This is a genomic window from Pontibaca salina (assembly GCF_016307205.1).
GTDB lineage: Bacteria > Pseudomonadota > Alphaproteobacteria > Rhodobacterales > Rhodobacteraceae > Pontibaca > Pontibaca salina.
Window position 1 is genome coordinate 166361 of record NZ_JAEIJD010000003.1, and the last position, 55952, is coordinate 222312.

Consider the following 55952-nt stretch of genomic DNA (forward strand, 5'->3'; position numbering starts at 1 on the left):
TGCCCGGCTCGACCGATGCGGCCGCGTTGGAATCCTGTTCTTGCCCCTGCCGATCCCTACCTGTCTTCATGGCATAAGCGGCATAGCCCAAAACGGCCCCGCCCATAATGAAAGGCACAAAGGGCAAACCCGGAACCAGCGCGAAAAGCGCCATCAGCACAGCGACCGTCGCAATCGCAGCGGGATATTTGCCAAGCTGATCAAACAGCGCAAGATCGGTCGCCCCCTTGGTTCCACCGCGGGCCAACAGTAATGCGGACGCGATCGAGATGATCACTGCCGGGATCTGCGTAACCAACCCGTCGCCCACTGTCAGGATGGCATAGGTCTCGAAGGCTGCGCCAACCGGCATGCTGTGCACGACAATGCCCATCACCAGACCCATCACCAGATTCAGCAGGGTGATCAGCAGACCGGCAACCGCGTCGCCTTTGACGAATTTCGACGCTCCGTCGAGCGATCCGAAAAAGGTGGTTTCCTGTTGTTCGGTTTCACGGCGCTCCTTGGCTTGCGCATGGTCGATGGCCCCGGCGGACATGTCGCTGTCAATTGCCAGCTGCTTACCGGGCATCCCGTCCAGCGCGAAACGCGCACCGACCTCGGCCATACGTGCGGCACCTTTGGTAATGACCATGAAGTTCACGATCAAAAGCACGCCAAACACCACCAGCCCCAGAAAAACGCTGCCGCCCATGATGAACTGGGAAAACCCCAGAATAACGTCGCCCGCTGCCCCCGGCCCAGTATGCCCTTGGCCGATAATCAATTTCGTCGACGACACGTTAAGCGACAGGCGCAGCATCAGCGAAGCGAGCAGGATCGTCGGAAAGGCTGAAAAATCCAACGGACGTTCGATAAAAAGCGTAACGGTAAAAATCAGGATCGCGAGGCCGAAGGAGACCACCAGGCCCGCATCGAGAACCCAGGCAGGCATCGGCAGGATCATCATGACGATGACCGCCATCAAGGCCAACGCCAGCAGAACCGTGGGATTAAAGAGGTTTTGGATCGAGATTAAGCGCATCCGGTTCGCTCGCTAATTCAGTGCCACAAAGGCGGGGCGGACCGGTGCCTCGGTGAGAGGGTTCGGGCCGATAGGAACCAGCGATCCCATCGCGCCACTGCCGCGTCCGATGAACGGCGGGTTCACAATATCCGAAACCAGCATGTTTGACGGCGGATCGTGCTGATCGTGCCGCAGCGCGAGCGCATCGCGAACCGTGCTGAAGCGTGCCGTATAGGAGCGAGCATAGCGCGGGGTGCGTGAATGGTAGGCCCCTGCCGCAGCCGGCCAGTCGTCGAACTCTTGATAGAGTTCTTTGAGGAACTTTGCCGCATATCTGGCATTCAGGAGCGGATCAAACATCGCGTCGATCGACCGGAATGCATCGCCATGCCAGAGATAGTTGATCTGGAAGCAGCCCACGTCAAAACTACGTGCGCCGGCCTTGAAGTGCTTGAACACATAGGCACGGGCGGCATCCGCATTTTCGAACCATCGCCCCTCGCCCTCCATGTTGACAGCCCATGGCCATGGTTGCAGCACGCCCTGCTGTAATCTTCCGGTTTCCACGCGGGAGATCGCCTGTAGTACGTTGAGAGGAATGCCGTGCTCACGCGCTGCCGTGCTTGCGGCGCGATCGCAAAGCGCCGCTGTCATAGTTGCGCGGGGAGCGCCGACAACCGGATTCGCAGGCGCCAGCAACAGGAGCACTGCGGCCACACCGCCGATTTTCGCCCGGACTCTCCCCAGAATATTTTGTTGAGCACTAGGCGTATTGGGCATTCTGCCTGTCCAAATGGTGATTCTCTCGTACTCACGATGGACAACCGCCGTTTAAAATTGATTATCACCGTCGGATAATCGCAACTTCTGTCGAACAATGCGTGGCAGATGGCTTCAGCCACACATTTCCGGGGGCAAGTTCCATGGGCTTTACAAGATAGTTTTTATTAAATTTGCTATGCATGGCAAGCCATTAGCTCGAAAGCGCTTACGGCGCCTCTCCAAAATCAACCCAAAGAATTTCTTGCCAAAGACGTGTTGACCCAAGGGAATATAAGTTAAACAATGGGAATAATAGGGAGTTGCGCCAAATGGCATTCACACGAGAGAGTGCGTCTGGAAACGTGGCCGAGACAGGTAATATCGCCTGGCTGGTGGCTGCACATTTGCCTCTTTTCTCATTCCTCCCCCCGTTAAAATTCACCACAACATGTGGCGAAATGCCGCCAGATCGGATACTGGCGGGTCGATAATCATTCACGACACAGTAAATCAGACCAGGAGCAACAGCAGATGGCCTTCAAGACCGACATTCAAATTGCACGCGAAGCGAGCAAGCGCCCGATTCAAGAAATCGGCGAAAAGCTCGGCATCTCGAGCGATGACCTTCTGCCCTATGGCCACGATAAGGCGAAGGTGAGCCAGCGGTTCATCGACGAGATTCAGAAGAACGAAAACGGCAAGCTGATCCTTGTGACCGCGATCAACCCGACACCCGCAGGCGAAGGCAAGACCACCACCACGGTGGGGCTGGGCGACGGGCTGAACCGTATTGGCAAGAACGCAGCTGTTTGCATCCGCGAGGCATCGCTCGGGCCGAACTTCGGCATGAAAGGCGGCGCTGCCGGGGGTGGCTATGCACAAGTCGTGCCAATGGAAGAAATGAACCTGCATTTCACCGGCGACTTCCATGCGATCACCAGCGCGCACAACCTGCTGAGCGCGATGATCGACAACCACATTTACTGGGGCAACGAACTGGCCATTGACATGCGCCGGGTGTCCTGGCGCCGGGTTCTGGACATGAACGACCGCGCCCTGCGCCAGATCACCACCAGCCTTGGCGGTGTGTCCAACGGGTTCCCGCGCGAATCCGGGTTCGACATCACCGTGGCCTCCGAAGTCATGGCGATCCTGTGCTTGGCGACCGACCTCGAAGACCTGCAGAAACGTCTGGGCGACATGATCGTGGCTTATCGCCGCGACCGCACGCCGGTTTATGCTCGTGACATCAAGGCCGATGGCGCCATGACCGTGCTGCTTAAAGATGCGATGCAGCCCAACCTGGTGCAAACGCTGGAAAACAACCCGGCCTTTGTGCATGGCGGACCGTTCGCCAACATCGCCCATGGCTGTAACTCGGTCATTTCGACCACGACAGCGCTGAAACTGGCCGATTACGTGGTCACCGAAGCTGGCTTTGGTGCGGACCTTGGCGCTGAGAAGTTCTTGAACATCAAGTGCCGCAAGGCCGGTCTGCATCCGTCGGTCGTCGTTGTCGTCGCCACGGTTCGCGCGATGAAGATGAACGGTGGCGTTGCCAAGGCCGATCTTGGTACCGAAAATGTCGAAGCGGTCAAAAAGGGCTGCGCCAACCTCGGGCGTCATATCGAGAACGTTAAATCCTTTGGCGTTCCCGTGGTTGTGGCGATCAACCATTTCGTCACTGACACCGATGCCGAAGTGCAGGCGATCAAGGATTACGCCGCCGAGCAGGGCTCGGAAGCGATCCTGTCGCGCCATTGGGAGCTGGGCTCGGAAGGGTCGGCTGAACTGGCAACGCGTGTGGCCGAGATCGCGGATAACGATCACGCCAATTTCGCACCGCTCTATCCCGACGAGATGCCGCTGTTCGAAAAGATCGAAAGCATCGCCAAGCGCATCTACCGCGCAGATGGTGTTCTGGCCGATCAGAAGATCCGCAACCAGCTCAAGGACTGGGAAGCGCAAGGCTATGGCAACCTGCCGATCTGCATGGCGAAAACCCAGTACAGCTTTACCACCGATCCCGAGCGCCGCGGCGCGCCAACCGGGTTCAGCGTTCCCGTTCGTGAGGTACGCCTGAGCGCCGGTGCCGGGTTCGTGGTGGTGATCTGCGGTGAGATCATGACCATGCCGGGTCTGCCGCGTGTTCCTTCGGCCGAGAACATCAAGCTCAACGCCGACGGTGACGTTGAGGGCCTGTTCTAAGTTAGACCAATTAAAGGGCGCGGGGGAAAACCTCCGCGTCCTTTTTTCGCCTCGGGGCGAACGATATATTCAGCAATTCAAAGCAGGAGCGGCACGAAATGGCGGCGACAGTAATTGACGGCAAAGCGTTTGCGGCAAAGGTGCGCGAACAGGTTGCGGAACATGTGAAGCGGTTGAAAGATGACCACAATATCACGCCGGGTCTGGCGGTCGTGCTGGTGGGCGAAGACCCAGCCTCCGAGGTCTATGTCCGCTCCAAGGGTAAGATGACCGTTGAGGTCGGCATGAAATCGGTCGAGCACAAGCTGGCCGCCGACACATCCGAAGCCGAGTTGCTGGCCCTGATCGACCAGCTGAACAACGATCCCGAAATTCACGGCATTCTCGTGCAGCTGCCCCTGCCCGACCATCTGGACGAGGATCTGGTGATCAATTCTCTGGATCCGGCCAAGGATGTGGACGGGTTTCATATCTCGAACGTGGGCCTGCTGGGCACCGGTCAGAAAAGCATGGTGCCTTGCACGCCGCTGGGCTGTCTGATGATGCTGCGTGATCATCACGGTTCAATCTCGGGGATGAATGCCGTCGTGGTTGGTCGCTCGAACATTGTCGGCAAACCAATGGCACAACTGCTGCTGGGCGACAGCTGCACCGTGACCATTGCGCATAGCCGTACCAAGGATCTGCCCGAAGTCGTGCGCGGCGCCGATATCGTCGTAGCGGCGGTGGGCCGCCCGGAGATGGTGCAAGGCGACTGGATCAAACCCGGTGCAACGGTCATCGACGTCGGCATCAACCGGATCGAACGTGACGGCAAGAAAAAACTGGTCGGCGATGCCGATTACGAAAGCTGCGCCGAGGTGGCTGGTGCCATCACACCGGTGCCGGGCGGCGTCGGACCGATGACCATCGCCTGTCTGTTGGCCAATACGCTTACCGCTTGCTGCCGCGCCAATGGGCTGGACGAGCCCGAAGGCTTGACTGCGTGAGGGATGAAATGACGCACGATCATCGTTTGCTCAAAGGCTCCGCCGTTCGCGATCGCATCCTGAGCGAGGCCAGGGCCTATGTCGACGCCGCCGGAGGCTCGGAGCAGATCGGACGGCTGGTGTCGATCAGCATTGGCGAAAACCCCGAGGTCGGCGTCTATGTCCGAAACCAGGCTCGCGGCGCACTTGCCGCGGGCCTTCGCTTTGACCAGCAGCTTTGGGGCGATGAGGTCAGCCAGGACGAATGTAAACAACTGATCCTGGAGATGAATGATGATCCCAACGTGCTTGGGATTATTCTGCAACGGCCGGTGCCCGACCATATCAATGTCCGCTCGCTGCAATCTGCGATCCATCCGCTGAAGGATGTCGAAGGCATGAACCCGTCTTCGATCGGTAATATCGTCTATTCTGATGTCGCCCTCGCCCCTTGTACGGCGGCGGCGTCGGTCGAGATGATTAAGGAAACCGGTCTGGATCTTGAGGGTCTTGAGGTGGTGATGATCGGCCACTCCGAGATCGTCGGTAAGCCAGCCGCTTTTCTTCTCATGGCCGAAGGCGCGACGGTGACGGTCTGTCACCACATGACCCGGTCGCTGGCGATGCATTCGCGCCGTGCCGATGTGGTCGTTGTGGCCGTGGGCAAACCGAATCTGATCGGCCCCGACATGATCAAGCCCGGTGCGGCTGTGATCGACATCGGAATCAACCAGATCACCTCGGACAGCGGCAAGACCAAGATTGTCGGGGATGTCGATACCGATGCGGTTCTGGAGGTCGCCGGATGGGTGACACCGGTTCCCGGCGGCGTCGGTCCGGTCACGGTTGCGATCCTCATGCGCAATGCAACGGTCGCCCATCAACGCCAAAAAGCTGCTGGCTGGCTGGACTAAAGTGCTTGCCGGATCGTCTTCGATCCGGCACTCAAATCACAAACTGCGCAAGCGTCTCGTCGTTGGTGATGTCGGTATAGGTGAAACCCGCCGCATCCAGATCGGCGAACAGGCGCACGAAGTTTTCAGGCTTGACGGTCTCGATACCGATCAACACCGACCCGAAATTTCGCGCCGATTTCTTGAGATATTCGAAACGCGCGATATCGTCATTCGGGCCAAGGATCTTTAGAAATTCCTTCAATGCGCCAGGCCGTTGCGGCATGCGCAGGATGAAGTATTTCTTGACGCCCTCATAGCGCAGCGCGCGTTCCTTTACCTCGGGCAAGCGCTCGAAGTCAAAGTTGCCGCCTGACGTAACGCAGACCACACGTTTGCCCCGGATCCGCTCGCGCAGATCACCCAAGGCCTCGATCGATAATGCGCCCGCAGGCTCCAGTACGATACCTTCGATATTCAGCATCTCGATGATGGTGGTACAAATCCGGTCTTCGGACAGAACCAGCGCATCTTCCAGCGGCACATCCCGCAACAACTCGAATGGCCGCGCACCGATCTTTCCCACAGCGGCCCCGTCCACGAACGTGTTGACATGATCCAGCATCACCGGATGCCCCGCCTCAAGCGCCGCGTGCAGACAGGCACCGCCGCACGGTTCAACGAATATCGGGTGCGCCCGTCCTGCAAACCATGTTGCGACACCCGAAGACATGCCGCCGCCACCCACGGGTAAGACCACCATATCGGGCGCGCTCCCCAATTCGGCTTCGATCTCTAACGCAAGGGTCGCCTGCCCCTCGATCACATCATTGTCGTCAAAGGGCGCAAGAAAATAGCCGTCGTTCTCGGCACACCATGTTTGGGCGGCTTGGAGGGTGTGATCAAAATAGTCACCGACAAGGTGGATCTCGATATGTTCGCCACCAAATGTTCGAGTCTTGTGGATCTTCTGCTGCGGCGTGGTGACCGGCATGAATATCACGCCCCTCACCCCAAAATGCCGACACATGAATGCCACGCCTTGGGCGTGATTCCCCGCACTCGCACAGACAAACAGTTTCTGCTTGGGCTGTTTGCGCATTGCATTCAGGGCGCCGCGCAACTTGTAAGAACGCACCGGCCCAAGGTCTTCGCGCTTCAACCAGATATCCGCATCGAACCGCGCCGACAGATGTGCGTTGCGTTGCAGGGGTGTCGCGGGGAAAACCGCGCGCATTGCTGTTTCCGCCGCGCGGACGTTATCGTGAAAATCGCTCATTTTCCCTCTCTGCCGCAGCTTGACGCCCGGCGCAAGCGCAGCTTGCTTGCCCCGGTCCGCAAAACCCGCTAGTTCGCACCCGACCCACGCACAAGGAGCGTTTGCGATGTCCGCACCCAAAAAAGTCGTCCTTGCCTATTCCGGCGGGCTGGATACCTCGATCATCCTTAAATGGTTGCAGACCGAATACGGGTGCGAGGTGGTGACTTTCACCGCCGATCTGGGCCAGGGCGAAGAACTGGAACCAGCGCGCCAAAAGGCGGAACTTCTTGGCATCAAGCCCGAGAATATCTTCATCAAAGATCTGCGCGAGGAATTCGTCCGCGATTTCGTGTTCCCGATGTTCCGCGCCAACGCGGTTTACGAAGGCCTGTACCTGCTCGGATCGTCAATCGCCCGGCCCTTGATTTCCAAACACCTGATCGAGATTGCCGAGAAAACCGGCGCCGATGCAGTCTCTCACGGGGCCACCGGCAAGGGCAATGATCAGGTCCGCTTTGAACTGGCGGCCTATGCACTGAACCCAGATATTCAGGTGATTGCACCGTGGCGCGAATGGGATCTGACCAGCCGCACGCGACTGCTGGAATTTGCCGAAAAGAATCAGATTCCGATCGCGAAAGACAAGCGCGGCGAGGCCCCGTTCTCGGTGGATGCCAACCTGTTGCACACGTCGTCCGAAGGCAAGGTTCTGGAAGATCCCGCCATCGACGCGCCGGATTATGTCTATCAGCGCACGACCAACCCCGAAGACGCGCCAGAGCAGCCTGAATTCATCGAAATCGGCTTTGAGCGGGGCGATGCCGTCAGCATCAATGGCGAGGCGATGAGCCCGGCAACCATCCTGACAAAGCTGAACGAATACGGCGGCAAGCACGGCATTGGCCGGCTGGATCTGGTCGAGGGGCGCTTTGTCGGCATGAAATCGCGCGGAATTTATGAAACCCCGGGTGGGGCTATCCTGCTTGAGGCGCATCGCGGGATCGAACAGATCACGCTGGACAGCGGTGCGGCGCACCTCAAGGATCAGCTGATGCCGCAATATGCCGAACTGATTTATAACGGATTCTGGTACAGCCCCGAACGCGAAATGCTGCAGGCGTTGATCGACAAAAGCCAGGAACATGTAACCGGAACGGTGCGGGTGAAGCTTTACAAGGGCCTTGCGCGGACTGTTGGGCGGTGGTCGGATTATTCGCTGTATTCCGAAGAACACGTAACGTTCGAAGACGACGAAGGTGCCTATGACCAGAAGGACGCCGCCGGATTCATCAAGCTGAACGCACTGCGGTTGCGGCTGCTTGCGATGCGCAACCGCCGACTGCGCTGATGGATGAAGAAACCGACCCTGACCTCTTCATCGAGGCGCAAGATACGGTCTGGCCGAATGTCCTAAAAGAACTGCGGGCCGGGGAAAAGACAACCCATTGGATGTGGTTTGTGTTTCCTCAGCTTGCAGAACTGGGGCAGTCGGACATATCGCAGCTTTATGGTCTCCACGACCTGAGTGAAGCCCGTGCCTATCTGGCCAATCCTACATTGCAGGCCCGCCTTGTCGAAGCCGCTGCGCTGACCCTTGGCCACCCCGACAAATCCGCCCGGCAGATTTTCGGACGGGTCGATGCCGCAAAGCTCTGTTCGTGCATGACCCTGTTCGCTGCGGTGCCGGGGGCACCGGATGTTTTTCAATCGGTGCTGGATCGGTTTTTTGATGGCACCCCCTGCCCCAAGACGATCAAGCTCATCAAGGTCTGACGGCCGGTCACTTCCGCTCACCTGCACGTGACATCAAATGACATTGGCTTGCGCCACGTGAAATTGCAGCGCACCTTTCCTTTGGAAGGGAAGCGCTGATGTCTTTCACCGATAGATTCAAACCCGCGCTACTGGCCATGGGCATCGCGGTTACCCAGATGCTTCCGGGCACAGCGGCCTTGGCCGAAACCGGGATATTGACAGTTGCCGGCGGCTGTTTCTGGTGTGTCGAGGCCGATTTCGAAAAGGTCAAAGGCGTATCCGAGGTTGTTTCGGGCTATACTGGTGGCACCGCCGCCAATCCAACCTATAAACAGGTGACTGCCGGTGGCACCGGCCATTACGAGGCTGTGCAGATCGTCTTTGATCCGTCCGTCATATCGCGCGAGACCTTGCTCTGGCTGTTCTTGCGGTCCGTTGATGGCACCGATGCAGGTGGACAATTTTGCGACCGGGGCGAAAGCTATCGAACGGCAATTTTCGTTGCGACCCCGCAGGAAAAGTCGTTGGCTCAAGCGGCGAAAGAACAGGCCGAAAGCGATTTGGGGCAAAAGATCGTCACACCGATCATCGTAGGAAAACCGTTCTACCGTGCCGAAGATTATCATCAGGATTATTACAAGGGCAATCGCCTGATCCTGACCCGTTTCGGGCCAAAGCGCCAATCCGAAGCCTATAAAGCCTATCGTAATGCCTGCAGACGCGATCAGCGGCTGCGGGAGTTATGGGGTGACGCGGCCCCCTTCGCCGGCGGTTGACCACACTTTTCAGGACAATTCGCTGCCCCGCGCAGACCCCTGCCACGGGTGGCTGTTTATCAATCAGCTCACGCTTCCACAGCGGCAGACTCGCCACAGTTTCGCCTTTCGCCCAAGGGTGCGTATTTGTAAGGTCGCGCTTGATTAGGACCGGGGGTATTTGTGACGAACGTGACGCCGATGATGGCGCAATATCTTGAAATCAAGGCAGATCACGCCGACGCCCTGTTATTTTACCGCATGGGCGATTTCTACGAGATGTTTTTTGACGACGCGGTTGCCGCGGCGCAGGCTCTGGATATTGCCCTGACAAAACGCGGAAAATATAACGGGGCCGATATCCCTATGTGCGGAGTCCCCCACCATTCCGCCGAGGGCTATTTCCTGACCCTGATCCGCAAGGGATTCCGCGTCGCCGTGTGCGAGCAGATGGAAAGCCCCGCCGAGGCCCGCAAACGCGGCTCGAAAGCGGTGGTCAGACGCGAGGTCGTACGTCTCGTGACTCCCGGAACCCTGACCGAAGACGCGCTGCTTGAGGCACGGCGGCATAATTTCCTGGCAGCGTTCTGTACGGTTCGCGACGAACATGCCTTGGCATGGGCCGATATTTCGACCGGCGCTTTTCATGTGATGCCGCTGACCCGCCTGCGGCTGGGGCCCGAACTGGCGCGGCTGGCCCCCTCCGAACTGATCGTCATCGACCGGGACGAAGCGGAAGTCTCTGAAACGGCATCTGATCTGGGTATTCCGGTCACCCCCTTGGCGCGTTCCAGTTTTGACAGTACCGCAGCGGAAAAGCGGCTTTGCGCGCTGTTTTCGGTGACTACTCTGGATGCTTTCGGCAATTTCGGTCGGGCCGAAGTTTCGGCCATGGGCGCGCTGATCGATTATCTGGAAATCACCCAGCGCGGGAAGCTCCCGCTTTTACGCACACCCCAGCGCGAGGCCGTGAACCGCGTCGTGCAAATCGACGTTGCCACGCGGCGCAATCTGGAATTGACGCGCTCGCTGACCGGCGCGCGGGCCGGATCACTTCTGGCGGTGATTGATCGCACCCTGACACCCGGCGGCGCGCGTTTATTAGAGCAACGCCTATCCAGCCCGTCGCGCGCTTTGGATGTCATTCACGCGCGGCTGGCCAGCGTCGATTTCGCCGTGGAGCACAGCCGCTTTGCCACTGACCTGCGCGAGATTCTGCGCAAGACCCCAGACCTGGACCGTGCGCTGTCGCGGCTGTCACTTGACCGGGGCGGCCCGCGCGATCTAGCCGCGATCCGTAACGGTCTGGAACAGGGCACCAATATCGTCGAAATCAGCGCAGCAGAAAAACTGCCCGATCTTCTGGCCGAAGCAATGCGCGGGCTGACTGGGTTTGACGATCTCTCAACGCTGCTTGACTCTGCCTTGGTGGCCGAGCCACCGCTGCTGGCGCGCGATGGCGGCTTCATTGCGCAAGGCTATGACGCAGAGCTTGATGACTCCCGCACCCTACGCGACGAAGGGCGTTCGGTTATTGCCGGGTTGCAACAGCAGTATATCGAACAGACTGGTATTGCGTCGCTGAAAATCAGGCATAACAACGTGCTGGGCTATTTCATCGAGACCACGGCGACCCATGCCCAGAAAATGCAGTCGCCCCCCCTCAGCGAAACCTTCATCCACCGTCAGACCACCGCCAATCAGGTGCGGTTCACAACTGTCGAACTCAGCGAGCTGGAAACCCGAATTCTGAACGCGGGCAATCGCGCGCTTGAGATCGAAAAGCGGCTTTATGAGCGGCTGAAAGCCGCCGTACTAGACTGTGCTGCGCAGATCAGTCAGGCCGCCCGCGCGCTGGCTGAAATTGACCTGACCACCGCGCTGGCCGATCTGGCCTTGGCCGAAAACTGGTGCCGCCCACAGGTTGATGACAGCCGCGCCTTTGCCATTACCGGCGGGCGTCATCCGGTTGTGGAACACAGCCTGCGGCAACAAAGTGGCGCGCCCTTCATCGCCAATGATTGTGATCTCTCTGCCGATAGCGGCGCGGCAATCTGGCTGCTGACCGGGCCGAACATGGCCGGAAAATCGACCTTTCTGCGCCAGAACGCGCTGATCGCCGTATTGGCGCAAATGGGCAGCCACGTGCCCGCAGAATCCGCCCATATCGGCGTGATCAGCCAATTATTCAGCCGTGTTGGCGCCTCCGACGATCTGGCGCGCGGGCGTTCGACTTTCATGGTCGAAATGGTCGAAACTGCGGCGATCCTCAATCAGGCCGATGACCGCGCACTGGTGATCCTTGATGAAATCGGTCGCGGCACGGCCACCTATGACGGTCTCTCAATCGCTTGGGCGACGCTGGAACATCTGCACGAAACCAACCGCAGCCGCGCGCTGTTTGCCACCCATTATCACGAGTTGACCGCACTGGCGGGAAAACTTGAGGGCGTGGACAACGCCACGGTCGCTGTCAAGGAATGGCAAGGCGAGGTGATTTTCCTGCACGAGGTGCGCAAAGGTGCCGCTGACCGATCCTATGGGGTGCAGGTTGCGCAATTGGCCGGGCTGCCCGCATCCGTGGTTGAACGCGCGCGTGTCGTGCTTGAGGCGCTGGAACAGGGTGAGCGCGAAGGCGGCCCGGCGCAAAAGGCGATGATCGACGATTTGCCGCTGTTCTCGGTCGCGCCGCCCCCGCCGCCTGTTAAAGCGTCGCCGCTGACCGCTATGCTAGAACAGATACACCCTGACGAACTGAGCCCGCGCGAGGCGCTGGATCTGGTCTATCAACTCAAGGCAGCGGCCAAGGCCTGACCCGGCCCGATTTTTAGCCTCTTTTGCGCGCCCGCTGGTGTCAGCCAAACGCTGTCGGATCGCAAACCGGTGTGCCCCCTATTTCGGGGCCATCCGCAACGCGCCGTCAAGGCGGATGACCTCGCCATTGAGCATCTGGTTGTCAAAGATATGACGCACAAGCGCCGCATATTCCTCGGGCCGCCCTAGGCGTGCCGGAAACGGGACCGAGGCGCCAAGACTGTCCTGCACCTCTTGCGGCAGCGCCATCAACATCGGCGTTTCGAAAATACCCGGCGCGATTGCCATCACGCGGATCGCGTGGCGCGCCAATTCGCGTGCAGCCGGGAGGGTCAGCGAGGCGACCCCGCCCTTCGAGGCCGCATAGGCCACCTGTCCGATTTGCCCGTCTTGCGCCGCAATCGAGGCGGTATTGACGATCACGCCGCGCGCGCCGGTCTGATCGGGCTCTTGCCCTGCCATCGCTTGGGCTGCAAGGCGCATCATATTGAAAGTGCCCACCAGATTGATCGAAACCGCTTGTGCAAAACTTGCAAGCTGGTGCGGGCCATCGCGACCCACGATCCGTTCACCCGGCGCGATACCAGCGCAATTCACGAGGCCGTCAATACGTCCAAACCGCTGCAATGCTGTATCAACCGCGGCCTGACCATCCGCTTCGCTGGTCACATCGGTGTGCAGAAATAGCGCCGCGTCACCCAGCGCCGCCGCCTGCGCAGCACCGGTCGTAGCGTTCACATCCAGCAATAGGGCTGTGCCGCCATCCGCAACCACCATCGCGGCGACCGCGGCCCCAAGGCCCGAGCCCGCACCGGTAATCAGAACGACGCGATCTTTCAAGCTCATGTTTGTTTCTCCTCAGACGGTCGCACTTGGTGATGCTATCGACAAGCGCATCGTTTGTTCAGGGTGCCTATTTTCTTGTTATGCCCTGTATCATCGAACATTCGGTCCAAAGAGCATACCCTCAAAGCATCGTTAAGGCGTTGATTTTATTGGTGACCCCGGCAGGATTCGAACCTGCAACCTGCCCCTTAGGAGGGGGCTGCTCTATCCAGTTGAGCCACGGGGTCACACTGGGTTTTTCATAAAGCGGTTTTTTTACAATGTCATCGTTTTCTGCATCATGTTGATCACTGATGTGTCTTTGCGATAACGTCGGTGTATCTCCCGTTTCAGAAAGCTCTGCCGTGTCAGAACCAGCCAAAAGACCACTTACATTGCGCGACGTTTCCGAGGCCTCGGGCGTGTCGCAGATGACGGTCAGCCGGGTGCTGCGCAATCGCGGCGACGTGTCGGAAAACACCCGCCTTCGCGTTCTGGCAGCGGCCAAGGCACTGGGATACGTGCCCAACAAGATTGCCGGGGCACTGGCTTCGAACCGGGTGAACCTGATCGCCGTCATTATTCCGTCGCTGTCCAACATGGTGTTCCCCGAGGTCTTGAACGGCATTAACGACCTGCTTGATGACACCGGTCTGCAGCCGGTCGTTGGCGTCACCGATTATCTGGCCGAAAAAGAAGAGCGGGTGCTTTACGAAATGCTCTCGTGGCGTCCATCCGGCATTATCGTTGCCGGCCTGGAACACTCCGATGCCAGCCGCGCCATGCTAAAGGGGGCGGGCATTCCGGTGGTCGAGATCATGGACACCGACGGCAAACCGATTGACGCGATGGTCGGCATCTCACACAGGCGGGCCGGGCAAGAGATGGCGCAAGCGATCCTGCGCTCAGGATACCGGCGCGTCGGCTTCATGGGCACCAAGATGGCGCATGATCACCGCGCCCGTAAACGCTTTGAGGGGTTCACTCAGGCCTTGGCTCGCGAAGGCGTCGAAATTGAAGACCGGGCATTTTATTCAGGGGGGTCAGCTCTGGTCAAAGGGCGTGAAATGACCCGCGAAATGCTCGAGCGTTCGCCCGATCTCGATTTTTTCTATTATTCGAACGATATGATCGGGGCAGGTGGGCTGTTATATCTTCTGGAGCAAGGTATCGACGTGCCGGGACAAGTCGGGTTGGCCGGCTTCAATGGTTTGGACCTGCTGCAAGGACTCCCCCGGCAACTGGCAACAATGGACGCCTGCCGACGGGAGATCGGCCAGCGTGCGGCGCAGATCATCACCGCGCGTCTTGCAGATCCGCCGCAAGAGATAGAAAGCCAAGTCACGTTGGCACCGGTCATCAGCTATGGTCAGACGCTGAAACGGCGTTAGGCATCGGTCGCCTTCAAGGCAGATCCAGAGCCAGCCTGATCACAACCTGACCATAAAAGTACGTCTGCAATGGAACCTTCGATGGCGTCGGGTGTTTGACTCGGCATCCCCTTGTCGCAGAGGGTCGGGTGCCAAGGCCCGGACCGATCTAGGATCTCATTTGTGCACGATAGTCCCGGCACCGACGACCAGCAAGACAATCAGAAAGTGGTCGAAAAAATCGTCGATGACATCGACTCATTGAGCGGCCACGACACGATCCGCGTTCGCGATATGGTCGAAGAACTGGGTCAGGCCACGTTCATTCCGCTGCTCATGGTGCCCGCTCTTCTGGTGATATCGCCACTTAGCGGCATCCCATTATTCTCATCCGTATGCGGGTTGACCATAGCGTTGATCGCTTCGCAGTTGCTTATCGGACGCAAGCGCCTCTGGCTGCCAAATTTTTTGCTGCAGCGGGAAATAAAGGGCACGCGGGCCCATGGCGCGTTGGGCAAGATCCGCAAGCTTGCTAGCTTTCTTGATCGCCATGCCCATCAGCGCCTATCTTTTTTGGTCCGCCCGCCGTTAAACAAGCTCGTGCAAGTGTTGACGATGCTCTGCGGGCTGGCAATGCCGTTTCTGGAATTGCTGCCGTTCTCGTCATCGATTTTAGGCATCTCTGTGGTGCTGTTTTCTGTCGGCTTCCTGACCCGGGATGGAATCTATGTGTTATCCGCCATGATCCTGATCGCGGTGGCTGGTATGATCCCGGCGTTTGCGTTGCTGCACCTTTAAACCACACCCCCCGCTGCAGCTGCAGCGGGGGGTGTTCTTATCGGTGCGCAGAGTGTTGCCAGATTGGCATTACCGGCGCGTCCCTAGTTTATCTGGCCCATTCGTCGACTTCGCGTTCGGCTTCTTCCTTGCTCTTGCCATAACGCTCTTGGATCGTTCCGATCAGCTTGTCGCGATTGCCTTCAATCTTGTCCAGATCGTCGTTGGTAAGCTCGCCCCACTTGGCTTTAGCCTCGCCTTTTATCTGGTTCCATTTCCCTTTGACTTCGTCCCAATTCATGACCTGTTCCTTTCATCGTTCATGTGCCAATCCAACGCATTTTTGGCGTGCGGGTTCCCCCGAAAGCCCGAAGAAGCTGGCGGAAATCCGCCACGCGGAATGCTCAGTAATCATTGGGTTCAGGCAGAAAGCTGGCCACCTTGAAGCGCAGCGCAACCTTATAGATTCCGCCCTCTTCGGTCACGTTCAGATCGCCTTCAAGCTGGGAATTGAACGCTCGGATCAACAGCTTTCCAAGACCTGCGCCATCGGATGGCGATCCGTTCGTGCTGGAGCCTGAAATCGAGTTGCTGACGATCAGACAGGCGTAATCTGGCTCGTCCGCGTAGAGTTCAACCTTGATCCACGGGGTTTCCCCTTTGGGTGCCGACGCGAACTTCATCGCGTTCGTGGTGGCTTCAGACAGCAGCAGCGTTAGCGGCACCGCCTGATCCGGATAGAGAATGGTAGGCTGGATCTCCCGGATCACGCACACCGACAAATCACCCTCGCCCATTTGCGCCAACTCATCCAGAATGGCGTTGGCCAAATCGGTAATATCAAGCGAGCCGAAATTCTGCGTCTGATAAAGCCCCTGGTGGATGCGGGCCAGCCCCAGCACTCGTTGCTGAAGTCGTCGCAGGATATAAATCGTATCGGGATTTTTTGTCTTGCGAAGCTTCATATTCATGATCGACGAGATCAGTTGCAGGTTATTCTTGACCCGGTGGTGGACCTCTTTCAGCAGCACAACCTTTTCATGCATCGCATTTTCCATCTCGGCCTCGTCGCGCAGCAAGGTCTCGGTCATGGACATGAACGCCGCATCGATGTCGCGCAGTTCCTGCGGTTTCTCAGGCGCGTCAAGTGGAACGGGAATGCGCCTTGTCGATGAAAAGTCTCGCATCTGACGCTGCAGGCGACGGATATAGCGGATCACCAATCGCTCCATCGCGACATAAGCCACGATTAACGACACAGCCCACATCAGAATCGGGAAAAACCACGCCGGCAGGACCATTCCCGCTGTGCCCATGTCGTATGATGATCTCTGATAGGCTCCCAACGCATAGACTGAGCCCGGTAGGACCGGGACAACCGCGAACGACCGGCGCTCGCCTTTCCGATTCAGACCGGTGAACGAAAAGGCGCTTTGCCCGACGAAGTTGACCAAGGCGCGGTCACGGGGCAGTTTTTCCTGCGCGCCTTCTAGTCCGCTGCTGGCGGTCAGTACTGTCCCCTTTTCATTGAAGGTGATCAGTTCGACCGGATCGTTGCCTTCGAGCATCCGGTTTGGCGGGTCAAGCACGTTGTGCGGGATCGAGAGGGTCAGCGCTCCGATCACTTTGCCATCCCGAGTCACAGGATCCATTATGCTGATCACCGCACGATCCGATATCGGACTTTTAATGTCGGTATTGACGGTACGTTCCGGTTTCTTCCAGAATTCGACTACGCTGTCCGTCATTTCAAGCGTCAGTGGCGCGCCAGCCGACGAGCAATCGATTGACATATCCGGTCGGAGGAAACCAAAAAAGCTGAACTCGGGATAATGATCCAGAAACCCATGCATCACCCCTGCGCACAGTTCTGGAGTTTCGAGAAGCGCATCAATGGTGGTTTCAGCTAGTGCCAGCGCGCCATAAGCGCTTTGCATGATTTCGCGTTCGCGCCGAGCTGCACGCTCGGTCAATGCCTGAAGCGCAAGTTCTGAGCGCAGCTCGACCTGCATCTTTACTTCGCGCGTCTGAAACAGCGCGATCAGACCGACCGGCAACAGTGCTAGGGAAAGAAACAAAACGACCTTCGCACCCAGCGACCTAAAGGCCCGAACCAGCCGGGCCGGGATCATCGGGACGTGGACCCGCTTGCCGTGATCACGGCCAATGTCGCTTCGTCGGTCAATTCCATCGCTTCATCATCACGCATATGCAACAGTTGGCTCAGCCGTGCGCGCCCACGGTTGGCGCGGCTTTTGATCGTACCTACCGCCACATTGCACATACTGGCAGCTTCTTCATAGGTGAAGCCGGATGCGCCGACCAAAATAAGCGCCTCGCGCTGTTCATCAGGAAGCTGGACAAAGGCGCGGCGAAAATCGGCCATTTGCAAATGTCCATCATGCGATGGTTTGACGGCCAGACTTTCGGTAAATACGTTATCCACATCCTCAACTTCGCGCTTGGCTTTGCGTCGGTTAGAGTAATAGGTGTTGCGTAGAATGGTGAACAACCAGGCGCGCAGGTTGGTGCCGGGTTTGAATTTGGTATCGATATTGGTCCATGCCTTGACTAAAGTATCCTGCACCATGTCGTCGGCAAGCGATCCGTTCCGGGTAAGACTTATCGCAAAGGCCCGCAACGCCGGGATATGCCCAACCAGTTCGTCCTTCGGATTTTTTCCGCTCATTTGATGCTATCATCCTCCTGCTTAGCGCGATCCTGCTGACGCAACTGCGCCAACAGATCACGGAAGCGATCGGGGATTTCATCATCAAGCATTTCTTGATAGACTTTTTTAAGGTTTTCGTCGATCTGCATCTGACTGGTCTTTTTTGCTGAACTTGCCATCTAAACCGCCGCAATTGTCGCCATCTAATATGTGGCCGTCTATTTCATGGGAACCCAACGACGCAAGACGGCGTTAGGTTCCCGCATGGCGAAGATAAATGAGGACAGGTAATGACTAGAAACGAGTCGGGGGATGATCTGGCAACTGCGCTGGGTAGACATCTTCCGTTTTTGCGCCGCTATGGCCGGGCCTTGACGGGGAACCAGAAGTCTGGCGATGCCTATGCCGCCGCCACGTTGGAAGCGATCCTTGAAGATCCGTCAGTTGTGACACCGGATCAGTCGGTTAAAGTATCGTTGTTCCAGATATTCCACGGCATTTGGATCACAACCGGCGCTCCATCCGAAGCATCGGCCGATGGCATTGAGGGGCGCGCTCAAAGCCATATGGCCAAGCTGACCAAGAATACCCGCGAGGCCTTGCTGCTCCACACGATTGAGGAATTCTCCTATCAGGACACGGCCCGCATCATGCAGATTGCGCCGGAAGACGCCGAATTCCTGGTGAATCGCGCCCGAGAGGAGATGTCGGTTTCTATCGCAGGCCGTGTCATGATCATCGAGGATGAGGCAATCATCGCCATGGATCTGGAATCGCTGGTCACCGAGATCGGCCATCAGGTCGTGGGCATCGCGCGAACACGTGACAGCGCCGTCAAACTTGGCAGTGAGGAAAAACCCGATCTGATTCTGGCTGACATTCAGCTTGCCGACAACTCTTCGGGTATCGACGCAGTACATGACTTGCTGGCAACGCTTGGCGATATTCCCGTCATCTTCATAACCGCTTTCCCCGAGCGGCTTTTGACCGGAGAGCGGCCCGAACCGGCATTTCTGATTTCCAAACCCTATTCCGAAGATCAGGTTCGCTCGGCGGTGAGCCAGGCGATGTTCTTTGCCTCGACGGAAACGCTTCGGGCTTAACACAGGGTGAGAGAGCAATCGGGCGGCGTCGCCCGATTGCCTTAAAATGTGACCTCAAGGCGAACGCCCCTTAACAGCACGCACTATCAGCGCCACAACGAACAACACGATAAAGATAAAGAACAGGATCTTGGCAATTCCCGCCGACGCGCTCGCGATACCCCCGAAGCCGAAAACGCCAGCAATTAGTGCTACGATCAGGAAAACAAGTGCCCAATAAAGCATGACGGGGATCCTTTCGGTGTTTACCATCTGGCGGTAAAACCCTTACGTCTTTGGAAAAGTTCCGCTGTTTTTGTATGGAACCCGAATTGCTTGGCAAATGTTACTGAGTGAAGGGGCGCGTCATGCACCCCCAAAGACTTCAAGAAGGAGCCGAACATGGCACGTACCGATACCCCGACCAAAAAAGACCCCTCCGCTGAGGATCTTGCCGAGCAGTTGGAGGCTCTACGGGCAGATGTCAGCAAATTGGCAGCTACCATGACCGATATGGGCCGGGCCAGCGGCGCCAGACTCGGCGAAGCTGCACGCGCGCATGCGGAACGCGCTGGAAATGTGGCGCAAAGCGGTGTCGATGCTGCGCGGGCGCAGGCGCACGAGTGGGAGCAGCAAGCCAATGATTTCGTTACGCGCCAGCCCGCGACCGCACTCGGAATTGCGGCAGGCGTCGGGTTCTTGGTCGGCTTGATCACCGCGCGCCGCTAGGATGTTCGCAAGAGTTGAACAAAAGGTCACTCGGGTCGCCCGGAAGACGGCTTTAGGTACTGGCGCCGCGCTGGCACTGCTGGTCGGCATCGCTTTTCTGACCGCAGCCGCCTGGATCTATATTGCTGCAACCACCGATACATTTATTGCGGCGCTTGTGCTCGGCGCGATTTATCTCGGGCTGGGTTTCGTCCTTTTGGGTCTGGCAAGCTCAAGAGAAAGAGGCGGTTCCGACCCTGCAGGGGTAAAAACGGCACCCGAAACCAATGCTGAAGCACCTTCCAACCTGCCGCCATTGGCGCAGGCCTTCATTTACGGAATAGAAGCGGGTGCCGCCGCAAAACGACGCAAGCCGAAACCATAAATCATTAACCCAACCCTCAACCCCGATAAATCGTCTTATCGGGGCGGAGGTATTTCTAAACGCTATATCCGAAATCGCAACTTACCATCATTGTTGCGCCGCTGCGCGCGGCCCTGCCAGTAACCAGATGATGAAACCCACCAACGGCAGGATCAGGACCAGCAATGTCCACAATACTTTTGCACCGGTCGACGCGCGTGACCCGATGATCGAAACAATTGCCCAGATGTCGAGGGCAAGCACCACCAACCCGCCGATGCCAGCATAATTCTCCATCTTCATTCTCCTTGTCCTATGGCGGGCCAACGCCACAGCCGCGCCTCAAGTTCCGGAACGCTAATGCCTTTGCAGCGTTGATAAGAAAGATGAAGTCACCGGAAGGAGTTCGCCATGGATCGGCTAAGTTACATTCTGATGTTGATGACGGGTTCGGGCTTGACGGGTGTCGGGCTGATCATCGTTTTAGCCTTTGGGCTTTACAACTGGATCGCAATCCTGATCGCAATCGGTATCGGCATCGTGCTGATGTATCCGGTTGCTTATGTCATTTCGCGCTGGATCAAGCGAGAGGATCCGGCGTGGGATCACCAAAAGACAGATGATGCAAACGCGCTTATCCCCGACCCTAATGCGCCAGAAGTGTAATTTCCGCGAGATTTGACAATTGGTTGCGCGGATGTGGGCAATAAAGGATCTGTTGCCGCAAGATAGGATAAACCCGTTTCGAGCATTCAGGTTCCGGTTCGGCAAAAATATAAAACTGTCAGGAATTCGCGGAAACTATATTGCGAAAAACACGTTGTACCTCCCAGAAGAGCCCAAAGCGGGTTCAACGTTAAAGGAGATCGAAATGAAAAAGCTTCTTGCAACAACCGCTCTCGTCGCATTGGTAACAGGCCCCGTGATGGCGCAGGACGAAAAGCCGGCCGACATGGACCACATGGATGCGCAGACCACGACCGACGCTGAAATGTCGGCAGATGTTCAGACCGATCCGGCTGATGCGGCCGCTGATATGGACGCCATGCAGGATCAGCCCACCTATATGGCTAATGATGTCGAGATCCGTGCAAGCGACTTCCTCGGCATGAATATTTACACCCGCGAGGGGGGGATGACAGCTGAAGACACCAATGCTTTGGCCGACCGTGACGACATCACGGATCCGGCAGATGATTGGGAAGACTTGGCCGAGATCGATGACGTGCTGATTTCGCCCGAAGGCAAGGTGGATACCGTGATTGCCAATGTCGGTGGCTTTCTCGACATGGGCGATCGTGACGTAAGGATTTCGATAGACGATCTTGCATTCGTTCGGGACGCTGACGATGAGGGCGAGTTCTTTGTCGTCTATAAGGGCGACCCGACCATTCTGGGCGAAGGTGAAGCCCATGATGCAGAAGCGGCCATGAGCGAAGGCTATCGCTCCATGCGCGACGAAACCAGCTTGGATGAAACCCATTCAGACGAAGCCGGCCTCATGGAAACCAATACCGATGATTACACCGCCGAAGATCTTGAGGGCGCTTCCGTCTACGGGCCCAACGATGATCGCATTGGCGAAGTTGGGAAGCTGGTTCTAAGCGACGACGGTGAGATTACCCACGCAGTCATTGATGTCGGTGGCTTCCTTGGGATCGGCGAAAAACATGTCTCGCTCAAGTTTGAGGATTTGCGCATGATGCGTACCGAAAGTGACGAGACGCCTCGCGTTTATGTGGACATGACTGAGGAAGAGTTGGAAAATCAGCCCGAATACGAAGAATGATCACCCGTCATTGATGCTCAAACATAAGGGGCTGCATCATGCAGCCCCTTATTTCTTGGTCATTCAGTTGTCGTCCTGATCGTCGGAAAACGCCTTTTTCTCGGCAACCATCATCAGGCGGATGATAATCAGCGCCAAAGCCGTGGCCATTAGCGCAACCCACCACAACCCGATCCCGGTCGACACTCCAATAGCCGCCGCCAACCACATGCTGGCCCCGGTTGTCAGCCCACGCACCTTGCCCTGCGAGAACACGATCATACCCGCCGCCAGAAAGGCAACTCCGCCGGTGACCGCCTCGATGATACGCAAGGGATCGCTGCGCACCATGTCTGGAAATTCGTCGTGCCGCGACACAAGTTCCAGCATCAGCAGCGAATATAACGCCGCCGCTAAACCAATCAACATATGGGTTCGCAGGCCTGCCGCGCGATCACGGCTCTCACGTTCAAACCCGATCGCCCCGCACAACAGAACCGCCCCAGCGAGACGCAGCAACAGCAACTCCCACGGTAGGAAGGCCGGCTGCGCGATTTCATTCACAAAATCATCCCAGGTCATGTCGTGGCTGCTCCGGATGGCTTCGTAATATTGACTGAGTCGGCGGTCAGGGACTGCGTTATACTGCTATAGCGTTTTCTCCATGCTGCTGTCTTCTGCGGATGTTGGCAATGGGGCTACAGCGACGGTTGCCGACACCGGCGGCGTTAGACGTCTTGAACCGTCGCTTGCCAAGCGGCGCGCGCCTTAGCGCAGACCGCGCAGCAGAGCTTGCGATGGGTTGCCCGTCACCGGCAAACCGACACTTTGCTGATAGGCGCGGATCGCGGTCTCCGACTTCGCACCGATCACGCCGTCGCTGCCACCCGTATCAAAGCCTGAGGCGGTCAAACGGGTTTGCAATTCCTTCCGGTCATCAATCGTTAGACCGTAAGCATCGGGCGGGAACTTGGCGCGCAATGCCCCGCCCCCACGAATGCGATCCGCCAGATGACCGACGCCGATCACATAGTTTTCGGCATTGTTATAGCGCGTGATAACGGTGAAATTTCGGAACACCATGAAGGCGGGACCACCCGTTCCCATCGGGATCAGGATCGACGCTGCGCCGTGATTCGGTACCGTGCTACCATCCGCCGCCCGCACGCCCATTGCCGCCCACTCGGCAGGGCCGCGGGTGGTGCCGCGGCCAGCCAGCGCCGGGTTGAAGCCCGATGGCAACCGCACCTCAACCCCCCAGGGCTGCCCCCGCACCCAGCCCGAGCGGTTGAGATAAGCCGCGGTCGAGGCCAGCGCATCCGTCGGGTCATCTGACCAGATGTCGCGCCGCCCATCGCCGGTAAAATCGACCGCATAGGCCAAATAGGAGGTCGGGATGAACTGTGTATGCCCCATCGCGCCGGCCCAGCTTCCGGTCATACGCGATACTGGGATATCCCCGTTCTGCAGGATCTTCAGCGCGGCAATCAGTTGTTTTTCAAAGAACGCCCCACGCCGCCCGTCATAGGCCAGCGTGGCGGTCGCGGAAATTACCGCAACATCGCCGCGTCGTTCGCCATAGCGGCTTTCCAATCCCCAGATCGCGGTAATGATCGCCGGATCGACATCATAGCGTGCGGCAATGGCGGCCAAGGTCACCTGATGCCGCCCAAAAGCCGCACGCCCCTTCCTCACCCGCTCGTCCGACGCAGCGATGGCCAGATAATCCTCAAGCGTGCGGGTAAATTCGGTCTGGCTGCGGTCGCGTTCGATCACACCGGGCAGATAACCCACATTGCGCAGTGCAGCGTTCAAAGTCGCGCCGGAAATACCCTGCGCCTGTGCGCGCGGACGGAACGCGGCGACCCAAGCGTCGAACTGCGGATTCGGCACCGGGCGTAGATTTTCCGGGGCTCGCGGATTGAGCGAGGCACCCCCGCTGCACGCCGACAGAAACGCCGCTGCGCCGATCAGGATGGTGTTGCGTCTGGTAAATATCATGACTGCCTGCCCGTTGTTTTACATCACCTTAGCGAAGCGATGGGCATCGTCAAAGCCGGGAGTTTCGTCAGCGGCGGTGAGCCGCCTTACTCGGCAGAAGGTAGGTGCTCTTCCCCGCGCGCGCGGGCCAGCACGATCTGTTTCTGACGTTCCCGGAACCGGGCTTTGTCTGCTTCGGTGGTCTCGTCAATGCAGTGATGGCAAGACACGCCAGGCTCGTAATCGGGCCGTGCCGTATCATCCGGCAGGATCGGACGGCGGCAGCCGTGGCACAGCAGATGCGGCCCCGGTTCCAGCCCGTGCCCGACACTGACACGGTTGTCGAAGACAAAGCAGTCGCCCTGCCAGGTGCTCTCCTGTGCGGACACTTTTTCAAGATAGCTCAGAATACCGCCCTTGAGGTGATAGACTTCGTCCACGCCCTGACCGAGCAGATAATTGGTGGATTTCTCGCAGCGGATGCCGCCGGTGCAGAACATGGCGATGCGTTTGTTGTGAAAGCGGTGCTTGTTTGTCTCCCACCAAGTGGGAAAATCACCGAAACTTCGCGTTTGCGGGTCGATGGCACCGGAAAACGTGCCGATGGCGATTTCATAATCGTTACGCGTGTCAATCACGGCCACGTCAGGCTGGCGGATCAATTCGTTCCACTCGGTCGGGTCCACGTAATGGCCGACCTGCGCGCGGGGATCGACGTCGGGCTGGCCCATGGTGACGATCTCGCGCTTCAGACGTACCTTCATCTTGCCGAAGGGGGGCGTTTCACTGGTTGATTCCTTCCATTCCAGCGCCGCGCAACCGGGCAGAGCACGGATATGTTTCAGCACCGCGTCGATGCCGGTACGCGGCCCGGCAATGGTGCCGTTGATCCCCTCGCGCGCCAATAGCAGCGTACCCTTAACCCCCTGCTCCGTGCACAGCGTTGCCAAGGCCGGTTTCAGCGCGGCGGGGTCGTCAAAACGGGTGAATTGATACAGGGCGGCGATTACATACATGGCCAGCGATTTACGCCCGTCGCCGCCGCCGCGCAAGAGGGTTGCATTGACGCGGTGCGCGCCGCGCCCTACCCAAGGGCCGAGAGGAGTAACCCCATGACTAATGCACTGATCGTGATCGACATCCAGAACGATTTTTGCCCCGGAGGCGCGCTGGGAGTGCCCGATGGCGACGCGGTCGTGCCGCGCCTCAACGCGATGATGGCGGATTTCGACGCCGTCATCCTGACCCAGGACTGGCACCCCGCCGACCACAGCTCTTTTGCGTCTAACCATCCCGGCAAATCGCCCTATGACATGATCGACATGTCCTATGGCCCGCAAGTTCTCTGGCCGGACCATTGCGTTCAGGGAACCCATGGCGGTGCCTTTCACCCTGATCTTGCCGCCGACCTTGCCGACCTGATCATCCGCAAGGGCTTCCGCCGCGATATTGACAGCTATTCGGCGTTCTTCGAAAATGATCGTGAGACCCCCACGGGGCTGGAAGGCTACCTGCGCACGCGGGGCATCACCGATCTGACATTGGCGGGGATCGCCACCGATTTCTGTGTACATTACTCGGCCGTGGATGCTGCGGGATTGGGCTTTAACGTCACGGTCGATCTGAACGCGAGCTGCCCCATCGACCTTGACGGGTCGCTGACCGCCGCGATCAAGGGGATGAAAGCAGCGGGCGTGCGCCTTCTGGGCGGATAGGGCTGCTGGACAAAGCCCGCGCCCCTTGCTCTAACGCGCAAAACCGACGGAGCCGCCCGCATGGACATCGCCACCCGCGTCTATAACCACAAGTGGAAGATCGATCCGATCGTCAGATCCCTGATCGATACGGACTTCTACAAGCTGCTGATGTGCCAATCGGTGTTTCGCAACCGGCGCGATACGCAGGTCACATTCAGCCTGATCAACCGCTCAACTCACATTCCGCTGGCCGATCTGATCGACGAGGGCGAGTTGCGCGAACAACTCGACCATATCCGCTCGCTGTCGCTGTCACGCGGCGAAAGCACTTGGCTGCGCGGCAACACCTTCTATGGCAAACGCCAGATGTTCCGCTCTGATTTCATGGAGTGGTTCGAGAACCTGCGCCTGCCGCCCTATCATCTGGAACGCAAAGGCAATCAATATGAGCTGACCTTCGAGGGCACATGGCCCGAGGTGATGCTGTGGGAAATACCGGCACTTGCCGTGTTGATGGAACTGCGCAGCCGGGCGGTGCTCAACCGGATGGACCGGTTCGAATTGCAGGTGCTCTATGCCCGTGCCATGACCAAGCTGTGGGAAAAGGTCGAACGCCTGCGTGGTCTTGAAGATCTAAACATTGCCGATTTTGGCACGAGGCGGCGGCATTCATTTCTATGGCAGGACTGGTGTGTTCAAGCATTGGGCGAGGGGCTGGGCGATGCTTTCACCGGCACCTCGAACTGCAAGATCGCCATGCACCGCGAGATGGAGGCGATTGGCACCAACGCCCACGAACTGCCCATGGTCTACGCCGCGCTGGCCGAAAGCGACGCCGAACTGGCGCGCGCGCCCTATGAGGTGCTGTCGGACTGGCACGACGAGCACGAGGGCAACCTGCGCATCATGTTGCCCGATACCTACGGCACCGAAGGCTTTCTGAAACATGCCCCCGACTGGTTGGCCGGTTGGACCGGTATACGCGTGGACAGCGGCGATCCGGCCAAGGGCGCGGAATTCGCCATCGACTGGTGGCAGGCACGCGGCGAGGATCCGCGCGAGAAACGGGTGATCTTTTCCGATGGTCTGGAGGTCGACAAGATCATCGCCCTGCACCGCCAGTTCTCAGGGCGGGTGAAGGTTTCATTCGGATGGGGCACCCTGTTGACCAATGATTTCCGCGGACTGGTGCCGAATGACGCGCTGGCGCCGTTCTCGCTGGTTTGCAAGGCGGTGACGGCCAACGGTCGGCCCACAGTCAAACTCTCGGACAACCCGGAAAAAGCGATGGGCCCGGAGGACGAGATCGCGCGCTATAAACGCGTCTTCGATGTGGGCGAACAGGAGCGGATCAAGGTCACGGTTTAAGTGGCCGGTTCACATAGAGGTGAACACTTGAATGGCCATGTGGGGCATCTCGTCCGATCCGCTCCGAACGAACGCGAATTCCCACTGTAAAGGGCCGGATAAAGATCATGGCCCTTTACATCAGATGTATCAGCCCCGTTCGGCCAAACCTTTGGCAATGATGCCGATTTCATAACGGCGAATGCCGAGTTCCCGAAACTCGCGATCGCTGAGTTTGTTCAGCGCGCCGGCGACCCGCTGCATGACAGCCATTTGCGGCTCTCGAACGCGCGGTGAGGATGCATATTGCAGTGAGGTATTGGATGCGCCGGTGGTTGATGACGGTGCCATATCGTAGGCCATGATATTCTCCTTATCCTGTAACTCGAACTGTTAGTTCTTGGCCTTTAAATGGCAGTAAAATGAAAACCTACTAGTCCTGATATCGCATACCCGACATTCGAAAAGTTCAGAGCTGGCAGCTCTTGGTTCCAGAGCACCTGCTGCACACAATGGCGCAAACATGGATCACGGTCGGGCCGGTGCGCGTCATTGATCATTTCGCGAACAGGCGTAACAAGTGACGGACACGCAGCCTCGTTTTCGGAAAGGACCAGACCATGCCCGTCACGCTTGACCCCGCGCGTTTCACCAACCTCAGGATCGATCCCCATGATGATGGGGTTTGGGTGGTCACGCTGAACCGCCCGCACAAGCGCAACGCGCTGGATATCGACACCATTGAGGAATTGGTCGATTTCTTCTCGACCGCGCCGCGCGCCGATGTGCGGGCGGTGGTGCTGGCGGGCGCGGGCGATCATTTCTGCGCCGGGCTGGATCTGATCGAACATCACGACGCCGACCGCAGCCCCGCCGATTTCATGCAGGTCTGTCTGCGCTGGCACGAGGCGTTCAACAAGATGGAATATGGCGGCGTACCGGTGATTGCCGCCCTGCAGGGTGCCGTGGTCGGCGGCGGGCTGGAACTGGCCAGTGCCGCGCATATCCGGGTGATCGACAACAGCGCCTATTTCGCCCTGCCCGAAGGCCAGCGCGGGCTGTTCACCGGTGGTGGCGCAACGATCCGGGTCGCCGATTTGGTGGGCAAGGCGCGGATGATCGACATGATGCTGACCGGCCGTGTCTATCAGGGGCAAGAGGCAGTGGAATTGGGGCTCGCGCAGTATCGCGTGGACGGTTCCAGTTTCGACAAGGCGTTGGAACTGGCGCAGCAAGCCGCATGCAACCTGCCATTGACCAATTTCGCGATCTGTTCGGCCATCAGCCATATGCAGAATATGTCTGCGCTGGATGCAGCCTATGCCGAGGCGGTGGTTGCCGGCGTCGTCAATACCCAGCATGACGCGCGGGCCCGCTTAGCGGCCTTTGCTGACAAAAGCGCAGCACGGGTGCGCCCCAACAAATGAACCTCTGCTGAAAGATGTACCCCCGCGCACCGGCCTCGGAAAAAGTTCCATAGGTAAATCAAGAAAATACAGTGACCGGCGAAACAACGCTGGCGAGAAATAGGAGAACCGCAAGATCCCGCTTGCCGTTTTGCATGTCTGTTTACGCACCCCTAGCTGACGGTGACCGGACGCGGATATTCCGCTCCGGCTGAGACAGACACAGAAAGGTTGAGAAATGTTCAACACTCGCAAGATTACCGCCGTTACACTGACCGCTGCGCTTATGGTGGCTCCGGTGTCCTTTGTCGCGGCGCAGGAGGCCACGTCACCGACGCAGCCTGAAACCACACAGGCGCCAGAGACTTCACAGGCACCGGCGGCAACGCCTACCCCAACTTTCGACGATGCCCAGATCGATGCGTTCGTCAATGCCGCGCTGAAAGTCGGTGAAATTCAGCAAAAGTACGGCCAAGAACTTCAGGGCATCGCGGACGAAGCCCAGCAGCAGGCTCTCGTGCAGCAGGCCGATGCAGAGATCCGCGCGACCATCGCCGAGACCGAAAACATCACCGTTGAGGATTATCTGGCAATCGATCAGGCAGCCTCCAACGATGAGGAGTTAACCCAGAAAATTGCCCAGCGTTTGCAAGAGATTCAAACCGAGAACGCAGGCTGAAGCTGCAATTGGGCGGGGCGCCAGGCGCCCCGCCCAATTTATTTGCGCCATGCCTCCGTCAGCGCGACGGCTCGGCGGCAGGAAACTCGATATTGATTTCGAGGCTCGACAGTTCATCACCGCGATCCATGCGGATATCCACGGCGTCATTGTCGATTTTCATGTGGCGTTTGATCGCGGCCAGAATATCGCGCTGCAATTCCGGCAAGCAATCCGGCCCGGATCCGGTGCTGCGCTCATGAGCAAGCAAGATCTGCAAACGATCGCGTGCAGTCTCTGCTGATTGTTTGGCCGGTTTTCTGCGGGAACGTAGGGAAAATCCAAACATCGTTATGCCGTCCGTCCGAACAGGCGCTGGAACAAACCGGGTCGCCGGTCGCTTTCCATGCGCATTTCAACCTGTTCCCCGATCAGACGCGAGACCGCATCCTCATAGGCCACGCTGGCATTCGAGGGCTCGTCGAGAACCACCGGCGTACCGGTGTTCGAAGCACGCAGGATCGCGCTGCTCTCGGGGATCACCCCCAGCAGCGGTACCGCCAAAATCTCCAGAACGTCTTCGACGGTCATCATTTCACCGCTGGTGATGCGCTGGTTGTCATAGCGTGTCAGCAATGCTTGCGCCTTGATTGGCTCGGCATCGGCCTTTTCGGCCCGCGCGGTCTTGCTGCTGAGCAGGCCCAATACGCGGTCACTGTCGCGCACCGAGGAAACCTCGGGGTTGGTGACGACAACGGCTTCATCGGCAAAATACATTGCCAGTTGCGCACCGCGCTCGATTCCGGCGGGGCTGTCGCAGATGATGTAGTCGAAATCTTCGCGCAGTTCGTTCAAAACCTTCTCAACGCCTTCCTTGGTCAGGGCGTCTTTGTCACGGGTCTGCGATGTGGGCAGGATCGAAAGGTTTTCCAGACGCTTATCCTTGATCAGCGCCTGTTTCAGCCGCGCATCGCCTTGGATCACGTTGATGAAGTCGAACACGACCCGGCGTTCGCAGCCCATGATCATATCGAGGTTACGCAGCCCGACGTCGAAATCGATCACCACCGTCCTGTAACCCCGTTGCGCCAGTCCGGCACTGATGGCAGCGGCCGAGGTTGTCTTGCCCACGCCGCCCTTGCCCGAAGTTATGACGATGACTTTGCTTTCCACCGGCGGTTCCTGTTTCATTTGCGATGTCATGCGAGTGTCTCCACGCAAAGCCGTTGATCCTGAAGGAAGATGTGTACGCTGCGTTTCCGGACCTCGTGCTCCAGGTTTTCACTGGTCCGATAAAGGCCGGCAATGGCCAGAAGTTCAGCATCGAGGTTCTGGCAGAAAATCCGCGCGTTCTCGTCGCCGTGAACGCCGGCCATCGCCCGCCCGCGCATCGTGCCGTAGATATGGATATTGCCGCCCGCGATCAGTTCCGCACCCGAGGCCACGTGCCCCACGATCACCAAATCGCCGTGTTCCGCGACAATCGATTGCCCCGATCGCACCGGTGTGGTCACGATCTTGTTTGCCACCTGTGGGCGGGCAGGTGCAGCCACCGGGGCCGGGGCCTCGCGACGGCTGGGCCGTTGTGGCGCGTCTTGACCCGCAACCACCGAGATCAGCCCCGCGTCGGCTGCGGCGGCAATCTGTCCGGCGCTGGCGTTCTGAACGGCGAAAGGTGCCAACTTGCGCTGTCTCAATTCATCACGCAGGTGGCGCAGATCTTCCGCCCGGATAAGATCCGGCGCTTTGGCAAGATCGATAATCAACGGTGCGTCGGCCAGAAAATGCGGCATACGCCGCAATTGTGCATCCAAACCGGCAAAAAAACGCCGATCAGGCGGCCCGCCCTCGATCAGCAGGGCAACCGCGGTAAGAAAGCGACCCCGGAACTGGACAGGCCGGACCGCGGTAATTTCTGGGGCGTCGTTTTTTGGCACGCTTGAACTGTTGCTCCTGCTCGATTCCGACCGCAGATTCGGGTCTGCGTTATTATACTCATGCCTAATGGGTTCGGGCCGATTGGTCCACCATTTGCGGCAAAGCATTTTCACTTTCGGCGAAGTTGTGCCGGTGTGCTAGACCGCGAATTGCCTTCTGCGATCGCTGTGCTAAAGGGCTGCGTCGCATCAGACCTTAACTGTCACACAGACTGCAAATGTGCAACTCACCTCTACCCGCGGTGCCATTGCGCGAGTTGGAAGGGACGCCGTGCGAAGATCGCCATTGACGCGCATGTCGGGACGGAACGCGATATGGTGCTCTCATGTCTCCGTTCCTGCCGGATGAAATGCGTAAAAAGGGCTCGCGCACCGCATCGTTTATAACATTTCCAGTTGCTGCGGCATCACCCAATAGCCGCGCCGCCGCTTGCCCTCTTCCAATGCGAGCATTGCGGCAATCGCCTGATCTTCGCTGGCAAAATGGTCCCGGCGAATCTGACCACCCTGACCGATCCGCCCCCATTCGCGGTAAAGCGTCCAGTCACCAAACAGATCGGGCATGACAATCATCCGATAGAATCGGGCCTGATTGCGGGCAATATCGATTTTTTCCAGATAAGTCTGCATCTGTCGCGATCACTCCCGCAGGTGGCGGCACCTTGATGCCGCAGCATTAATATGCCTGCACAGCTTCATCAAAGCGGAAAAACGATGCTGATCGCGAAAGACGATGTCAGCCCGACAATCAGGTTCATCGGCACCCCGATCTTGAGAAAATCGGTGAAACGATAGTTCCCCGCGCCGTAAACCAAAGTGTTCGTCTGATAGCCGATGGGCGTTGCGAAACTGGCGCTGGCAGCGATCATCACGGCCACGGCCAGCGGGCGCGGATCAACGCCCAACTGCGAGGCCAGCGCAATGACAATGGGTGTGAACACCACCGCAACGGCGTTGTTGGTGACCACCTCGGTCAAGATTGAGGCCATGAAATAGACTGCAAGCAGCGTGGCAAAAGGCGGCAGATCAGTCAGCAGTGGCGTAATGATAGCGACAATAAGTTCCACCGCGCCGGTGTGTTCCAGCCCAGCGCCGATAATCAGCATCGCGAAAATCAGCACCAGAATTGAACCATCGACCGATTTCCATGCCTCATCGCTGTCGATACAGCGCAGGATCAGGATGACCGCCACGGCAACCAGCGCCAATAGGCCGATGGGCATGACATTCAGCGCCGCCAGAACCACGATCCCCAACAGGGCAAGCACCGCAATCGGGGCCTGTCGGCGCCGATAGGCCCGCCCAGCGGGTTCAGTGACCGAAGCCACGTCACCAGCCTCGGCCAAAGCCCGAGACCCCTCCTGTGAGCCTTCCAGCAGCAATTTGTCGGCAGGGCGCAGCCGGACGCCCGACAGGTCAGGCCCGGCGATATGGCCATGCCGGAACGCACCCAGCACCCGCACCCCCGCATTGCGCCCCAGCGCCAAATCAGCAATGCGCCGCCCGACGGTGTGGCGCTTGGGGGTCACGATCGCCTCGACCGTGCGCAGCTTTGCATCGGGAGCCAGATCAGAGGTGCGCCGCATTCCGACGCGCAGCCCCGAGTTTTGCGCAAACGTCAGCAATTCCGACGTGGTGGTCACGACAATCACCGCATCGCCCTTTTGCAGCACGAACTCGTCCAGATTGCTGCGGGTGATCTTGCCGCCGCGCTTAACACCTTTGACATGCACACCGTCACGTTCGAAATCAGCGATATCGGCCAGTGGCATATCGATATGAGCATAGCCGTCGAGGACGGCGATTTCCGAGAGGAACTGCGTTTCATCTCCGCTGGTGCCGTCGCCCTCGGTCTCACGTTGAGGCAGCAGCCACCGCCCGAGAATCAGGAGCGTCAGACTGCCTACAAATGTGGCCGAAAGACCGATGGGGGCAATCTCAAAGATTGAAAATGCCGCCATGCCGTTTTCGCGCGCGATACCGTCAACGATCAGGTTGGTGGACGTTCCGATCAGCGTGCAGGTGCCGCCCAGCACCGCCATATAGGACAGCGGGATCAGCAGCCGCGTCGGAGCCAGTTTCAGGCTGTTGGCCAGCCTTATCACCACCGGGATCAGCACCAGCACCACCGGTGTGTTGTTCATGAAGGCCGAGGCCGCGATTGCCGCGATCAGGAACGACCCTAGCGCCAGAACCGGGCGATCCTGCGCACGCGTGATCACCATGTTCGCCAGCACGTCCAGCACCCCGGTGCGCACCAACGCCCCTGAGACGATAAACATCGCTGCGATCGTGATCGGCGCCGGATTCGAGAACACCCCTATCACCCGCTCATAAGGCACGAGGCCCAGCACGATAAACAGCGCCGCCGCCGCCGCTGCTGTGACCTCGGGGGGGAATTTTTCCAGCGTGAAGGCGACGAAGAGAAGCAGCAGGATCCCGATCGCCAGGAAAGGGGCGTTTTGCCCAATTAGGTCGATCATCGCGCGGCAGACTCCCGTGGGTCGAAAAAGAGAATCAGGCATGACACGTCCGGCGCCACCGCTCAAGCGGGCGATCAGTCGGGGCTGTCGCGCCCCTCGGACTTGGCGCGTTCACGCGCGCTGGGATGCGCTGAGGTAAGGAACGGCACTTCGCAGACCTTGGCCGCGACCGGCTCGCCAGCTTCGATGGAATAAGGCTCGGGCAGTTCGACCAGCAGTTCGGTGCCAATCTCGGACTTGCCCCATGGGACATAGGCCAACGCGATATTAGTCTGCAGTTCCGGTGACCACCAAGGCGAGGTGACATAGCCGCAGCGCTGCCCTTCACTGCACGAGACCAGCCAGAAATCGGACGCGTAATCGACGATGGGTTTGCCGCCCATCTTCAGCCCCACCATGGTCAGAGCGAAGGGGTAATCGCCGGCCTCAATCCGGGCACGCTGCTGTTCCAGCGCGGCCTTGCCGACGTAATCGGCAGATTTCTTGCGCGGCACCTGATAGGCCAGATTGACCTGAAACGGCGAGGTTTCGGAATCCATATCCTGCCCCCAGCTGAGAATGCCAGCGGCGATGCGGCGGTGATGCCCCGGTGCGATCACCCGCAGCCCATAACGTGCACCAATGCCGCGGATCGCATACCATACCTGTTCAGCATTAATGGTGGCATCGCGCACGTAAACCTCATAGCCTTTTTCGCCGCTGAAACCAGTCTGACTGACCATGATGGGGCAGCCGTCAATTTTGGTTTCCATCAGCCCGTAATAGGGTAGCTCCTTCAGCCTTTCGCCGACCAGATCCGCCATCAACTGTTCCGAGAGCGGCCCTTGCACCTGCAAGGGGGACACGTCCAGTTCGTCAATCTCGACATCCCAGCGCCGGGGCAGGTTCACGCCCTGCAACCACAACATCAGGTCGCTGTCAGAAATCGAGAACCAGAATTCGTCCGCCGCCAGCCGCAATAACACTGGATCGTTCAATATACCGCCCTTTTCATTGCACAGGATGCAGTATTTTCCCCGCATGGGCTCAATTTTGGTGGCGTCGCGCGTAATGACAAAGTTGACGAAGGCTTCGGCGTCCGGCCCCTTGACCCGGATTTGGCGCTCGACTGCGACGTTCCACAGGGTCACACCTTTGACGAGCGAACGGTATTCTGCCATCGCGCCGCCCTCTTCCGGGCGGACATAGCCGCGTGGGTGGTACATGCGGTTATAGACCGTTGCGCGCCAGCATCCGGCCTCGACCGAAAGATGCCAGAACGGCGATTTACGCACCCGCGTAGAAATCAGCATTTCGACCGGCGTGCTCCCCGACTGGCGCAGATTGACAGGAACCATACGGTCGGATTGATCGACACCAGGTACATTGGGGGTGGTTCTGAGATTTTTGTCCATGGCAGACCCCTTGCAGCAGCGTAGGTTCAAGGCACGCACGTGGCTCTAATCAGCCCCGCATTCGTGGTAAGCCAAAGGCTGTTTTCACCATTTTTCCTGAATGATATTCTCGTCCTTGACGCCCAGATCATCCAGCGCCTGACGCACCGCCTTCATCATTGGCGGGGGGCCGCACAAATAGCAGCGGCTATTGGCGCCGGCAAACTGGCTAAGGTAATCGCGCTCAAGCCGCTGTTGCGGCACGCTGGCTCCGGCTTCGTCCACGACAAAGGCGGTGTTTAGCCCTCTCATCGCTTCGAACTTGTCGCGCCAGATGATGTCGTTTTCGGTCTTGTTGGCAAAGACAAGGGTCGAGCCCTCCAATGTGCCATTCTCATGCAGTTGCTGGCGCAGCACCGCGATCATCGGGGTGATCCCAGCCCCGCCGGCAATAAAAATACCCGGCCCATGATCCGAGATCGCGCCAAACGGACCCTTCATCTTCATCTCGTCACCCGGTTGCATCTTGCCGATCTGTTCCGTGACGCCGTGCCGGTCGGGGTAGGATTTAATGACAAATTCCAGCGTCGGCTCGTGGGGAAGCGTGACCGGGGTAAAGGGGCGGCCTTTATCTTCCCATCCATCCTTGAGAACGTGCAGTTCAACCCCTTGGCCGGGAGTATATTCAAAGCCGTCGGGGCGGTCGAATACCAAGTGGTAGGTGTCGTGGGTAACGGGTTCGATGCGTTTCAGGGTCATTTGGTGTGCCATTTCTGGAACCTCCTATCATCCATCAACCTTACGCATGATAGCATCATCCGGTTCCTGCGCACAGCCAAGGGAACGAACTGCGCGCCGGTGCGTTACGGGTGCTGGAACCCCTGTCAGCCTGAGGATGAGATGATGTCGAAACTATTTCAGACCACCTGCATAGCTGCGTTGGCTGCCCTGTTGGCAACCGTCCCGATCACGGGCTTTGCACAGGATACGGCGCCTGATAACGGTGCCACCTCCGAGGTGGCCGAGCCTGATGCGGTTGATACAGAGCCGCCTTTGGGAGGGATGGAGCCAGCCCCCGATCCGGGTGCAGCGATGGACGACAGCTCAGGCACCGATCTAACGCCAGACGGCGTCATGGGCGAGAAACCGGAAACTGACTCAGACATGGCCACCGAAGCACCAGCCAAACCGATCGAGGGCCAGATCATCCTTCAGAGCGAAGATACAATCCTTGCCAAGAACCTGTTGGGATCGACGGTTTACACAACCCTAGGCGAACAAACGGTGGGCAGTATTTCCGACCTGATCATCAATCTCGACGGCACCGTCGAGGGTGTCGTGATCGGCGTTGGCGGGTTCCTCGGGATCGGCAAGAAACTGGTTGCGGTCAAAATGGACAGCCTTGATGTCTCGACCAACGCGACCGGCAGTGCCCGCCTGACAAGCAGCGCCACCAAGGCCGATCTGGAAGCCGCCGAACCATTTGTCACGGCGAAAGAACAGCAGGATGCCGAGGCCGCCCAGCAGGTGCCGGATGCAACTGTAGGAGGCGAGCCAGTTGCGGCGGAATGACCCACTGGTAAGACTGACACATCCGCGACATCGCATTGGGCGTCCAGCAACGGTACCGCCGCCATTTCATATACTTATCAGGCGTGAAGGTTTTCAATCAGCCGTGTTTCCAGAAGCTGGCCCTTGCGGTACAGGATCGGATAAGCGACCGAAGCGATCTTGCTATTGAACTCCTTGAGCGCACGCAGGGTCTCAAGATGCAGGTCACTGGAATCAAAGCTCAACTCGGTGCCGTGGCTGAGCCGGCGCAAATGAGTGCGCCGGTTGCGCCGCTCGGTGCGCGAAATGTCGTCCTTGGCTTCAACCAGCAAGCGGGCGCTCTCTACGTCGTCGGAAATCAGCACATTAGAGGCCAGTATGATGTTCTCCATGATCGTCTCATGCATGGTTATGAGCTCTTCCAGCCCCTTTTGGGAAAATCGGATGCGATGATCATTGCGCTCTTGTGCCAGCAAAAGCAATTGTTCCACGATATCGCCCGCGGCTTCGATCTGGATCGCGTATTCGGCCAGATCACGCGCCTGTTTAAAGGTCTGTTCGCCAACCGTGTCGGGATCTATCCGAGCGACGTATCGGCGCACGCCATCCAGCGCGTCGTTAACCACTTCATCGGTCTGGCGTAGCGCTTGCATCCTCGGCTTGTCGAAATCCTGATACAGATCCATCGCCGGACGCATCATGCCCTCGACCACCTGCAACATGCGCAACACCTCGCGTTTGAGGCTGGCCAGCGCAAGGGCGGGTTTGTCACGCACGTCGTCATTGAGCACGCTGCGGTGGCTTTCCGGCATGGATTCTGGATAGGCCGCCGGAATCGGCAGCAATTTCCCAATCGGTTTTTTCAGTTTGCCAATGAACGGCAATGCAATCGCCAGCAGTGTCAGGTTGAACAGGATATGCACATTCACCAATGTCTGCCCAACGGTATGGCCCGCCAAAAATGGCAGGATCGGCAGCCGGTTGATCAGCATCAACACCAGAACTGACCAACTGCATCGTAACAGCATGTTCGCCACCGGCACCTGCCGTCCCTCTGGCGGCAAGCCACGGCTCAGCCAGACCGGGATCAGCGCTGAACCCATATTCGCCCCCAGCACCAGCGACACGCCCGCCTCCAGCGGAATCGCGCCGATCTGTACCAATGTCACACACATCAGGATCACTGCCACGGATGAAAACATGATGAAAGCCAGCGCCATGCCGACCAGAAACGCGGTGACGTAATCGCTTTCCAGATAGCCGGCGATCGCCGGCAGGAACGCGCTGTCCGAAATCGGCGCCATGGTTTCGCGCAGGAACCGCAGCGAAATCAGAATGAAAGCAATGCCCAGAACGACGCGACCTGCCTGTTTCGTGCCCCGCCGCTCGGAGCGCAAAAACAGCGCGCCGCCCAGCGCCAGCAGCACCGGCACCAACCAGTCCAGCCGGAACGACAGGATCTGAATCAGCAGCGCCGAGCCCAGATCGCCCCCCAGAACCAGCGCCAGACCGGCCGTGAAACTGAGCGCGCCAGCCCCGGCAAAGCCGGCCGCCAACAGTGCCACCGCAGCCGAACTTTGCAGGACCATCGCAAAGATCACGCCCATCCCGGCAGTGCTCAAACGGGTGCCGCGTTTTATCATCGCCCGTTTGAATGACGGCCCGAACGCACGTTCGATTCCGGTGCGCACCATGCGCACCGCGTAAAGCAGAAGCATCACCGCCCCTGCCAACTGGATGAGGAACCACAGGATTGTCATATACGCCCAGCTTCGCTGATTTTTTCAGCCATCACAATGGCAAGCGATACCGTGCGCGTCTGGTTCCGGTGCGCGGTTACGGCGTCACGCCGCAATGGGCGTCGACGATCCGCTGCACCATCGGCGCGAAATGCGAAAACGGCGGGGTTTCCATATCGGCATGTTTGCCGGCTTCGTCCAGATACCGCACCTGGATGATTTCCTTGAGGTTCGGGTTCTGCTCGAATGCGGCGACCTCTTCCGCGCTCATCGGCCCGCCCTGCAAGTTTAGCGAATGGATCGACGCCTCCGACAGTCGATTGTAATATTCCGGCTTGGTTGCGCAAAGATACCGCTTGGCCGCCACGTGATAGCGCACGCAATCGGTGACGAGGCTGGGAAAGAACGCCTCAAGCACCTCGGCACCTGCCTCTTCATGATGGCGGTCCTCGGTATCGTCGATGCGGAAGGTGCCGAATTCGGAAGTGAAATGGCCAATGTCATGCAGCAGCGCCGCCACAATGATGATCTCGGGCAGGCCATTTTTCTCGGCAATCGTGGCACCTTGCAACATATGCTCGGCCATGGTGACGGGTTCGCCCAGATATTCCTCGCCGCCGCGCCGCTCGAAGATATCTTCAAGAAACGCAACGATGGTTTGCGGGGTCAGGGTTGCAGGATCGGGGCGGCTCATTCTGCCGCCTCCGCCATAGGGGCTTCCAATGCCGCCAGCGTCGACAGCAGCCCGTCTTTGTCAGCGTAACAGCCTTGGAACCAGCGCTTTCCGGTGCCGGAATAGCCCTTGCGCGCGTGTAGCACGCGGGTGTTGTCGACGATAAAGCTCTCGCCCGGCTCAAGGCGGAACGTCACTTCCATTGCGGGATCGTCAATGATCTCGCCCATGCGGCGATAGGCGGCGTAATAGGTTTCCATCTTGTCGAATGGCACATCGGTGATCGCCGCAGCCGACCGGTTGTTGAAGCGCACGCCGATCAGCGCGCCATCCGGGGCCAGTTCGATCATCGGGCGGCGCGATTGCAGCCGCACTCCGGCCTCGCCCGCATATTCGAACCGCGCGCAATGGCCCGCCAGCACATCGAACCATTCCGGGTTTTCGCTGCGCAAGCGCTCGGCCACACGGAACCCATCGACCACCATATTCTCGCCCCCCGCAGCCGAGCTTTCGAGGCAGTAAAGGATTTGCAGCGTCGGCACCGGATCGCGGTACGGGTTGTCAGTATGCGCCTGCAGCCCCAGCCCGGTAAACGCCAGATTTGTGGGGTTGACCTCGGTGCGGACCTCGAAATGACGGCCATAGTTGGTTTCGCGTACATGGCCGAACAGATCGACCACCTTGAACAGCGCACCATTTTCGATGGGACCGCCGGTCAGCTTGCCAAAGCCATAGCGCGCAACCTGCGCCAGCCAATCGCGTTTCGCGCCTGCATCGCTTTGCACGGCAGTAAAATCGCCCTGTGGCACGCGCGCCATCAGACCAGAATCCCACGTCTCGATGCCCTCGCCGGTCCAGCCCGCGCCGGTTTCCTGTGGGCGATCATAGCGACTTTGCATCAGCCAATCAACGTCATATTCGACGGTCTTGTTTTCAGGGGCGAAGGTCAGCGTCAGGCGCTGGCCATCGGCCTTGGCGGCGCTGACGCGGGTCTCGGCAGGAATGTCGCGCAGCGCGATCAGGCGTTGGCCGTTGGCGGGGGCGCGGGTGGCCTCGTCCCAGGCGTTGTCGCGCAGCCAGATCGCGTGAAACCGGGCCGTTCGCTCCCCTGCCTTGAGTGTGATGAAATTGCCCTCGGGGGCGATGGTCACGTCGGTCATGTCGGTCTCGCGCTTTGAAAATGATATATGGCGAGGATGGGTTATTCTGACATAAACACAATCAATGGTTTCTGACAACGAGAGGTCAATTGGCTTATGTCTGATCGTCCGTTTGACAATCTGCCGCTGGAATGGGTGCGCGCCTTCGAGGCGGCGGGCCGGACCGGCAGTTTCACCGCCGCCGCGCATGAGATTGACCTGACCCAGGCTGCGATCAGCCAGCGCATCGCCAATCTGGAAGCGATGATCGGCGCGCGGCTGTTCCTACGACAACGCCGCGGCGTGGCGCTGACCGTCGAGGGCGAGGCCTGGTTGCCCCATGTCAGCCACGCGCTGACCCTGTTGCAGCAAAGTTCCGAAGATCTGTTCAGCACCAGACGGCGCAAGATCACAATCTCGGCCAGTGCCTCGGTGATCCAGAATTGGCTGGTGCCCCGCCTGACCCGCTTAGAGCCGGACGACCGGATGCAGATTTCGTTTTCGACCATGGTGGTTGCCGCCGATTTCGACCGGCAGGCGGATACGGTAGAAATACGCCACGGCAACGGCCTGTGGCCCGGTCGCCGGACCGCGCGGCTGTTCGCCGAGGAACTGGCCCCGGTCGCCAGCCCCCATTTGTTGAACGCTGGAGAGCGATGGCAGGATCTGCCGAAAATCGCCGTGTCCGGCCCGCGCCCCGGCTGGCAGGAATGGGGCGAATATGGCGATCGTCCACATGTGCGGTTTGATACCATGACGTCGGCCATCGCAGCGGCAGTGGCGGGGGTCGGGGTGCTGCTGGCGTCACTGCCGCTTTGCGCCGAGGCATTAAAACGCGGCGACCTTGTGCCCCTGTCCGATCACAAACTGCACCCATCTGACAGCTATTGGTTTACCGCCTCGGAAGCCGCCTTGCCCGCGCGGCAATGGGAGCGTTTGACCGGAATTTTCTGCTCAGATGATGCGGTGTAGGTCATGAGAATAAGACGTGACTTTATAACGGGTCTGCGCAAGAGTTGGCTTAATAAAACGCGCTGGACCACGGCTAATCACAGCGCTGACAATAACGTCAGGAGAGGGTGACCCAATGTCGAACGAACTGAAATACCTTGGCAAACTGGCCGCTGCGGGGCGGCTCGACCGGCGGGCATTTCTGGGCCGCGCCGCCGCTTTGGGCGTGACGACAACAATTGCCAACACGATGTTGGCCGGTGCGGCAAGGGCCGCTGATCCGGTCAAGGGCGGCGTCATGCGCCTCGGGCTGGGTGGCGGACAAAGCACCGACAGTTTCGATCCGGCGCTGGCCAGCAACGAGGCGCCAAACACGATGCTGTCGTTCTTTGGCGAGCGGCTTTTCGAGGTCTCGCCCGAGGGCGACCTGGTCAGCCGGCTGGCCGTCGATCACAGTTCCTCGCCCGATGCGCGGGTCTGGACCTTCAAGATCCGCAAGGACGTGCCCTTTCACAACGGCAAGACGGTGACCCCCGAAGACGTCATGGCCACCATGGAGCGCCATTCCGACGAAAGCAGCCAGTCGGGCGCGCTGGGTCTGGTGCAAGGTATCAAAACGATGCGCGTCGAGAACGACGAATTCATCGTCGAGTTGAAAGAAGCCAATGCCGACCTGCCTTTTGTGCTGGCCGATTACCATCTGGTGATCCAGCCGAATGGTGGCAAAGACAACCCCGCCGAGGGTGTCTCGGCTGGCCCCTACAAGGTGATCGAGGAGGACGCCGGGGTTCGCTATATATTTGAAAAATTTGCCGATTATTGGGACGATTCGCGCGGCCATGTGGACCGGATCGAAGTTCTGGTGATCAATGACGACTCCGCACGGGTCTCGGCGGTGCAGTCGGGGCAGGTGCATATGATCAATCGCGTACCGCCGCGCATCGCCACCATGATGAAGCGGGCTCCGGGGGTCGAAGTCAAATCAGTGCCCAGCCGAGGCCATTATGTCTATGTCATGCATTGCAACACCGCCCCGTTCAACAACAATGATCTGCGCATGGCGCTGAAATACGCTATCAATCGCGAAGAAATGCTCGACAAGATCCTGTTCGGCCATGGCACCATCGGCAATGATACACCGATCAACGCGGCCTATCCGCTATTTTCCGATGATATCGAACAGCGCGAATACGATCCCGAAAAGGCGGCGTTCCACTACAAGAAATCCGGCCACGAGGGGCCGATCGTGTTCCGCACCTCGGATGTGGCGTTTCCGGGCGCGCTGGACGCGGCGCAACTATACCAGCAAAGCGCCGCTGAGGCCGGCATGCAACTGGACGTGATCCGCAGCCCCGGCGACGGTTATTGGAGCGAGGTCTGGAACAAGGAACCGTTCTGCAACTCCTATTGGAACGGGCGCCCGACACAGGACATGATGCTTTCGACATCCTATCAGACCGGTGCGGATTGGAACGAAACCAAGTTTTCCAACCCCGAATTCGACAAGCTGTTGGTGCAAGCGCGCGGCGAACTGGATGAGGACAAGCGCAGGGACATGTATCGCCGCCTCAACGTGATCCTGCGGGACGAGGGCGGGGTGATCTGTCCGATGTTCAACAATTTCGTCGACGCGATATCGGATCAGGTCGAAGGCTGGCATGACGACCCGAACTTCCCACTGATGAACGCGCTGGCGCCGGTGAAATGCTGGCTGAAAGCCTAAGCAATAAGCGGAGCGGCGGATGTTTCTGCCGCTCCCTTGGCTGAGCCGGGAGGGCGCAATGCAACAGGTACTGATCACCGCCGGGGCCAGCGGCATCGGGCGTGCCATGGCCGAGGGTTTCGCAGCATCGGGGGCGGATGTCTGGATCGTCGATGCGGATGCCGACGCGCTGGCCTCTTGCCCGAGCGAATGGCGACGCGACTGTATCGACGTCACCGACGAAGCCGCGATTGCCGCGCTTTTCACGCGATTGGCGAATGAATGGGGCGGGCTTGACGTGCTTTGCGCCAATGCCGGTATCGCCGGGCCGACCGCGTTGATCGAAGAGCAGCCGCTGAGCGGATTCCGCCGCTGCGTGTCGGTGAATCTGGACGGCGCGTTCCTGTTCACCCGCGCCGCCGCACCGCTGATGAAACGGGCGGGCAAAGGTGCAATCCTCTACACATCCTCAACCGCCGGGCTGTACGGTTATCCCAACCGCGCGCCCTATGCGGCGGCGAAATGGGCGGTCAACGGGTTGATGAAGACGGCGGCGATGGAACTTGGCCCCTTCGGCATCCGTGCCAACGCGATTTGCCCCGGCGCGGTCGAGGGGCCGCGTATGGAGGGCGTTTTGCAACGCGAGGCGGCGGCCAAGGGGACAACGCGCGACGCGATCTATCGCGGCTATGCTTCTGGCACCTCGATGCGCACCTTCATTCAGGCCGAAGAGATCGCCAATATGGCGCTATTTCTGGCCTCGGATGCGGCGCGCCATGTCTCGGGGCAGATCATCGCCGTCGATGGACATACCGAGAACCCCGATCCGAAGGTCTGAGCGTTTGGGTCAGGCTGCGCGGGGTAGGGGCGTGAAGTTATGGGTACCTTAGGTCGCCTCTGTGTTGATATCCACCCGGATATTGTCGATCAGCCGCACGCCATCCAGCCAGACTGCCACCAGCAGACGCCCGGATGTCGCGCTGTCGGCAATCGGGGCAAAATCGCTCTCGCGGCGAAACTCAAGATAATCAATCGACGAAATACCGCCATCGCGCAGCGATTGCCGCGCATGGTTCAATACCGCCGCGACCGGCTGGCCGGCGGCAAGCGCCTTGGCCGCGTCGGATAGGGTGGCACTTATCAGCGGCGCGATCTTTTGCGCCGCCTGCCCCAGCCGCACATTGCGCGACGACAGCGCCAGCCCCGAGGCTTCGCGGATGGTCGGACAGCCGATGATCTGAGTGTTGATATCAAGATCCGCGACCAGCCGGCGCACCACCTGAAGCTGCTGGAAGTCCTTTTCCCCGAAAAATGCAAAATCGGCATCGGTCTGCAGCAGCAGTTTGGTCACCACCGTTGCCACCCCGTCGAAATGGCCGGGGCGATCAGCGCCACACAGGCCCTCGCTGACGCCGGACACCGAGACAGTGGTGGCAAAGCCCTGTGGGTAAACCTGGCCGGGCTCGGGTATATACAGCACGTCAATCTCGAACGGCGCCAGTTTTTCGACGTCGGCACCTTCGGTTTGCGGATATTTTTCAAGGTCTTCGGGATTGTTGAACTGTCTGGGGTTCACAAACAGCGTGACAATCACCCGGTCAGCGCGCGCACATGCAGCGGATACCAGGCCAAGATGGCCTTGGTGCAACGCGCCCATGGTCGGCACCACACCGATGGTTTCGCCAGCCGCGCGCCAATTGCGTGTCTGCGCCCGCAGCTCGGCTTTGTGACGGATGATTTTCATGTCTGGGTTCCTTAGGCAGCGGTCGTGATCCGGGTTGAATTGGCCTTGAAGGACGCTGCGGCAGGCAGATAAGGCCTAAGGTCCGGCGTTGCAACCACGCACCGACAACGCCACATATAAGAGGCAAGCCGGAAATTACTGGTTTTGCGAACCGTTTGCAAAAGCATGGCTGCACCCGCTAGGATCAGAATACCCGTGCGATCTGGGCAATCTCCGAGGTGATTGCGATGAACAAACAATCTCTGGCAACTCTTGAATGGCGGGTCACCGGCATGGACTGTGGGGGCTGCGCCGCCAAAGTGCGCGGCGCGGTGGAACGGCTGCCCGGCGTGGCCGAGGTGGACGTCGCGCTGATGGCTGAGCGGCTAAGACTGGATCTGGACCCGCACCAGACCTCGCCCGACGCGGTGGTCGGGGCAGTGCGGGCACTGGGATTCGGGATCGAATCCAAAGCGCCCGAAAACCCGACGGTCGCGCCCGCCCGGCGCTGGTATAAGACCGGCAAGGGACGGCTGGTGCTTGGCACTGGCGCGCTTTTGATCGCGGCTTTTGTGGCACATCTGACCCTGCCGCCGGTGGTGGCGCATTGGGCCTTTATCCTTGCCACGCTGATCGGCGTCACCCCGGTGGCGCGGCGGGCGGTCGCGATGACGCGCGCGGGCATGCCCTTCACCATCGAAATGCTGATGAGTATCGCCGCCATCGGCGCGCTGGTGATCGGTGCCGCAGAAGAGGCTGCTTTCGTTGTGTTCCTGTTTGCCGTGGGCGAGATGCTGGAAGGGCTGGCCACCGATAAGGCCCGCGACGGTATTCGCGCGCTAGCTGCACTGGTGCCCCGGACCGCGCTGCTTGAAGACGGGGCCGAGATCCGCGAGGTCGCCGCCGAGCGCCTGCGCATCGGTCACGTGGTGCTGGTGCGCCCCGGCGACCGGCTGCCCGCCGATGGCACCGTGATCGAGGGAGTTTCGGGCGTTGATGAGAGCCCGGTCACTGGCGAAAGCGTGCCGGCCCTCAAGGAGCCCGGAGCCGGTGTGTTCGCCGGATCAATCAATACCGAGGCGGCGCTGCGGGTGCAGGTAAGCCGCGAGGCCGCGGATAACACGATCGCGCGGATCATAAGACTGGTCGAAGAGGCCGAAAGCGCCCGCGCACCCACCGAACGTTTCATCGACCGGTTCAGCCGTATCTACATGCCCGCCGTGGTCGGTATGGCGCTGTTGGTGGCGCTAGTGCCGCCGCTGGCATTCGGGCTGGGCTGGGGCGACTGGATCTATCGCGCGCTGGCATTGCTGCTGATCGGCTGCCCCTGCGCGATGGTGATCTCGGTGCCAGCGTCAATTGCTTCGGCCCTGTCGGCGGGTTCGCGCCACGGTCTGCTGATGAAGGGCGGCGCGGTGATCGAGGCGGCGGCACGCACCACCCATGTAGCGTTCGATAAGACCGGTACCCTGACCCACGGGCGGCCCGTCGTGACCGATGTGATCCCGCTTTCGGGCAGCGAAACCGACCTGCTGGCCCTCGCCGCCGCTGTTGAGCGCGGCGCAAGCCATCCACTCGGGCAAGCAATTCGTATCCGCGCCGAAGCTGACGGCGTCCTCGGCCCCGCCGCCACCGCTGCGCGCGCCATACCCGGCAAGGGGGCCGAGGCGGTGATCGAGGGCGCGACCGTGACTGTCGGCTCGCCCCGGCTGGCCAAGGAAATCGGCGCCATGAACGCAACGGCCACCACAAGCGCCGCCGCGTTGGAAGAGGAGGGCAAGACCGTCGTCGTCGTGGCCCGCGGGGACACACCCCTTGGCCTGATCGCGCTGCGCGACGAATTACGCGCGGACGCGGCGGCGGCGATGCGACAGTTGCGCGGCAAGGGAATCGCTGCGCTCATGTTGACCGGGGACAACCCCCGCACGGCGTCGGCGCTGGCCGATGAGCTGGGCCTCGACCACCGTGCTGAATTACTGCCCGAGGACAAGGTGGCTGCGATCCGTGAGCTGGCAAGCGGGCGGCAGGTGATGATGGTGGGCGACGGGATCAATGACGCACCCGCTCTGGCCACTGCACAGGTTGGCGTGGCGATGGGGTCGGGCACCGATGTGGCGCTGGAAACCGCCGACGCCGCGATCCTGCGCAACCGGGTCAGCGATGTGGCCGGTCTGATCGCGCTGGCCCGTGCGACCATAGCCAATATCCACCAAAACATGACCATCGCGCTGGGGCTCAAGGCAGTGTTTCTGGTGACCACGGTGCTGGGCATTACCGGCCTCTGGATCGCGATTCTGGCCGATACCGGTGCGACCGTGCTGGTGACCGCCAATGCGCTGCGGTTATTGCTGTTCCGCCCACAGCGGATGATTCAGGACACCAGCCCGCGCGCCTGAAGCGTCTCGATTTCGGCGCGCAAGGTATCGGCAAAGGCCGCGACAACAGCTGCGGGGGCGCGGTTGCGCGAAGTGAACAACGCGATTTCCCAACCGATCGAGGGGATCAGCGGTTTCGATACCACATCTGTGCCATCCAGCAGCAATTCGGCAATCGGGTCGATCAGCGCGATGCCAGTGCCGCGCGCAACCAGACCGCAAACGCCCCGCAGATGGCGCATCTCGGCGGCGATTGTGCGCTGAATGCCAATCGATTGCATCAGGCTGTCCACCCTTGTGCGCAGCGGGCTGCCCGGAGCCAGTTCGACGAAAGGTTCGTTGCGCAGCCGCGGCAGGGGAATTGGGCCCGGCGTGTTCAGCGGATGATCGGCGCGCATGATGCAGCGCGCCTCGCAATGGGCAAGCGGCGTGACGTCGGCGCCGCTACCGACAGTGTCTAGGGTGATGCCAAGACCCAGATGGCAGCGATGCTCGGCCATCATCGCCAGTAGATCCTCGCGCCCCACATCGATGATGCGAATGCCGACTTGCGGATGGGCGCGTTTGAACGTGGCCACCGCGTCCAGCAGGAAAGTGTCGCAAAAGATCGGCTGCGCGGCCACGACAATATTGCCGCGCTGGAGATTGGCAATGTCGCGGGCTTCCTGTTCTAGCCCGCGCAACTGATCCAGCGTGGCCGCGACGCTGTCGTGGAACAGAACCGCCTCGGCGGTCGGCACCAACCGGTTGCGCTTGCGCTGAAACAGCGCGAACCCGGCTTGCCGCTCTAGCGCGCTCAGCAGACGGCTGACCAGCGGTTGACCAACCCCCATCGCATCGGCGGCCTTTTGTGTGCCGCCATGACGCATGAAGGCATCAAAGGCCTCAAGTTCACGCAATTTCATAAGCCACCCCTCTCAGTATGCGTTTTATGAATGCTAGAGAGAAAGATTGTCAATTTTTGAATACTGTGAAAACGTCGCGGGATGCGAAAACCGTACAGCCCGCAAGGCTGCCGCAAGGGAGAGAGTGATGAGACGCATTTTGACAGGCCTCGCCGCCGCAGCCATGCTGGCTGCGGGCACGGCACAAGCGCAGAACTATCCGGATCAAGCAATCACGTTGGTGGTGCCTTACGGCCCCGGCGGAGCGTCTGATCTGGCGGGCCGCGCATTAGCGGAAACCGCGCGCGAACATATCGGCCAGCCGGTCACTGTGCTGAACAAACCCGGCGCCGGCGGTATGACTGGCGCGGCGTTCGTCTCGAATGCCGAGCCAGACGGCTATACATTGCTGTTGGCACGTGTCGGCATGGCGCTGACCCCGGCGGTCAACCCGCAATCGACAGTGGATTGGGACGCCTATACCTTTCTGGGCGAGCTTGAGGCATCGCCGATGATCCTCGCGGTCAAAGCCGGTGCCCCATATGACAGTGTCGGTGATCTGGTAGCGGCCATCGAGCAGAACGAAGGCACGATGACCTATGCCGCGTCCGGCGCCACGGCGATTGACGGGTTCACGGTGCAAGCACTGCTGTCCGATTCCGGGATGGACCCGCTGACCGCGGCGACGCTGGTTCCCTATAAGGGCGGCGGCGCACTGGCCACGGCGCTGTTGGGCGGACATGTGGATTTTCTGGCGATTTCCGCCGGATCGCTGATGCCGCATATCGAAAGCGGCGACATGACCCCGCTGATGGTCTTTGCACCGCAGCGCATGGACAAGCTGCCCGAGGTGCCGACCGCAGCGGAGCTGGGATATGAACAGGCCGGCCAGATCACTGGCTGGAGCGCGCTCTACGGTCCCAAAAACTTGCCCGAAGATGTCACCGCCAAATGGGAAGAAGTGCTTGCGAAGGTGGCCGATAACGAGACTTGGCTGACCTTGGCCGAACGGCGCGGCTCGATCTCGACCGTCGGCCAAAAGAACATGGCCGAATACGCCAAACAGCAATACGAGCTGTTTCATGGGCTGGCGCAAAAATTCGGCTATATCCAGTAAGCAGTTAAAAGAGGCGCGGCCATGTGGAGCGGTATCCTGCGCGGAGTTCTGATCTCGGTCCTGTTTGGATTCGTGCTGTTCGTGCTGATCCCGGTCCATGTGCCGCGCCCCGCCTTTATCCCCGGCTTTGCGCCGCCGCCTGACATGTGGCCGCGCACGGTGTCGATTGCCGGTATCGTGCTGGGATTGATCGTGGCGGTGCTGGCATGGGCCGGTCCGGTCGCGCGCCCTGCTCCCAACCCCGAGAAACAACCGGCCGAGCCTGTCGGCTTGCCCGTGCTGATCGGCCGTTTCGCCCTTGTCGTGCTGGCCTTTGGGCTGTTCATCATGCTGGTGCCGCGGATCGGCTTTGTTTTGGCGGCAATTCTGCTGACCGCTGCTGCAATTTTATTGACTGGCGAGCGCCAGCGGCTGGTCTGGGGCACCATCGTGGCGGTGGCGCTGCCCATCGTTCTAGCGTTGTTCTTCAACTCGGCGCTTGGCACACAATTTCCCAAGGGGCCGTTTTCGGCACTGCTTGGCTTCTGAGGACGATCCGCGATGCTGAACGACATTTTGCTGGCGCTTCAGGCCGTCGCCACCATCGAGAATTTCCTGATCATGGCCGCCGGGATCTGGGGCGGCGTGGTGATCGGCGCGATTCCGGGCATGACCGGCACCATGGCGGTAACTCTGGCGCTGCCATTTACCTTTTACATGCAGCCGGTGCCCAGCATCCTATTGCTGGTCGCGCTTTACAAGGGCTCGACCTATGGCGGGTCGGTCTCGGCGATCCTGATCAAGACACCCGGCACCGCCTCGGCGGCCTGCACGGCGTTGGACGGCTATCCGTTGGCGCGACAAGGCAAGGCGGGCAAGGCGCTGAACATGGCGCTCTATTCCTCGGTGATCGGGGATTTCTTTTCCAACATCTCGCTGATCTTTCTGGCGGCGCCGCTGGCAATTCTGGCGCTGCGAGTCGGGCCGCCGGAATATTTCATGCTGATGGTATTCGCCCTGACCACAGTCGCGGGCGTATCTGGCAATTCGCTCCTGCTGGGGCTTGTTTCGGCCTGTCTGGGGCTGCTGCTGGCGACCGTGGGCGAGGATATGTATGGCTCGTTCCGCTTTGCCATGACCAACGAGATGCAGGCCGGTCTGGCGGTGGCTCCGGTGCTGATCGGACTGTTCGCGCTGCCTGAACTGATCAAGCTGATCGTGTTCCGCAACCCACCGAAAACCGAACCGATGAAGCTGGGCGACAACCGGGTCAGCGGGCGGGAAATTCGCGCTTCGCTCAAATCAATCCTGCGCGGCAGCACTATCGGCGTGGTTCTGGGCGCGATCCCCGGCATCGGCCCGGCCTCGGCGGCGTTCTTTTCCTATGGCGAGGCCCAGCGCACATCGAAAACCCCGGCCAATTTCGGCAAGGGCGAACTTGAGGGTATCGCAGCTTCGGAATCTGCCAATAACGGCGCCTGCGGTGCGACGATGATCCCGCTGCTGGCGCTTGGCGTACCGGGCGACGTGATCACTGGCGTGATGCTGGGTGCCTTCATGATTCAGGGGCTGACACCGGGGCCGCTGCTGTTCCAGACCAATATGCACGAGATCTATATGCTGTTCATCGGCATGATGGTGTCCTCGGTCTTGCTGTTCGGAGCGGGCAAGATCACCATGCGGGCGTTTTCCTATGTCGCCGAAATCCCGCCGACGCTGCTCACCTCGGTGGTGCTGCTGCTGTGTCTGTTTGGAATTTATTCGATCTCGAACAGCATGTTCGATGTCACGGTATTGCTGGCATTAGGGGTGTTGGGTTTTGCCATGTTCCTGCTCGATATTCCGGCAGCGCCGTTCCTGATCGCCTTCATCCTCGGCCCGATGATCGAAGAGAACATGCGCCGGGCGCTGGCGATCTCGCGCGGGGATGCGTCGGTGTTCTTGTCCTCTCCCATCACATGGATTTTCGCCGCGCTGATCCTCTTCGTGATCGGCATCACGTTCCGCCGCGAGGTCGCGAAAGCCAGACAGCGCAAGGCGGATCGAGCATGAAAGATACGATAATGACCCATGAAAATCTGGATATTGCAAAGACCCATCTTGGCCGGCTGATTGGTTTCGACACCACCAGCGCGCTGCCCAACCGCGCCATTATCGACCACATGGCCGACTATTTTGCCGGGCTGGGCGCCCACATCACCATCCTTCCCGACGAAACCGGCGACAAGGCCAATCTGATCGCCCGTTTCGGCCCCGAGGGCAAACCCGGCCTGGTGCTGTCGGGCCATACAGATGTGGTCCCTGCGGGCGGTGCCAACTGGACGACACCACCCTTTGAGATGGACGAGCGCGACGGGCGGCTTTACGGGCGCGGAAGCTGCGACATGAAGGGCTTCGCCGCCTGTGTGATGGCTGCCGCCCCCGGTTTTTCCAGCGCAACACTAGAGCGCCCACTTTACCTGTGCTTCTCCTATGACGAAGAAGTCGGCTGCCTTGGCGCACCTGCCATCGCGCGGCATCTGGCCGCTTTGGACGTGCCGCCCATGCTGGCAATCATCGGTGAGCCGTCGGAAATGAAACTGATCACCGGGCAAAAGGGCAAGATTGCCATGCGCGCCCATGTGCGCGGCACGGCAGGGCATTCGTCCTTTGCCCCAAGCCACGTCAATGCGCTGGAATATGCCGCGCGGATCATCGCAATGATTCAGGACCGGGGCCGCACCTATGTCGAACACGGCCCGTTCGATCCCGATTTCACCGTGCCGCACGCCACCATGCTGGCAACGACCATAGAGGGCGGCATCGCCACCAACGTGACGCCAGACCGCTGCAGTTTCACCTTCGAGTTGCGCAGCATCGACGAAAGCCGCGCCCGCCCTGACCTTGATACATTGCTTTCCGAGGTCGAAGCCCAGTTTCTGCCGGAAATGCGAGCGATTAGCGACGAGGCCGGGATCGAATGGGAAGAAGTCTTTGCCTATCCCGCCATGGGCGACGCCACCCGCACGCCCGGCTTCGAGGCCTTGCGCCATATCCTGCCCGAATGGGGCGGCAAGGTGTCCTTCGGCTCTGAAGGTGGCGTGTTCGAGGTGATCGGCGGGGTGCCTTCGGTCATCATTGGCCCCGGCTCGATAAAGCAGGCCCACAAGGCCGATGAATTTATCGAGATTTCCCAGCTTGACGCCTGCCTGTACTTTCTCGATCAGGTCACCGAATTCGCAATAAACCGCTGATTTTTCATCTTTTCAGGCGACAATCCGCCAGTTTGGCGCGTGCTGCCGACGGCTGCGGGAACTTCTTCGCAGACAAGCCGTTGGTGGGCTGCCGTGACGCAAGAAGCGTCGCATAAAACTTGGAGGAAACAATGAAACATCTCGCTTACACGCTTGGTATCGCCAGCTTGATCGGTGCAATGGGCACGATGACTCTCGCCGAGAGTGATATGAAAACCATGATCGATACGAGCACTGTGACTTGTGCCGACTTCACCGCGATGAGCAGCGAAGAGCAACGCTCGTCACTGGATGAGATCAAGCATGCACAGGCCGACAGCGATATGAATGCTTCCGCAGACATCGATGTGGGTGCCGGTGACATATCAGCAACTGCTGACACCGACCTATCCGCCGGTACCGGTACCGACATGTCGGAGAACGACGCGGAAATTGAAGCAGTGATCGCCGCCTGTGCAGGCAATGATCAGGCACTGGTCGCTGACCATCTGCCGGCAAGCTGACCCAACCGGTAGCGGGCGGACCATCCCGCCTGCTGCCAATCCATATGCCAGTTCTGCCGGTCAGTTCCTTTTCGCAGCGATTGGATGCCTAGAGAAGCTGAGCGCGCAATTCTTCGGGACTGCGGCGCGAAAGCAGACCCAGAGGCACATCATAAATAGTTTTTGCGCCCACCTGCCCCAGCGCGTTCATGCGGTGCACGGCACGGGCACAGGCGACAAGGACGCTCGCGGTAAATTCCGGATTGCTGCCCAGTTTCAAACCATATTCCATGACCTGCGTGGTGTCGGGCGATGTATTGCCGCTGCGGATGACAAAACCACCATGCACCATCGCTTGGTGGTCTCGAGCAAGCTCTTCAGCGCTGATAAAGTTGACTGTGGTGTCGTAGCCATCAAAATAATGCGGCATGGTAACGATGGCGGTGCGCACCTCTTCTGCATCTGCACCGTCTTCCAGAACCACGAAACATTCGCGCTTGTGCATCTTTTGCGCGGTAAGCTCAGGGCGTTCGCCCGCCAGCACCTGTGAAATCGCCTCCTGCGCCGGACGGGTATATTGCACCGCGCCGGCAACCCCCGCTACACGCCGCAGCGCATCTGAATGGCCTTGGCTCAGCCCGTCGCCCCAGAACGTATAGGTTGCCCCATCGGGCAAGAGCGCCTCGCCCAGCGCGCGATTAAGCGAGAATAGGCCCGGATCCCAACCGGTCGCGACAAGTGCCGTGCGGTTGTTGGCGCGGGCCACCGGATCTACCTCGGCGAAATATTCAGGAATGCGCGCATGGGTGTCGAAACTGTCGACGGTGTTGAACAAGGCGGCAAGTTCCGGCCCCTGTCGCGGCAGATCTTCTTTTGAACCGCCACAGAGGATCAGCACATCAATCTTGTCGGTATCTTCGGGCAGCTGCTCCATCGCGTATACGGGGGTTTCGGCATGTCGCGGCTTGATCTGATCGGGCGCACGGCGGGAATAGACCCCGACAAGGCGCATGTCGGGGTTATTGCCGATGGCCGCCTCGACCCCGCGGCCCAAATTGCCGTGTCCCGCGATGGCGATACGAATATTTTCGTTCATTGGAGCCTCATCCGTTCCATGGCCGGACGTGGAAATTTACCCTAGTCCAACTGTTTGTGATTTCTGGCGGACGCATAACAAATCTGACTTATCGGTCAAGGGCGGCGTCAACGAGGAGCCTGCGTTTGACCAGAGGCGGACCGGCACTGACGCTTGGACAATTTTATTACAGAAACCAAAATTCACCGGCGAGAACTTGCCGGTGAGAGGTCTTCGTGGCAACAAATACAGGATCGTTTTGTACAGTGTTTTGATAACAAGGCCGTTTACCATGTCATCACGCAAGATTGCCCTCGCCCTGCCCATTGTTTTTTCGATGGTCGCGGGTTTTGCCACCGCTGGGTCGCTGACAGAACCTGTCGCGACGGCAGTCGTCACCCCCCCTGCCACTGCTGCCGATTGGAGCGGTCCCTTTGCGGGGGTTTTCGTCGGCTATGGCGACGGAAGTTACCGGCAGCAGGGTTTGGGCAGTCTAGGGCAGGTTGTGGATGTTGATGATGCCCTCGCCGGTATGCGGATTGGCCATAACTGGCAGAATGGCGGTCAAGTTTTCGGCTTTGATGTGTCGCTCAGTTCGGGAATCGACGGTAGTACACCAAGAGGCACACCCGGAAATTGGCCCTGCCAAGAGGGAGATTGCAATGTGTCGATCGACTCCCTGTTCACGCTGCGCGGGCGCTACGGCGGGCTGGTCGCGCCAAGCACGCTGATTTACGGCACTGCAGGGTTTGCCTCGGCACAAATCGAGGGTGGCGTCAGAAACAGTGCGCAACAAGGTAGCTCACAGGCGCACGGCTATACTGTCGGCCTTGGCATCGAGCATAAATTCAGCGACCGGTTTAGCGTCTATGGCGAAGCGAACTACATTGACCTTGGCACTTTGGAATTCGGAATAGCTGACGCGAAGAACAGGTTCGAAGGCAAAGGTGATTTCTCGACCATTCTGGTGGGCCTGAACTATCATTTTTGAGGCGGCGCAGCTGCTTTTCTCAAACAGTTTCGCTTTGCGCCGGCGGCAACGGTGATGGCTGCCATGGCGCATAACGTCGCCGGGCGCTGTCAGACCAACATACCGAAAACCAAAGAAAACCCTTTACCGCGCGTTCCCCTTCATCCGATTTTGCCCTAGATCTGAATCAGCAGGAGAGGCGAATGGCCCGGATAGAGCCTTCGGAGATCCACGATCTGTTCGTCATCGGTGGTGGCGTCAATGGCTGCGGCATTGCCCGCGACGCGGCCGGGCGTGGCCATTGCGTCGTGCTGGCGGAAATGCACGATCTGGCATCGGCCACCTCCTCGGCTTCGACCAAACTGTTTCACGGCGGGCTGCGCTATCTTGAATATTTCGAGTTCCACCTCGTCCGCGAGGCATTGATCGAGCGCGAAATCCTGCTGCGCGCAATGCCCCACATCGCGTGGCCGATGCGGTTTGTATTGCCCTATCACACGGCAATGCGGTTCGATTCCGACACCCCGACATCGAAACTGCTGAATGTGGTCATGCCGTGGTTGCGCGGGCGCCGGCCCGCTTGGCTGATCCGGTTGGGACTATTTTTCTACGACCATCTGGGAGGACGGCACATCCTGCCCGCCACCACAACGCTGGATCTGCGCCACGCGCCGGAAGGGGCGCCGTTAAAGCACCACTTCGTATACGCCTATGAATATTCCGATTGCTGGGTCGAGGATTCGCGCCTTGTGGTGCTGAATGCCCGCGACGCGGCCCAGCGCGGGGCACAAATCTTGACCCGGACGAAAGTCACCAAGGCCGAGCGCAGGCCAGATTGCTGGCGGGTCACAATAACCGGTCCAAATGGCGAAAGCCGCGTGATCCGCGCACGTGCTCTGGTTAACGCCGGCGGGCCGTGGGTTGGCGAAATCATCCATGACCGGATTGGTGTCGATACAAGCGAAAGCGTACGGCTGGTGCGCGGCAGCCACATCGTCACGCGGCGTCTTTATGATCACGACAAATGCTATTTCCTTCAAGGCAGCGACGGGCGGATCATTTTTGCCATCCCCTATGAAACTGATTTCACCCTGATCGGCACCACTGATGCCGAACATGACAATATCGATGTGAAACCGGTTTGCACCCCAGAGGAACGCGACTATCTGCTAGATTTTGCCAATCAATACTTCAGGGACCGTGTAACCCGCGATGACATCGTATGGACCTATTCCGGCGTGCGGCCGCTGCATGATGAGGGCGCGACTTCGGCCACGGCGGCAACCCGCGATTATACGCTGAAACTGAATGCCCAAGGGGGTGCCCCCGTGTTGAATGTGTTCGGCGGCAAGATCACTACCTATCGCCGTCTGGCGGAAACCGCGCTGGACCGACTTGCCCCGCATTTGCCCGCAGGAAAAGGCAAATGGACCGCCCTTGCGCCGTTGCCGGGGGGCGATTTCGCGGTTAACGGGGTCGATGATCTGGTGA

The 55952-nt window shown here is 59.3% G+C and carries 57 protein-coding genes and 1 tRNA gene (2 of these 58 running past the window's edge); 30 read left to right on the plus strand and 28 right to left on the minus strand.

Annotated features, from left to right (window positions below; genetic code table 11):
* A protein-coding gene (gene flhA / locus JAO82_RS05805) for a flagellar biosynthesis protein FlhA (RefSeq protein WP_198685417.1) crosses the window boundary here: on the minus strand, window positions 1-1024 show its 5' end (the start). It extends 1061 nt beyond the left edge of the window; the window shows 1024 of its 2085 coding nt (coding positions 1-1024); its start codon is at window positions 1022-1024; the stop codon falls past the left edge of the window.
* A 12-nt stretch (window positions 1025-1036) separates the two neighbouring features.
* Window positions 1037-1660, minus strand: coding sequence for a transglycosylase SLT domain-containing protein (locus tag JAO82_RS05810; RefSeq protein ID WP_198685418.1), 624 nt, complete (start codon window positions 1658-1660; stop codon window positions 1037-1039).
* 639 nt (window positions 1661-2299) lie between these two features.
* On the opposite strand from JAO82_RS05810, the gene JAO82_RS05815 reads away from it, so the two are divergent.
* From JAO82_RS05815 to JAO82_RS05825, 3 genes are all read left to right on the plus strand, one after another.
* Window positions 2300-3976, plus strand: coding sequence for a formate--tetrahydrofolate ligase (locus JAO82_RS05815; protein ID WP_198685419.1), 1677 nt, complete (start codon window positions 2300-2302; stop codon window positions 3974-3976).
* 98 nt (window positions 3977-4074) lie between these two features.
* Window positions 4075-4965 (plus strand): bifunctional methylenetetrahydrofolate dehydrogenase/methenyltetrahydrofolate cyclohydrolase FolD, encoded by an 891-nt coding sequence (gene folD, locus JAO82_RS05820; RefSeq protein WP_198685420.1) that lies wholly within the window; start codon window positions 4075-4077, stop codon window positions 4963-4965.
* Between the two features lie 8 nt (window positions 4966-4973).
* On the plus strand, window positions 4974-5858 hold the full coding sequence (locus JAO82_RS05825; RefSeq protein ID WP_198685421.1) for a bifunctional 5,10-methylenetetrahydrofolate dehydrogenase/5,10-methenyltetrahydrofolate cyclohydrolase: 885 nt from the start codon (window positions 4974-4976) through the stop codon (window positions 5856-5858).
* A gap of 31 nt (window positions 5859-5889) precedes the next feature.
* On the opposite strand, the gene ilvA is transcribed toward JAO82_RS05825, so the two are convergent.
* Window positions 5890-7116 carry a threonine ammonia-lyase IlvA gene (ilvA, locus tag JAO82_RS05830; RefSeq protein WP_198685422.1) on the minus strand — a complete coding sequence of 409 codons (1227 nt, stop codon included), beginning with the start codon at window positions 7114-7116 and terminating at the stop codon, window positions 5890-5892.
* A gap of 106 nt (window positions 7117-7222) precedes the next feature.
* Here ilvA and JAO82_RS05835 point away from each other — a divergent pair, with 106 nt between their 5' ends.
* From JAO82_RS05835 to mutS, 4 genes are all read left to right on the plus strand, one after another.
* Window positions 7223-8446, plus strand: coding sequence for an argininosuccinate synthase (locus JAO82_RS05835; protein WP_198685423.1), 1224 nt, complete (start codon window positions 7223-7225; stop codon window positions 8444-8446).
* On the plus strand, window positions 8446-8871 hold the full coding sequence (locus JAO82_RS05840; protein ID WP_198685424.1) for a DUF1810 domain-containing protein: 426 nt from the start codon (window positions 8446-8448) through the stop codon (window positions 8869-8871). Before JAO82_RS05835 ends, JAO82_RS05840 begins: the two co-directional genes overlap by 1 nt.
* A gap of 98 nt (window positions 8872-8969) precedes the next feature.
* Complete coding sequence (msrA, locus tag JAO82_RS05845) at window positions 8970-9629, plus strand: peptide-methionine (S)-S-oxide reductase MsrA (RefSeq protein WP_198685425.1); 660 nt, start codon at window positions 8970-8972, stop codon at window positions 9627-9629.
* A 180-nt stretch (window positions 9630-9809) separates the two neighbouring features.
* Window positions 9810-12422: a DNA mismatch repair protein MutS gene (mutS, locus tag JAO82_RS05850; protein WP_198685550.1), complete on the plus strand. Its 2613-nt coding sequence runs from the start codon at window positions 9810-9812 to the stop codon at window positions 12420-12422.
* 78 nt (window positions 12423-12500) lie between these two features.
* Here the strand turns inward: mutS and JAO82_RS05855 are convergent, their stop codons facing one another.
* Window positions 12501-13268: an SDR family NAD(P)-dependent oxidoreductase gene (locus JAO82_RS05855; RefSeq protein ID WP_198685426.1), complete on the minus strand. Its 768-nt coding sequence runs from the start codon at window positions 13266-13268 to the stop codon at window positions 12501-12503.
* A gap of 150 nt (window positions 13269-13418) precedes the next feature.
* Window positions 13419-13495: transfer RNA gene (locus tag JAO82_RS05860), tRNA-Arg, on the minus strand.
* A gap of 66 nt (window positions 13496-13561) precedes the next feature.
* Between JAO82_RS05860 and JAO82_RS05865 the strand changes: the two genes are divergently transcribed.
* Together JAO82_RS05865 and JAO82_RS05870 are read left to right on the plus strand one after the other, a co-directional pair.
* Window positions 13562-14638 carry a LacI family DNA-binding transcriptional regulator gene (locus JAO82_RS05865; protein WP_232897258.1) on the plus strand — a complete coding sequence of 359 codons (1077 nt, stop codon included), beginning with the start codon at window positions 13562-13564 and terminating at the stop codon, window positions 14636-14638.
* A gap of 207 nt (window positions 14639-14845) precedes the next feature.
* Window positions 14846-15415 carry an exopolysaccharide biosynthesis protein gene (locus tag JAO82_RS05870; RefSeq protein ID WP_332872499.1) on the plus strand — a complete coding sequence of 190 codons (570 nt, stop codon included), beginning with the start codon at window positions 14846-14848 and terminating at the stop codon, window positions 15413-15415.
* A gap of 88 nt (window positions 15416-15503) precedes the next feature.
* Here JAO82_RS05870 and JAO82_RS05875 read toward each other — a convergent pair whose 3' ends face one another.
* The 4 genes from JAO82_RS05875 to JAO82_RS05890 all read right to left on the minus strand — a co-directional run bounded on the left by JAO82_RS05875 (window position 15504) and on the right by JAO82_RS05890 (window position 18214).
* The gene (locus JAO82_RS05875) at window positions 15504-15695 is read right to left on the minus strand and encodes a CsbD family protein (RefSeq protein WP_198685429.1); all 192 of its coding nucleotides are present in this window, start codon (window positions 15693-15695) and stop codon (window positions 15504-15506) included.
* Between the two features lie 103 nt (window positions 15696-15798).
* A complete protein-coding gene (locus JAO82_RS05880; RefSeq protein ID WP_198685430.1) occupies window positions 15799-17526 on the minus strand; it encodes a sensor histidine kinase in 1728 nt (575 codons plus the stop codon).
* Window positions 17523-18083, minus strand: coding sequence for an RNA polymerase sigma factor (locus tag JAO82_RS05885; RefSeq protein WP_198685431.1), 561 nt, complete (start codon window positions 18081-18083; stop codon window positions 17523-17525). The genes JAO82_RS05880 and JAO82_RS05885 overlap by 4 nt, the downstream gene beginning before the upstream one ends.
* Window positions 18080-18214: a NepR family anti-sigma factor gene (locus JAO82_RS05890; RefSeq protein WP_332872493.1), complete on the minus strand. Its 135-nt coding sequence runs from the start codon at window positions 18212-18214 to the stop codon at window positions 18080-18082. Before JAO82_RS05890 ends, JAO82_RS05885 begins: the two co-directional genes overlap by 4 nt.
* Before the next feature lie 141 nt (window positions 18215-18355).
* Here JAO82_RS05890 and JAO82_RS05895 point away from each other — a divergent pair, with 141 nt between their 5' ends.
* Window positions 18356-19168, plus strand: coding sequence for a response regulator (locus JAO82_RS05895; RefSeq protein WP_198685433.1), 813 nt, complete (start codon window positions 18356-18358; stop codon window positions 19166-19168).
* A 54-nt stretch (window positions 19169-19222) separates the two neighbouring features.
* On the opposite strand, the gene JAO82_RS05900 is transcribed toward JAO82_RS05895, so the two are convergent.
* Window positions 19223-19393 carry a DUF1328 domain-containing protein gene (locus tag JAO82_RS05900; protein ID WP_198685434.1) on the minus strand — a complete coding sequence of 57 codons (171 nt, stop codon included), beginning with the start codon at window positions 19391-19393 and terminating at the stop codon, window positions 19223-19225.
* A gap of 156 nt (window positions 19394-19549) precedes the next feature.
* Between JAO82_RS05900 and JAO82_RS05905 the strand changes: the two genes are divergently transcribed.
* Complete coding sequence (locus tag JAO82_RS05905) at window positions 19550-19876, plus strand: DUF883 family protein (RefSeq protein ID WP_198685435.1); 327 nt, start codon at window positions 19550-19552, stop codon at window positions 19874-19876.
* Between the two features lies 1 nt (window position 19877).
* The gene (locus JAO82_RS05910) at window positions 19878-20240 is read left to right on the plus strand and encodes a phage holin family protein (RefSeq protein WP_198685436.1); all 363 of its coding nucleotides are present in this window, start codon (window positions 19878-19880) and stop codon (window positions 20238-20240) included.
* An 87-nt stretch (window positions 20241-20327) separates the two neighbouring features.
* On the opposite strand, the gene JAO82_RS05915 is transcribed toward JAO82_RS05910, so the two are convergent.
* On the minus strand, window positions 20328-20516 hold the full coding sequence (locus tag JAO82_RS05915) for a PLD nuclease N-terminal domain-containing protein (RefSeq protein ID WP_198685437.1): 189 nt from the start codon (window positions 20514-20516) through the stop codon (window positions 20328-20330).
* A gap of 114 nt (window positions 20517-20630) precedes the next feature.
* On the opposite strand from JAO82_RS05915, the gene JAO82_RS05920 reads away from it, so the two are divergent.
* Window positions 20631-20885 carry a hypothetical protein gene (locus JAO82_RS05920; RefSeq protein WP_198685438.1) on the plus strand — a complete coding sequence of 85 codons (255 nt, stop codon included), beginning with the start codon at window positions 20631-20633 and terminating at the stop codon, window positions 20883-20885.
* Between the two features lie 205 nt (window positions 20886-21090).
* Window positions 21091-22008, plus strand: coding sequence for a PRC-barrel domain-containing protein (locus JAO82_RS05925; RefSeq protein ID WP_198685439.1), 918 nt, complete (start codon window positions 21091-21093; stop codon window positions 22006-22008).
* Window positions 22009-22071: 63 nt separating this feature from the next.
* Here JAO82_RS05925 and JAO82_RS05930 read toward each other — a convergent pair whose 3' ends face one another.
* The 3 genes from JAO82_RS05930 to trhO all read right to left on the minus strand — a co-directional run bounded on the left by JAO82_RS05930 (window position 22072) and on the right by trhO (window position 24983).
* Entirely contained in the window at window positions 22072-22569 is a 498-nt protein-coding gene (locus JAO82_RS05930) for an MgtC/SapB family protein (protein WP_198685440.1), read from the minus strand.
* Window positions 22570-22755: 186 nt separating this feature from the next.
* Window positions 22756-23988, minus strand: a complete 1233-nt coding sequence (locus JAO82_RS05935; protein WP_198685441.1) for a lytic murein transglycosylase — start codon at window positions 23986-23988, stop codon at window positions 22756-22758.
* Between the two features lie 86 nt (window positions 23989-24074).
* Window positions 24075-24983, minus strand: a complete 909-nt coding sequence (gene trhO / locus JAO82_RS05940) for an oxygen-dependent tRNA uridine(34) hydroxylase TrhO (protein WP_198685442.1) — start codon at window positions 24981-24983, stop codon at window positions 24075-24077.
* A gap of 96 nt (window positions 24984-25079) precedes the next feature.
* Here trhO and pncA point away from each other — a divergent pair, with 96 nt between their 5' ends.
* Window positions 25080-25682, plus strand: coding sequence for a bifunctional nicotinamidase/pyrazinamidase (gene pncA, locus JAO82_RS05945; protein WP_198685443.1), 603 nt, complete (start codon window positions 25080-25082; stop codon window positions 25680-25682).
* Window positions 25683-25742: 60 nt separating this feature from the next.
* The gene (gene pncB, locus JAO82_RS05950) at window positions 25743-27032 is read left to right on the plus strand and encodes a nicotinate phosphoribosyltransferase (RefSeq protein ID WP_198685444.1); all 1290 of its coding nucleotides are present in this window, start codon (window positions 25743-25745) and stop codon (window positions 27030-27032) included.
* Between the two features lie 129 nt (window positions 27033-27161).
* Here the strand turns inward: pncB and JAO82_RS05955 are convergent, their stop codons facing one another.
* On the minus strand, window positions 27162-27374 hold the full coding sequence (locus JAO82_RS05955; protein ID WP_198685445.1) for a hypothetical protein: 213 nt from the start codon (window positions 27372-27374) through the stop codon (window positions 27162-27164).
* 257 nt (window positions 27375-27631) lie between these two features.
* Here JAO82_RS05955 and JAO82_RS05960 point away from each other — a divergent pair, with 257 nt between their 5' ends.
* Window positions 27632-28438 carry a crotonase/enoyl-CoA hydratase family protein gene (locus JAO82_RS05960; RefSeq protein ID WP_198685446.1) on the plus strand — a complete coding sequence of 269 codons (807 nt, stop codon included), beginning with the start codon at window positions 27632-27634 and terminating at the stop codon, window positions 28436-28438.
* Window positions 28439-28655: 217 nt separating this feature from the next.
* Window positions 28656-29096 carry a DUF4168 domain-containing protein gene (locus tag JAO82_RS05965; RefSeq protein WP_198685447.1) on the plus strand — a complete coding sequence of 147 codons (441 nt, stop codon included), beginning with the start codon at window positions 28656-28658 and terminating at the stop codon, window positions 29094-29096.
* A gap of 58 nt (window positions 29097-29154) precedes the next feature.
* Here JAO82_RS05965 and minE read toward each other — a convergent pair whose 3' ends face one another.
* From minE to JAO82_RS06000, 7 genes are all read right to left on the minus strand, one after another.
* Window positions 29155-29424 (minus strand): cell division topological specificity factor MinE, encoded by a 270-nt coding sequence (gene minE, locus JAO82_RS05970; protein WP_198685448.1) that lies wholly within the window; start codon window positions 29422-29424, stop codon window positions 29155-29157.
* A gap of 2 nt (window positions 29425-29426) precedes the next feature.
* Window positions 29427-30278: a septum site-determining protein MinD gene (minD, locus tag JAO82_RS05975; RefSeq protein WP_198685449.1), complete on the minus strand. Its 852-nt coding sequence runs from the start codon at window positions 30276-30278 to the stop codon at window positions 29427-29429.
* Complete coding sequence (minC, locus tag JAO82_RS05980; protein WP_332872494.1) at window positions 30275-31012, minus strand: septum site-determining protein MinC; 738 nt, start codon at window positions 31010-31012, stop codon at window positions 30275-30277. The genes minD and minC overlap by 4 nt, the downstream gene beginning before the upstream one ends.
* Window positions 31013-31393: 381 nt before the next feature.
* Window positions 31394-31642, minus strand: coding sequence for a WGR domain-containing protein (locus JAO82_RS05985; RefSeq protein WP_198685451.1), 249 nt, complete (start codon window positions 31640-31642; stop codon window positions 31394-31396).
* A gap of 68 nt (window positions 31643-31710) precedes the next feature.
* Complete coding sequence (locus JAO82_RS05990) at window positions 31711-33495, minus strand: SLC13 family permease (RefSeq protein ID WP_198685452.1); 1785 nt, start codon at window positions 33493-33495, stop codon at window positions 31711-31713.
* Between the two features lie 74 nt (window positions 33496-33569).
* Window positions 33570-34889 (minus strand): glycine cleavage T C-terminal barrel domain-containing protein, encoded by a 1320-nt coding sequence (locus tag JAO82_RS05995; RefSeq protein WP_232897260.1) that lies wholly within the window; start codon window positions 34887-34889, stop codon window positions 33570-33572.
* Between the two features lie 84 nt (window positions 34890-34973).
* Window positions 34974-35639: an FAD-binding oxidoreductase gene (locus tag JAO82_RS06000; protein ID WP_198685453.1), complete on the minus strand. Its 666-nt coding sequence runs from the start codon at window positions 35637-35639 to the stop codon at window positions 34974-34976.
* 132 nt (window positions 35640-35771) lie between these two features.
* On the opposite strand from JAO82_RS06000, the gene JAO82_RS06005 reads away from it, so the two are divergent.
* Window positions 35772-36440 (plus strand): PRC-barrel domain-containing protein, encoded by a 669-nt coding sequence (locus JAO82_RS06005; RefSeq protein ID WP_198685454.1) that lies wholly within the window; start codon window positions 35772-35774, stop codon window positions 36438-36440.
* 77 nt (window positions 36441-36517) lie between these two features.
* Here the strand turns inward: JAO82_RS06005 and JAO82_RS06010 are convergent, their stop codons facing one another.
* The 3 genes from JAO82_RS06010 to tmpA all read right to left on the minus strand — a co-directional run bounded on the left by JAO82_RS06010 (window position 36518) and on the right by tmpA (window position 39991).
* Window positions 36518-38179: a Na/Pi cotransporter family protein gene (locus JAO82_RS06010; protein WP_198685455.1), complete on the minus strand. Its 1662-nt coding sequence runs from the start codon at window positions 38177-38179 to the stop codon at window positions 36518-36520.
* Window positions 38180-38255: 76 nt separating this feature from the next.
* Window positions 38256-38852 (minus strand): (R)-1-hydroxy-2-trimethylaminoethylphosphonate oxygenase, encoded by a 597-nt coding sequence (gene tmpB / locus JAO82_RS06015; RefSeq protein WP_198685456.1) that lies wholly within the window; start codon window positions 38850-38852, stop codon window positions 38256-38258.
* Complete coding sequence (gene tmpA / locus JAO82_RS06020; RefSeq protein ID WP_198685457.1) at window positions 38849-39991, minus strand: 2-trimethylaminoethylphosphonate dioxygenase; 1143 nt, start codon at window positions 39989-39991, stop codon at window positions 38849-38851. The genes tmpB and tmpA overlap by 4 nt, the downstream gene beginning before the upstream one ends.
* 96 nt (window positions 39992-40087) lie before the next feature.
* Between tmpA and JAO82_RS06025 the strand changes: the two genes are divergently transcribed.
* From JAO82_RS06025 to JAO82_RS06035, 3 genes are all read left to right on the plus strand, one after another.
* A complete protein-coding gene (locus tag JAO82_RS06025; RefSeq protein WP_198685458.1) occupies window positions 40088-40942 on the plus strand; it encodes a LysR family transcriptional regulator in 855 nt (284 codons plus the stop codon).
* Window positions 40943-41057: 115 nt separating this feature from the next.
* On the plus strand, window positions 41058-42644 hold the full coding sequence (locus JAO82_RS06030; protein ID WP_198685459.1) for an ABC transporter substrate-binding protein: 1587 nt from the start codon (window positions 41058-41060) through the stop codon (window positions 42642-42644).
* A gap of 58 nt (window positions 42645-42702) precedes the next feature.
* Window positions 42703-43461, plus strand: coding sequence for an SDR family oxidoreductase (locus tag JAO82_RS06035; RefSeq protein ID WP_198685460.1), 759 nt, complete (start codon window positions 42703-42705; stop codon window positions 43459-43461).
* Between the two features lie 48 nt (window positions 43462-43509).
* Here the strand turns inward: JAO82_RS06035 and panC are convergent, their stop codons facing one another.
* Entirely contained in the window at window positions 43510-44367 is an 858-nt protein-coding gene (gene panC / locus JAO82_RS06040) for a pantoate--beta-alanine ligase (RefSeq protein WP_198685461.1), read from the minus strand.
* Between the two features lie 227 nt (window positions 44368-44594).
* Here panC and JAO82_RS06045 point away from each other — a divergent pair, with 227 nt between their 5' ends.
* Window positions 44595-46742, plus strand: coding sequence for a heavy metal translocating P-type ATPase (locus JAO82_RS06045; protein ID WP_232897261.1), 2148 nt, complete (start codon window positions 44595-44597; stop codon window positions 46740-46742).
* Here the strand turns inward: JAO82_RS06045 and JAO82_RS06050 are convergent.
* Window positions 46718-47626: a LysR family transcriptional regulator gene (locus JAO82_RS06050; RefSeq protein WP_198685462.1), complete on the minus strand. Its 909-nt coding sequence runs from the start codon at window positions 47624-47626 to the stop codon at window positions 46718-46720. The genes JAO82_RS06045 and JAO82_RS06050 overlap by 25 nt on opposite strands.
* A gap of 127 nt (window positions 47627-47753) precedes the next feature.
* Here JAO82_RS06050 and JAO82_RS06055 point away from each other — a divergent pair, with 127 nt between their 5' ends.
* From JAO82_RS06055 to JAO82_RS06075, 5 genes are all read left to right on the plus strand, one after another.
* Window positions 47754-48722, plus strand: a complete 969-nt coding sequence (locus JAO82_RS06055) for a Bug family tripartite tricarboxylate transporter substrate binding protein (RefSeq protein WP_198685463.1) — start codon at window positions 47754-47756, stop codon at window positions 48720-48722.
* A gap of 21 nt (window positions 48723-48743) precedes the next feature.
* Window positions 48744-49250, plus strand: a complete 507-nt coding sequence (locus tag JAO82_RS06060) for a tripartite tricarboxylate transporter TctB family protein (RefSeq protein WP_198685464.1) — start codon at window positions 48744-48746, stop codon at window positions 49248-49250.
* A 12-nt stretch (window positions 49251-49262) separates the two neighbouring features.
* Complete coding sequence (locus JAO82_RS06065) at window positions 49263-50753, plus strand: tripartite tricarboxylate transporter permease (protein WP_198685465.1); 1491 nt, start codon at window positions 49263-49265, stop codon at window positions 50751-50753.
* Window positions 50750-51934: an acetylornithine deacetylase gene (gene argE / locus JAO82_RS06070; RefSeq protein WP_198685466.1), complete on the plus strand. Its 1185-nt coding sequence runs from the start codon at window positions 50750-50752 to the stop codon at window positions 51932-51934. Before JAO82_RS06065 ends, argE begins: the two co-directional genes overlap by 4 nt.
* Window positions 51935-52065: 131 nt before the next feature.
* Complete coding sequence (locus JAO82_RS06075; RefSeq protein ID WP_198685467.1) at window positions 52066-52437, plus strand: hypothetical protein; 372 nt, start codon at window positions 52066-52068, stop codon at window positions 52435-52437.
* Between the two features lie 88 nt (window positions 52438-52525).
* Here the strand turns inward: JAO82_RS06075 and JAO82_RS06080 are convergent, their stop codons facing one another.
* On the minus strand, window positions 52526-53512 hold the full coding sequence (locus tag JAO82_RS06080; RefSeq protein WP_198685468.1) for a diaminopimelate dehydrogenase: 987 nt from the start codon (window positions 53510-53512) through the stop codon (window positions 52526-52528).
* 28 nt (window positions 53513-53540) lie between these two features.
* On the opposite strand from JAO82_RS06080, the gene JAO82_RS06085 reads away from it, so the two are divergent.
* Together JAO82_RS06085 and glpD are read left to right on the plus strand one after the other, a co-directional pair.
* Window positions 53541-54482, plus strand: coding sequence for an outer membrane protein (locus tag JAO82_RS06085; protein WP_332872495.1), 942 nt, complete (start codon window positions 53541-53543; stop codon window positions 54480-54482).
* 182 nt (window positions 54483-54664) lie between these two features.
* Window positions 54665-55952, plus strand: partial view of a glycerol-3-phosphate dehydrogenase gene (gene glpD / locus JAO82_RS06090; protein WP_198685470.1) — the 5' portion only. Its footprint extends 347 nt past the window's final position; only the first 1288 of its 1635 coding nucleotides appear in the window; the start codon lies at window positions 54665-54667; its stop codon lies off the right edge, out of view.

Excerpts from the sequence above, each read along its gene's own strand:
- JAO82_RS05990 (WP_198685452.1), bottom strand. The coding sequence starts at position 33,495 with ATGATCGACCTAATTGGGCAAAACGCCCCTTTCCTGGCGATCGGGATC.
- JAO82_RS05910 (WP_198685436.1), top strand. The coding sequence starts at position 19,878 with ATGTTCGCAAGAGTTGAACAAAAGGTCACTCGGGTCGCCCGGAAGACG.
- JAO82_RS06005 (WP_198685454.1), top strand. The coding sequence starts at position 35,772 with ATGTCGAAACTATTTCAGACCACCTGCATAGCTGCGTTGGCTGCCCTG.
- JAO82_RS05915 (WP_198685437.1), bottom strand. The coding sequence starts at position 20,516 with ATGGAGAATTATGCTGGCATCGGCGGGTTGGTGGTGCTTGCCCTCGAC.
- tmpB (WP_198685456.1), bottom strand. The coding sequence starts at position 38,852 with ATGAGCCGCCCCGATCCTGCAACCCTGACCCCGCAAACCATCGTTGCG.
- JAO82_RS05985 (WP_198685451.1), bottom strand. The coding sequence starts at position 31,642 with ATGCAGACTTATCTGGAAAAAATCGATATTGCCCGCAATCAGGCCCGA.
- JAO82_RS05995 (WP_232897260.1), bottom strand. The coding sequence starts at position 34,889 with ATGGACAAAAATCTCAGAACCACCCCCAATGTACCTGGTGTCGATCAA.
- JAO82_RS06055 (WP_198685463.1), top strand. The coding sequence starts at position 47,754 with ATGAGACGCATTTTGACAGGCCTCGCCGCCGCAGCCATGCTGGCTGCG.
- JAO82_RS05840 (WP_198685424.1), top strand. The coding sequence starts at position 8,446 with ATGGATGAAGAAACCGACCCTGACCTCTTCATCGAGGCGCAAGATACG.
- JAO82_RS05875 (WP_198685429.1), bottom strand. The coding sequence starts at position 15,695 with ATGAATTGGGACGAAGTCAAAGGGAAATGGAACCAGATAAAAGGCGAG.
- JAO82_RS05900 (WP_198685434.1), bottom strand. The coding sequence starts at position 19,393 with ATGCTTTATTGGGCACTTGTTTTCCTGATCGTAGCACTAATTGCTGGC.
- JAO82_RS06065 (WP_198685465.1), top strand. The coding sequence starts at position 49,263 with ATGCTGAACGACATTTTGCTGGCGCTTCAGGCCGTCGCCACCATCGAG.
- JAO82_RS06000 (WP_198685453.1), bottom strand. The coding sequence starts at position 35,639 with ATGGCACACCAAATGACCCTGAAACGCATCGAACCCGTTACCCACGAC.
- JAO82_RS06045 (WP_232897261.1), top strand. The coding sequence starts at position 44,595 with ATGAACAAACAATCTCTGGCAACTCTTGAATGGCGGGTCACCGGCATG.
- folD (WP_198685420.1), top strand. The coding sequence starts at position 4,075 with ATGGCGGCGACAGTAATTGACGGCAAAGCGTTTGCGGCAAAGGTGCGC.
- JAO82_RS05935 (WP_198685441.1), bottom strand. The coding sequence starts at position 23,988 with ATGATATTTACCAGACGCAACACCATCCTGATCGGCGCAGCGGCGTTT.
- JAO82_RS05890 (WP_332872493.1), bottom strand. The coding sequence starts at position 18,214 with ATGCAGATCGACGAAAACCTTAAAAAAGTCTATCAAGAAATGCTTGAT.
- ilvA (WP_198685422.1), bottom strand. The coding sequence starts at position 7,116 with ATGAGCGATTTTCACGATAACGTCCGCGCGGCGGAAACAGCAATGCGC.
- JAO82_RS05815 (WP_198685419.1), top strand. The coding sequence starts at position 2,300 with ATGGCCTTCAAGACCGACATTCAAATTGCACGCGAAGCGAGCAAGCGC.
- minD (WP_198685449.1), bottom strand. The coding sequence starts at position 30,278 with ATGACATCGCAAATGAAACAGGAACCGCCGGTGGAAAGCAAAGTCATC.
- minE (WP_198685448.1), bottom strand. The coding sequence starts at position 29,424 with ATGTTTGGATTTTCCCTACGTTCCCGCAGAAAACCGGCCAAACAATCA.
- JAO82_RS05810 (WP_198685418.1), bottom strand. The coding sequence starts at position 1,660 with ATGACAGCGGCGCTTTGCGATCGCGCCGCAAGCACGGCAGCGCGTGAG.
- JAO82_RS05865 (WP_232897258.1), top strand. The coding sequence starts at position 13,562 with ATGTGTCTTTGCGATAACGTCGGTGTATCTCCCGTTTCAGAAAGCTCT.
- JAO82_RS06010 (WP_198685455.1), bottom strand. The coding sequence starts at position 38,179 with ATGACAATCCTGTGGTTCCTCATCCAGTTGGCAGGGGCGGTGATGCTT.
- panC (WP_198685461.1), bottom strand. The coding sequence starts at position 44,367 with ATGAAAATCATCCGTCACAAAGCCGAGCTGCGGGCGCAGACACGCAAT.
- JAO82_RS05895 (WP_198685433.1), top strand. The coding sequence starts at position 18,356 with ATGACTAGAAACGAGTCGGGGGATGATCTGGCAACTGCGCTGGGTAGA.
- JAO82_RS05955 (WP_198685445.1), bottom strand. The coding sequence starts at position 27,374 with ATGGCCTACGATATGGCACCGTCATCAACCACCGGCGCATCCAATACC.
- JAO82_RS05925 (WP_198685439.1), top strand. The coding sequence starts at position 21,091 with ATGAAAAAGCTTCTTGCAACAACCGCTCTCGTCGCATTGGTAACAGGC.
- JAO82_RS05855 (WP_198685426.1), bottom strand. The coding sequence starts at position 13,268 with ATGAGCTTGAAAGATCGCGTCGTTCTGATTACCGGTGCGGGCTCGGGC.
- JAO82_RS06080 (WP_198685468.1), bottom strand. The coding sequence starts at position 53,512 with ATGAACGAAAATATTCGTATCGCCATCGCGGGACACGGCAATTTGGGC.
- pncB (WP_198685444.1), top strand. The coding sequence starts at position 25,743 with ATGGACATCGCCACCCGCGTCTATAACCACAAGTGGAAGATCGATCCG.
- JAO82_RS06060 (WP_198685464.1), top strand. The coding sequence starts at position 48,744 with ATGTGGAGCGGTATCCTGCGCGGAGTTCTGATCTCGGTCCTGTTTGGA.
- trhO (WP_198685442.1), bottom strand. The coding sequence starts at position 24,983 with ATGTATGTAATCGCCGCCCTGTATCAATTCACCCGTTTTGACGACCCC.
- JAO82_RS05930 (WP_198685440.1), bottom strand. The coding sequence starts at position 22,569 with ATGACCTGGGATGATTTTGTGAATGAAATCGCGCAGCCGGCCTTCCTA.
- JAO82_RS05835 (WP_198685423.1), top strand. The coding sequence starts at position 7,223 with ATGTCCGCACCCAAAAAAGTCGTCCTTGCCTATTCCGGCGGGCTGGAT.
- JAO82_RS05960 (WP_198685446.1), top strand. The coding sequence starts at position 27,632 with ATGCCCGTCACGCTTGACCCCGCGCGTTTCACCAACCTCAGGATCGAT.
- JAO82_RS05905 (WP_198685435.1), top strand. The coding sequence starts at position 19,550 with ATGGCACGTACCGATACCCCGACCAAAAAAGACCCCTCCGCTGAGGAT.
- argE (WP_198685466.1), top strand. The coding sequence starts at position 50,750 with ATGAAAGATACGATAATGACCCATGAAAATCTGGATATTGCAAAGACC.
- pncA (WP_198685443.1), top strand. The coding sequence starts at position 25,080 with ATGACTAATGCACTGATCGTGATCGACATCCAGAACGATTTTTGCCCC.
- JAO82_RS06035 (WP_198685460.1), top strand. The coding sequence starts at position 42,703 with ATGCAACAGGTACTGATCACCGCCGGGGCCAGCGGCATCGGGCGTGCC.
- JAO82_RS05880 (WP_198685430.1), bottom strand. The coding sequence starts at position 17,526 with ATGATCCCGGCCCGGCTGGTTCGGGCCTTTAGGTCGCTGGGTGCGAAG.
- JAO82_RS06075 (WP_198685467.1), top strand. The coding sequence starts at position 52,066 with ATGAAACATCTCGCTTACACGCTTGGTATCGCCAGCTTGATCGGTGCA.
- JAO82_RS06030 (WP_198685459.1), top strand. The coding sequence starts at position 41,058 with ATGTCGAACGAACTGAAATACCTTGGCAAACTGGCCGCTGCGGGGCGG.
- JAO82_RS05920 (WP_198685438.1), top strand. The coding sequence starts at position 20,631 with ATGGATCGGCTAAGTTACATTCTGATGTTGATGACGGGTTCGGGCTTG.
- JAO82_RS06050 (WP_198685462.1), bottom strand. The coding sequence starts at position 47,626 with ATGAAATTGCGTGAACTTGAGGCCTTTGATGCCTTCATGCGTCATGGC.
- JAO82_RS06025 (WP_198685458.1), top strand. The coding sequence starts at position 40,088 with ATGTCTGATCGTCCGTTTGACAATCTGCCGCTGGAATGGGTGCGCGCC.
- mutS (WP_198685550.1), top strand. The coding sequence starts at position 9,810 with ATGATGGCGCAATATCTTGAAATCAAGGCAGATCACGCCGACGCCCTG.
- JAO82_RS05885 (WP_198685431.1), bottom strand. The coding sequence starts at position 18,083 with ATGAGCGGAAAAAATCCGAAGGACGAACTGGTTGGGCATATCCCGGCG.
- msrA (WP_198685425.1), top strand. The coding sequence starts at position 8,970 with ATGTCTTTCACCGATAGATTCAAACCCGCGCTACTGGCCATGGGCATC.
- tmpA (WP_198685457.1), bottom strand. The coding sequence starts at position 39,991 with ATGACCGACGTGACCATCGCCCCCGAGGGCAATTTCATCACACTCAAG.
- JAO82_RS05825 (WP_198685421.1), top strand. The coding sequence starts at position 4,974 with ATGACGCACGATCATCGTTTGCTCAAAGGCTCCGCCGTTCGCGATCGC.
- JAO82_RS05965 (WP_198685447.1), top strand. The coding sequence starts at position 28,656 with ATGTTCAACACTCGCAAGATTACCGCCGTTACACTGACCGCTGCGCTT.